The organism is Duganella guangzhouensis (assembly GCF_009674535.1).
GTDB classification, from domain to species: Bacteria; Pseudomonadota; Gammaproteobacteria; order Burkholderiales; family Burkholderiaceae_D; genus Rugamonas; species Rugamonas guangzhouensis.
In genome coordinates this window covers 112,709-169,003 of the sequence record NZ_WKJK01000015.1, presented here as the reverse complement: position 1 = coordinate 169,003, position 56,295 = coordinate 112,709, and the positions used below count along the sequence as shown (strand labels likewise).

The 56,295-nt window shown below is 61.7% G+C and carries 56 protein-coding genes and 5 tRNA genes (2 of these 61 only partly in view); 12 read left to right on the top strand and 49 right to left on the bottom strand.

The annotated features are described in order from the left end of the window. From GJ699_RS25150 to GJ699_RS25110, 9 genes are all read right to left on the bottom strand, one after another. Positions 1-3,035, bottom strand: the 5' end (the start) of a protein-coding gene (locus GJ699_RS25150) for a non-ribosomal peptide synthetase (protein WP_154381515.1). It extends 7,711 nt beyond the left edge of the window; 3,035 of the gene's 10,746 nt are visible here — the first part of the coding sequence; its start codon is at positions 3,033-3,035; its stop codon lies off the left edge, out of view. Between the two features lie 15 nt (positions 3,036-3,050). After that, positions 3,051-4,028: a TauD/TfdA family dioxygenase gene (locus GJ699_RS25145; protein WP_154381513.1), complete on the bottom strand. Its 978-nt coding sequence runs from the start codon at positions 4,026-4,028 to the stop codon at positions 3,051-3,053. A gap of 3 nt (positions 4,029-4,031) precedes the next feature. Further along, positions 4,032-4,709 carry a 4'-phosphopantetheinyl transferase family protein gene (locus tag GJ699_RS25140; RefSeq protein ID WP_154381511.1) on the bottom strand — a complete coding sequence of 226 codons (678 nt, stop codon included), beginning with the start codon at positions 4,707-4,709 and terminating at the stop codon, positions 4,032-4,034. Continuing rightward, positions 4,687-5,418 carry a thioesterase II family protein gene (locus GJ699_RS25135; protein ID WP_154381509.1) on the bottom strand — a complete coding sequence of 244 codons (732 nt, stop codon included), beginning with the start codon at positions 5,416-5,418 and terminating at the stop codon, positions 4,687-4,689. Before GJ699_RS25135 ends, GJ699_RS25140 begins: the two co-directional genes overlap by 23 nt. A gap of 5 nt (positions 5,419-5,423) precedes the next feature. Beyond that, positions 5,424-5,654: an MbtH family protein gene (locus tag GJ699_RS25130; protein ID WP_154381507.1), complete on the bottom strand. Its 231-nt coding sequence runs from the start codon at positions 5,652-5,654 to the stop codon at positions 5,424-5,426. 106 nt (positions 5,655-5,760) lie between these two features. Further along, positions 5,761-5,979, bottom strand: a complete 219-nt coding sequence (locus tag GJ699_RS25125; protein ID WP_154381505.1) for a DUF4880 domain-containing protein — start codon at positions 5,977-5,979, stop codon at positions 5,761-5,763. 92 nt (positions 5,980-6,071) lie between these two features. After that, entirely contained in the window at positions 6,072-6,584 is a 513-nt protein-coding gene (locus GJ699_RS25120) for a sigma-70 family RNA polymerase sigma factor (protein ID WP_229262287.1), read from the bottom strand. Positions 6,585-6,782: 198 nt separating this feature from the next. After that, the gene (locus GJ699_RS25115; RefSeq protein ID WP_154381501.1) at positions 6,783-7,307 is read right to left on the bottom strand and encodes a methylated-DNA--[protein]-cysteine S-methyltransferase; all 525 of its coding nucleotides are present in this window, start codon (positions 7,305-7,307) and stop codon (positions 6,783-6,785) included. A gap of 2 nt (positions 7,308-7,309) precedes the next feature. Next, positions 7,310-7,921: a TetR/AcrR family transcriptional regulator gene (locus GJ699_RS25110; RefSeq protein ID WP_154381499.1), complete on the bottom strand. Its 612-nt coding sequence runs from the start codon at positions 7,919-7,921 to the stop codon at positions 7,310-7,312. A 146-nt stretch (positions 7,922-8,067) separates the two neighbouring features. Here GJ699_RS25110 and GJ699_RS25105 point away from each other — a divergent pair, with 146 nt between their 5' ends. After that, positions 8,068-9,243, top strand: a complete 1,176-nt coding sequence (locus tag GJ699_RS25105) for an MFS transporter (protein ID WP_154381497.1) — start codon at positions 8,068-8,070, stop codon at positions 9,241-9,243. Here the strand turns inward: GJ699_RS25105 and GJ699_RS25100 are convergent. The 7 genes from GJ699_RS25100 to GJ699_RS25070 form a co-directional block, all read right to left on the bottom strand. Next, positions 9,230-10,282, bottom strand: a complete 1,053-nt coding sequence (locus tag GJ699_RS25100) for a S41 family peptidase (RefSeq protein WP_154381495.1) — start codon at positions 10,280-10,282, stop codon at positions 9,230-9,232. The genes GJ699_RS25105 and GJ699_RS25100 overlap by 14 nt on opposite strands. 44 nt (positions 10,283-10,326) lie before the next feature. Further along, entirely contained in the window at positions 10,327-11,070 is a 744-nt protein-coding gene (locus GJ699_RS25095) for a LytR/AlgR family response regulator transcription factor (protein ID WP_154381493.1), read from the bottom strand. Next, the gene (locus GJ699_RS25090; RefSeq protein ID WP_195763644.1) at positions 11,067-12,398 is read right to left on the bottom strand and encodes a sensor histidine kinase; all 1,332 of its coding nucleotides are present in this window, start codon (positions 12,396-12,398) and stop codon (positions 11,067-11,069) included. The genes GJ699_RS25095 and GJ699_RS25090 overlap by 4 nt, the downstream gene beginning before the upstream one ends. A gap of 142 nt (positions 12,399-12,540) precedes the next feature. Continuing rightward, positions 12,541-13,026 carry a hypothetical protein gene (locus GJ699_RS25085; RefSeq protein WP_154381489.1) on the bottom strand — a complete coding sequence of 162 codons (486 nt, stop codon included), beginning with the start codon at positions 13,024-13,026 and terminating at the stop codon, positions 12,541-12,543. Between the two features lie 61 nt (positions 13,027-13,087). After that, positions 13,088-14,245 (bottom strand): porin, encoded by a 1,158-nt coding sequence (locus GJ699_RS25080; RefSeq protein ID WP_154381487.1) that lies wholly within the window; start codon positions 14,243-14,245, stop codon positions 13,088-13,090. Between the two features lie 34 nt (positions 14,246-14,279). Next, a complete protein-coding gene (locus GJ699_RS25075) occupies positions 14,280-16,700 on the bottom strand; it encodes a glycoside hydrolase family 3 C-terminal domain-containing protein (protein WP_154381485.1) in 2,421 nt (806 codons plus the stop codon). Between the two features lie 129 nt (positions 16,701-16,829). Continuing rightward, entirely contained in the window at positions 16,830-18,056 is a 1,227-nt protein-coding gene (locus tag GJ699_RS25070; protein WP_154381483.1) for a sugar MFS transporter, read from the bottom strand. A gap of 179 nt (positions 18,057-18,235) precedes the next feature. On the opposite strand from GJ699_RS25070, the gene GJ699_RS25065 reads away from it, so the two are divergent. From GJ699_RS25065 to GJ699_RS25030, 8 genes are all read left to right on the top strand, one after another. After that, positions 18,236-19,696 (top strand): histidine kinase, encoded by a 1,461-nt coding sequence (locus GJ699_RS25065; protein ID WP_154381481.1) that lies wholly within the window; start codon positions 18,236-18,238, stop codon positions 19,694-19,696. Further along, entirely contained in the window at positions 19,693-20,340 is a 648-nt protein-coding gene (locus tag GJ699_RS25060) for a response regulator (RefSeq protein ID WP_154381479.1), read from the top strand. The genes GJ699_RS25065 and GJ699_RS25060 overlap by 4 nt, the downstream gene beginning before the upstream one ends. 126 nt (positions 20,341-20,466) lie before the next feature. Further along, positions 20,467-21,477 carry a Csu type fimbrial protein gene (locus tag GJ699_RS25055; RefSeq protein WP_154381477.1) on the top strand — a complete coding sequence of 337 codons (1,011 nt, stop codon included), beginning with the start codon at positions 20,467-20,469 and terminating at the stop codon, positions 21,475-21,477. Between the two features lie 189 nt (positions 21,478-21,666). After that, a complete protein-coding gene (locus tag GJ699_RS25050) occupies positions 21,667-23,343 on the top strand; it encodes a tannase/feruloyl esterase family alpha/beta hydrolase (RefSeq protein WP_154381474.1) in 1,677 nt (558 codons plus the stop codon). Between the two features lie 31 nt (positions 23,344-23,374). Further along, positions 23,375-23,908, top strand: coding sequence for a DUF3237 domain-containing protein (locus tag GJ699_RS25045; RefSeq protein ID WP_229262286.1), 534 nt, complete (start codon positions 23,375-23,377; stop codon positions 23,906-23,908). A 65-nt stretch (positions 23,909-23,973) separates the two neighbouring features. Continuing rightward, complete coding sequence (locus GJ699_RS25040; RefSeq protein WP_154381472.1) at positions 23,974-24,462, top strand: MarR family winged helix-turn-helix transcriptional regulator; 489 nt, start codon at positions 23,974-23,976, stop codon at positions 24,460-24,462. Positions 24,463-24,704: 242 nt separating this feature from the next. After that, complete coding sequence (locus tag GJ699_RS25035; RefSeq protein ID WP_154381470.1) at positions 24,705-25,745, top strand: nucleoside hydrolase; 1,041 nt, start codon at positions 24,705-24,707, stop codon at positions 25,743-25,745. Next, a complete protein-coding gene (locus tag GJ699_RS25030) occupies positions 25,742-27,205 on the top strand; it encodes an alpha-N-arabinofuranosidase (protein ID WP_154381468.1) in 1,464 nt (487 codons plus the stop codon). The genes GJ699_RS25035 and GJ699_RS25030 overlap by 4 nt, the downstream gene beginning before the upstream one ends. Positions 27,206-27,259: 54 nt before the next feature. Here GJ699_RS25030 and GJ699_RS25025 read toward each other — a convergent pair. The 33 genes from GJ699_RS25025 to GJ699_RS24865 all read right to left on the bottom strand — a co-directional run bounded on the left by GJ699_RS25025 (position 27,260) and on the right by GJ699_RS24865 (position 54,325). Further along, positions 27,260-27,335, bottom strand: a tRNA-Gly gene (locus GJ699_RS25025). Between the two features lie 11 nt (positions 27,336-27,346). Next, a tRNA-Cys gene (locus GJ699_RS25020) sits at positions 27,347-27,420 on the bottom strand. A 51-nt stretch (positions 27,421-27,471) separates the two neighbouring features. After that, positions 27,472-27,547 (bottom strand) — tRNA-Gly (locus GJ699_RS25015). Between the two features lie 47 nt (positions 27,548-27,594). After that, positions 27,595-27,670: transfer RNA gene (locus GJ699_RS25010), tRNA-Gly, on the bottom strand. A gap of 71 nt (positions 27,671-27,741) precedes the next feature. Next, positions 27,742-27,817, bottom strand: a tRNA-Gly gene (locus GJ699_RS25005). An 86-nt stretch (positions 27,818-27,903) separates the two neighbouring features. Continuing rightward, on the bottom strand, positions 27,904-28,485 hold the full coding sequence (gene pgsA / locus GJ699_RS25000) for a CDP-diacylglycerol--glycerol-3-phosphate 3-phosphatidyltransferase (RefSeq protein WP_154381466.1): 582 nt from the start codon (positions 28,483-28,485) through the stop codon (positions 27,904-27,906). 61 nt (positions 28,486-28,546) lie between these two features. Then, positions 28,547-29,881 carry a sensor histidine kinase gene (locus GJ699_RS24995; protein WP_154381464.1) on the bottom strand — a complete coding sequence of 445 codons (1,335 nt, stop codon included), beginning with the start codon at positions 29,879-29,881 and terminating at the stop codon, positions 28,547-28,549. Next, positions 29,874-30,551: a response regulator transcription factor gene (locus GJ699_RS24990; RefSeq protein ID WP_154381462.1), complete on the bottom strand. Its 678-nt coding sequence runs from the start codon at positions 30,549-30,551 to the stop codon at positions 29,874-29,876. The genes GJ699_RS24995 and GJ699_RS24990 overlap by 8 nt, the downstream gene beginning before the upstream one ends. Before the next feature lie 51 nt (positions 30,552-30,602). Further along, positions 30,603-32,015 (bottom strand): efflux transporter outer membrane subunit, encoded by a 1,413-nt coding sequence (locus GJ699_RS24985; protein WP_154381460.1) that lies wholly within the window; start codon positions 32,013-32,015, stop codon positions 30,603-30,605. Continuing rightward, positions 32,012-33,961, bottom strand: a complete 1,950-nt coding sequence (locus GJ699_RS24980) for a MacB family efflux pump subunit (protein ID WP_154381458.1) — start codon at positions 33,959-33,961, stop codon at positions 32,012-32,014. Before GJ699_RS24980 ends, GJ699_RS24985 begins: the two co-directional genes overlap by 4 nt. 12 nt (positions 33,962-33,973) lie before the next feature. Then, the gene (locus GJ699_RS24975) at positions 33,974-35,164 is read right to left on the bottom strand and encodes an efflux RND transporter periplasmic adaptor subunit (protein WP_371867662.1); all 1,191 of its coding nucleotides are present in this window, start codon (positions 35,162-35,164) and stop codon (positions 33,974-33,976) included. Positions 35,165-35,350: 186 nt separating this feature from the next. Next, the gene (uvrC, locus tag GJ699_RS24970) at positions 35,351-37,210 is read right to left on the bottom strand and encodes an excinuclease ABC subunit UvrC (protein WP_154381454.1); all 1,860 of its coding nucleotides are present in this window, start codon (positions 37,208-37,210) and stop codon (positions 35,351-35,353) included. 3 nt (positions 37,211-37,213) lie between these two features. Continuing rightward, entirely contained in the window at positions 37,214-37,612 is a 399-nt protein-coding gene (acpS, locus tag GJ699_RS24965; RefSeq protein WP_154381452.1) for a holo-ACP synthase, read from the bottom strand. Further along, positions 37,612-38,373 carry a pyridoxine 5'-phosphate synthase gene (pdxJ, locus tag GJ699_RS24960; RefSeq protein ID WP_154381450.1) on the bottom strand — a complete coding sequence of 254 codons (762 nt, stop codon included), beginning with the start codon at positions 38,371-38,373 and terminating at the stop codon, positions 37,612-37,614. The genes acpS and pdxJ overlap by 1 nt, the downstream gene beginning before the upstream one ends. Positions 38,374-38,383: 10 nt before the next feature. After that, the gene (gene recO, locus GJ699_RS24955; protein WP_154381448.1) at positions 38,384-39,226 is read right to left on the bottom strand and encodes a DNA repair protein RecO; all 843 of its coding nucleotides are present in this window, start codon (positions 39,224-39,226) and stop codon (positions 38,384-38,386) included. A gap of 12 nt (positions 39,227-39,238) precedes the next feature. Then, positions 39,239-40,144 carry a GTPase Era gene (gene era, locus GJ699_RS24950; protein ID WP_154381446.1) on the bottom strand — a complete coding sequence of 302 codons (906 nt, stop codon included), beginning with the start codon at positions 40,142-40,144 and terminating at the stop codon, positions 39,239-39,241. 11 nt (positions 40,145-40,155) lie between these two features. Then, the gene (rnc, locus tag GJ699_RS24945) at positions 40,156-40,944 is read right to left on the bottom strand and encodes a ribonuclease III (RefSeq protein ID WP_154381444.1); all 789 of its coding nucleotides are present in this window, start codon (positions 40,942-40,944) and stop codon (positions 40,156-40,158) included. A 9-nt stretch (positions 40,945-40,953) separates the two neighbouring features. Next, the gene (locus GJ699_RS24940) at positions 40,954-41,331 is read right to left on the bottom strand and encodes a DUF4845 domain-containing protein (protein WP_154381442.1); all 378 of its coding nucleotides are present in this window, start codon (positions 41,329-41,331) and stop codon (positions 40,954-40,956) included. A 12-nt stretch (positions 41,332-41,343) separates the two neighbouring features. Then, positions 41,344-42,261: a signal peptidase I gene (gene lepB / locus GJ699_RS24935; protein WP_154381440.1), complete on the bottom strand. Its 918-nt coding sequence runs from the start codon at positions 42,259-42,261 to the stop codon at positions 41,344-41,346. Beyond that, positions 42,258-44,051 carry a translation elongation factor 4 gene (lepA, locus tag GJ699_RS24930; protein ID WP_154381438.1) on the bottom strand — a complete coding sequence of 598 codons (1,794 nt, stop codon included), beginning with the start codon at positions 44,049-44,051 and terminating at the stop codon, positions 42,258-42,260. Before lepA ends, lepB begins: the two co-directional genes overlap by 4 nt. Positions 44,052-44,245: 194 nt before the next feature. Next, the gene (locus GJ699_RS24925) at positions 44,246-44,494 is read right to left on the bottom strand and encodes a glutaredoxin family protein (protein ID WP_154381436.1); all 249 of its coding nucleotides are present in this window, start codon (positions 44,492-44,494) and stop codon (positions 44,246-44,248) included. Between the two features lie 71 nt (positions 44,495-44,565). Beyond that, on the bottom strand, positions 44,566-46,059 hold the full coding sequence (locus tag GJ699_RS24920; RefSeq protein ID WP_371867660.1) for a DegQ family serine endoprotease: 1,494 nt from the start codon (positions 46,057-46,059) through the stop codon (positions 44,566-44,568). A 134-nt stretch (positions 46,060-46,193) separates the two neighbouring features. Then, a complete protein-coding gene (locus tag GJ699_RS24915) occupies positions 46,194-46,478 on the bottom strand; it encodes a sigma-E factor negative regulatory protein (RefSeq protein ID WP_154381434.1) in 285 nt (94 codons plus the stop codon). Between the two features lie 72 nt (positions 46,479-46,550). Further along, positions 46,551-47,201 carry an RNA polymerase sigma factor RpoE gene (gene rpoE, locus GJ699_RS24910; protein WP_154381432.1) on the bottom strand — a complete coding sequence of 217 codons (651 nt, stop codon included), beginning with the start codon at positions 47,199-47,201 and terminating at the stop codon, positions 46,551-46,553. Positions 47,202-47,232: 31 nt separating this feature from the next. After that, positions 47,233-47,658 carry a protein YgfX gene (locus GJ699_RS24905; protein ID WP_154381430.1) on the bottom strand — a complete coding sequence of 142 codons (426 nt, stop codon included), beginning with the start codon at positions 47,656-47,658 and terminating at the stop codon, positions 47,233-47,235. Between the two features lie 155 nt (positions 47,659-47,813). After that, positions 47,814-49,055, bottom strand: a complete 1,242-nt coding sequence (fabF, locus tag GJ699_RS24900; RefSeq protein ID WP_154381428.1) for a beta-ketoacyl-ACP synthase II — start codon at positions 49,053-49,055, stop codon at positions 47,814-47,816. A gap of 30 nt (positions 49,056-49,085) precedes the next feature. Next, complete coding sequence (gene acpP, locus GJ699_RS24895) at positions 49,086-49,325, bottom strand: acyl carrier protein (protein WP_055936274.1); 240 nt, start codon at positions 49,323-49,325, stop codon at positions 49,086-49,088. Between the two features lie 143 nt (positions 49,326-49,468). Further along, the gene (gene fabG, locus GJ699_RS24890; protein ID WP_154381426.1) at positions 49,469-50,215 is read right to left on the bottom strand and encodes a 3-oxoacyl-ACP reductase FabG; all 747 of its coding nucleotides are present in this window, start codon (positions 50,213-50,215) and stop codon (positions 49,469-49,471) included. Between the two features lie 48 nt (positions 50,216-50,263). Further along, the gene (fabD, locus tag GJ699_RS24885) at positions 50,264-51,199 is read right to left on the bottom strand and encodes an ACP S-malonyltransferase (protein WP_154381424.1); all 936 of its coding nucleotides are present in this window, start codon (positions 51,197-51,199) and stop codon (positions 50,264-50,266) included. 100 nt (positions 51,200-51,299) lie between these two features. Then, positions 51,300-52,283, bottom strand: a complete 984-nt coding sequence (locus GJ699_RS24880) for a beta-ketoacyl-ACP synthase III (protein ID WP_154381422.1) — start codon at positions 52,281-52,283, stop codon at positions 51,300-51,302. Positions 52,284-52,294: 11 nt separating this feature from the next. Continuing rightward, positions 52,295-53,356, bottom strand: a complete 1,062-nt coding sequence (gene plsX, locus GJ699_RS24875) for a phosphate acyltransferase PlsX (protein WP_154381420.1) — start codon at positions 53,354-53,356, stop codon at positions 52,295-52,297. Between the two features lie 146 nt (positions 53,357-53,502). After that, positions 53,503-53,685 carry a 50S ribosomal protein L32 gene (gene rpmF, locus GJ699_RS24870; protein ID WP_072783806.1) on the bottom strand — a complete coding sequence of 61 codons (183 nt, stop codon included), beginning with the start codon at positions 53,683-53,685 and terminating at the stop codon, positions 53,503-53,505. 142 nt (positions 53,686-53,827) lie between these two features. Beyond that, positions 53,828-54,325: a YceD family protein gene (locus GJ699_RS24865; protein ID WP_154381418.1), complete on the bottom strand. Its 498-nt coding sequence runs from the start codon at positions 54,323-54,325 to the stop codon at positions 53,828-53,830. A 123-nt stretch (positions 54,326-54,448) separates the two neighbouring features. On the opposite strand from GJ699_RS24865, the gene GJ699_RS24860 reads away from it, so the two are divergent. The 3 genes in view from GJ699_RS24860 to GJ699_RS24850 are tightly spaced (at most 2 nt apart) and all read left to right on the top strand, a layout consistent with a single transcriptional unit that may run on beyond the window. After that, positions 54,449-55,042, top strand: coding sequence for a Maf-like protein (locus tag GJ699_RS24860; protein ID WP_154381416.1), 594 nt, complete (start codon positions 54,449-54,451; stop codon positions 55,040-55,042). Further along, entirely contained in the window at positions 55,042-55,767 is a 726-nt protein-coding gene (locus tag GJ699_RS24855; RefSeq protein ID WP_154381414.1) for an SAM-dependent methyltransferase, read from the top strand. Before GJ699_RS24860 ends, GJ699_RS24855 begins: the two co-directional genes overlap by 1 nt. Positions 55,768-55,769: 2 nt before the next feature. Beyond that, a protein-coding gene (locus GJ699_RS24850; RefSeq protein ID WP_154381412.1) for a lipoprotein-releasing ABC transporter permease subunit crosses the window boundary here: on the top strand, positions 55,770-56,295 show its 5' portion. The gene runs 728 nt beyond the window's last position; the window shows 526 of its 1,254 coding nt (coding positions 1-526); the start codon lies at positions 55,770-55,772; its stop codon lies off the right edge, out of view.

Sequence of the window (56,295 nt, the reverse complement as noted above, 5' to 3'; positions counted from 1 at the left end):
GCTTCGACCAGCATATCGAACGGCAGCTCGCTGTGCGCTTGCGCTTCGGTGACGGCCACACGCACCTGCTCCAGAAAATGCGTGAACGGTTGGCGTGGATCGATGTGCGTGCGCAGTACGGTCAGGCTAACCATGTAGCCAATCAGTCCATGCGTTTCCGCCTGCTGGCGGTTGGCCGCCGGCGCGCCCACGCGCAGATCGGTCTGGCCACTGAGGCGGTACAACAGCGTTTTGAGCAAGGCCAGCATAGCCATATACAGCGTTACGCCTTGCGAGCGGGCGTATTGACGCAGCGCGGCGCTCAAATCCTGTGGCCACAGGCTGGCATGCACGCCGGCCAACGCGGCCTGCGTACCAGTGCGGGGACGGTCCAGCGGCAGCGCCAGTACTTCGTGCTCGCTGCCCAGACGTTGACGCCAATAGTCGAGTTGACGCTCCAGTTCCGCGCCCTGCAATTGCTGCCGCTGCCAGTTGGCGAAATCGGCAAAGCGCACCGGCAGTGGCGCCAGCGGCATCGCATCGCCAGCAGTGTGCGCGGCGTAAGCTGCCACCAGCTCGCGGACGGCGATTTGAAGCGACCAGCCGTCGGCGGCGATATGGTGGGCGGCCAGTACCAGCTCACCGCCGCTTGCTGTGCGCAGCAGCGTGGCACGGAATGGCAATTCGGTGGCAAGATCAAATGGTGCGCTGGCTAAGGCTTGCGTAGCGACGTCCAGGTCTTTGCTTGCGCCGAGATCCGCCGTCATTAAAGCAAACCGGCTGGCGGGCACGATCTGCTGCAGCGGCGCGCCATCGGCATCGGTGATAAAGATGGTACGCAACGGCTCATGGCGCGCGACCAGATCCTGTAGCGCCGACTTCAATGCCTGTAGATTCAGCCCGGATGGCAGCTGAATGCGCACGGCCAGGTTGTAAGCCGGACTTGCAGGCGCGAGCGCCCACGTCAGCCACAAGCTGCGTTGTGCCAGCGACAGCGGCAATGGTGTTCCTTCATCAGCTGCGGTGCGAGGGATGCCAACGACAGGCGCAGCGCTAGCTGCGGTTGACAGCAACGCGCGCAGTTGTGCGGCGCATGCGTCCAGCAATGGGAACTCAAAGATCAATCGCGCGGGGAACACGATGTTACAGCGCTGTGCAATCAGCGCTGCGGCCTGCACAGCTCCCAGCGAGTTACCGCCAGCGACAAAGAAATGCGTATCGCGGGCCAATGGCGCTTCCGCTTTAAGTACCTGCTGCCAGATGACAGCAAGTTCGCGGCCGATAGCATCGTCCATGGGCGCGCTCTGCGTTGGCAGCGCAGCCGTGGCACCTTGCAGGAAGCTGCCGAAAGCGTAGGTGGCATAGGCGTCCAGTGATCCATTGAGCCAACCCTGGCGGCAAGCGCCGCGTTGCAGCTTGCCACTGGAGGTCTTGGGCAAGGCCCCCGGTTGCAGCAGCAGCGCAACTGATACCGGCTCGCGGCAAACCACGCTGACGGCCTGGCTCAATGCGTCGACCAGAACCTGCGGCGGCACCAGCTTTTGCAAGCCGCGCGATACCTCGGCGGCGACGCCGATACCCTCACCGCCTTGCGGCAGCTGCACCGCAAACGCCGCAACGCGGCCCTTGCGCACGGCCTCTACTTCCGCTTCAATCGCGCGTTCCATATCCTGTGGATAGAGATTTTGGCCGCGCAGGATAATGACGTCCTTGATACGGCCAGCGATGTAAAGCTGGCCTTCATGGAAGAAGCCCAGGTCGCCGGTGCGCAACCAGCGCAAGCCATCACGCATGGCGAAGGTGCATGCGGTGTCGTCGGGGCGCTGCCAATAACCTTGTCCGATACTTGGACCGGTGGCCCAGATTTCACCAACGCGTCCGCCGTCCAGCGTTGCGCCGCTCTGCGCATCGATAATCACGATACGGTGTGCCGAGGGTATGGTGCCGCAGGCCACCAGCAGTTGGCCATCCGCCGTCGCGCGCGGCTGGCCGGCAGCGATACTGGCTGCATCGAACGCGCAAGCAGTCATGCCAGCACCACGGCGGCCGCCGCTGAGCAACAGCGTTGCTTCGGCCAGGCCGTAACACGGATAAACGGCATGGGCATCAAAGCCACATGGCGCGAAGTACGTAATGAAGGAAGCCAGCGTATCGTGCCGCACCGGTTCCGCACCGGAGAACGCCACGCGCCAGCTGGACAAGTCCAACTCCGCCAACTGCGCTTCACGCACGCGCTCCAAACAAAGACGGAATGCAAAATCGGGCCCGCCGCTGATAGTGCCGCGATGGCGCGAGATCGCCTCCAGCCAGCGCACCGGACGCTCCAGGAAGAACGATGGACTCATCAACACCACCAGAATGCCGCGATGGAAAGGCTGCAACAGCCCACCGATCAAGCCCATGTCGTGATACAGCGGCAGCCAGCTGACAAATACATCATCGGCCGTGATGCCCATGGACTCTTCGATGGCGCGCTCGTTGGCCATCAGATTGGCGTGACTGACCATGACGCCTTTCGGCGACGAGGTCGATCCCGAGGTGTATTGCAGGAAGGCGATCTCGCCAGGTTGCGGCGCATAGGGACGCCACAAGGCGGCACGCGCGCTATCGACGGCATCCACCGCCAACGCCTGCGCGGCGCCAAAGATGCGATGTTCGCCCAGCAGCGCCAACACCGCGCGGCTGGTCAGCACACAGGCAGCGGAACAATCGGCCGCGATGCCGGACAAGCGCGCCAGATGCTGCTCGCGCACCGACTCCGGCGGGAACACCGGCACCGCAGTCAGGCCGGCATACAAGCAGGCGAAAAACGCGATCACATAATGTTCATCATTATCAAGCACCAGCAGCGCACGGTCGCCCGGCGCAAAGCTGGCTTGCAGTTCTGCCGCCAGCGCGCGCACGCGCAGATCCAGCTGCGCGTAACTGAACTCGCGCTCACCTTCGCGGCCGACAGCGATCAGCGCTTTGGCGTCGGGCCGCAGATCGGCCAGCATCCGCAGTTGTTCGACCATGCTGGCCGGCGCCTGGAGAGGAATCTGGTTGGGGGAATTCATCGTCGCTTACTCGCTTTAAAACAGGTCCAGATTGCCGTGCGGCTCAGCCATCGCCACCACCACCTTGCGCGGCCCTTTAAATGGCGCGCGCGCGTGCGCGGCCAGCATGTTGTCGAGCATGAGCACATCGCCGTCCTGCCATGGGAAGCTCACGGTTTCCGCCGCCAGCACGGCGCGTATCTCGTCGAACACTTCATCGGGAATGATGCTACCGTCGGCGTAGAACACATTGCGCGGCAGGTTCTCGATGCCGCACAGCTCCTCCAGCGACTCGCGCACTTCCGGCTGCAGGTTCGAGACATGGAACAAGTGCCCCTGGTTGAACCACACCTTGTCGCCGGTATGCGGATGGATGGCGATGGCCTGACATAGCTGCGTGGTACGCAGGCCGTCATCTTCCTTCCACTCCCATTCGATACGGGTGCGGCGGCAGAATGTCTCGACGTCGGCACGGTTTTCGGTGTTGAACACCTGCTGCCACGGCAGATCGAACTCGCCGTAGTTGCGCACATAGCGCATGCCGGGCGCGAAGCGCGCGCGTATATGTTCAGGCATGCGGCGATAGATGGCGCGGCTGTCGGCGATGGGCGTCTCGCCGCCGCTGACTGCGGAAAGCACACTATGGAACCAGATCTTCATCGGCCATTCGCGGGTATAAGCCTGTTCGTTGTGCAGCGGGATGTGCTGATGCGCCGGATATTCGGTGGAAGTGTAGACGCCGCTGCCGACGCTGCTGCGCGGCGTCGACGCGAATTCATAGTTCAGCAGCGGATGGCCGAAGCCTGCCGCAAACTGCTGGAAGTCCTGCACGCTCGGCACGCTGAAGCCGCGCAGCAGCACGCCGCCAACCAGTTTCAGATGCGTGTCGATTTCCGCCGCCAGGCGCGCTTGCGCCACCAGCAGTGGTTCGCCCGCATACGCTGGCGTAATCAGCACCGGCAGTTCCGAGCCTTCCGGCGCGGTGCGCTCAAATCGTGTCATCAATTCCATCATGGTTCAATCCTTTGTATGCCAGGCCAGTGCGGCGCTGTATTGGACGGGTGCGGGTAGCAAACAGGCTTGCAGCGGCGGCCAGTGCGCCATCTGATGGCGCAGTTGTAGCCGGCGGCCAGGCTGGCGCAGCACGGTAACTTGCTGAAGATGCTCGGAGACGCCAACACCGAGTGCTTTTAACGCGGCCTCCTTGGCGCTCCAGTAATCGTAGAAAATAGTGGTGTCATGCCGGCTGGCGGCCAGCGCCAGCTGTTCTTCCAGCGTCAGCGCATGCGGCGCCAGCGCCGTGGTATCCATGCTGCTGTCACGCTGCTCCACATCCACACCCAGCGCGCCTATGGTGTCGCCGCCCAGCGCGACTAATACATAGCGGCCGGAATGCGCGACATTGAAGGCGGGACCTTCATGTGACAGCAGTTGCGGTTTGCCGTGCGCGCCCGCGCCAAAGCGCAGCCGCTGCGGCGCCACCGATACCGCATGCCCCAGCAGACGGCGCAAGGCCGCGCGGCCAGCGATGCTCCGCACACGGTCGGCGGGACGGCGCAGGCGCGCGATGCGTGAGCGTTCATCATCGCTAAGCAGCTGCACATCCTCCGCTGCGGGTGGCGCCTGCAAGTCCAGCGCCAGCTGCCAGACCGCGCTGCCGGCGGGGACGCAATCAGGCAGTGGCAACTGCTGCATCGGCGACTCCCGCAAACCGGTATTTCAGTCCGCGCAAGATGGCTTGCAGTACCGCGGTTTCCTGCTGGCGTATAAAGAAATGGCCGCCTTCGAACCAGTGCAGCGCGAATGCAGTACCGGCCTCGCGCTGCCATGACAGCACGCGCGCGCCGCCGATATCATCCTGGCGGCCGGCCAGCACTTCCAGCGGCATGGGCAAACGTTCGCTCTCGCGGTACACAAAGCTCCGGCACAGGCGGTAATCGGCGCCGAGAATATCCAGCGTCATGCGCAGCAGCTCGGGGCTATCGAATACTTCTTCCGGTGTGCCACCCTGGCGGCGCATATCGGCAATCAGCTCGGCATCGCTGGTACCGCCGAAACGATCCATATCGCGCCGTGATGGTCCGGCGGTACCGGAGGCGAACAGGATGCGCGGCAGCGCCAGGCCCTGATCGCGCTGATGGCAAGCCATGCCCCACGACAGCAGCGCGCCCATGCTGTGGCCAAACAGCGCATACGGCTGCTGCATCAGTGCCGCGTTTTCGCGGCAAAGCTGCGGCACCAGCTGATCGAAATGCTCGACGCAGGCTTCGGACAAGCGCCGCCCACGGCCCGGCAATTCCACCGGCACCAGGTTGACCCAGGCCGGCATCAGCCGCTTCCAACGCAGATACATGGTCGCGCTGGCGCCCGCATTGGGAAGGCACAGAAGATTGATCACCGCCATGGCAGTCAGGCCACCAGGTCTTGCGCAGACATCCACTCCCGCAGCGAGCGCGGACGCATGTCGGTCCATACCTGCTCGACGTAAGCGAGCACGGTTTGCTTGTCACCCTGAATGCCGTCTATCGCGGTCCATCCACCGGGTACGGCCTTCCATTGCGGCCAGATCGAATATTGGTCTTCGTGATTTTTGAGAACGATGAAGGTTTCGTCCTCGCGGTCAAAACAGCTGGTAGACATGTAACGTCCCTTTTCGGCATTGAACAGAAGCGCGGCCGGAGCATCAAGCTCCGTGCCTCTGTTGCCAAGACGTGTCTACAGCTGAATTGTTTAGTGGCGTAAGAAATTAATTTGCTGATTCATCGCCGAAGGCTGGCGGAATCAGGCCGCTCAGCATCCACAAACGGCATGCCTTTTCGTACTGCTTGCAGTGACGTTCATCGGCGGCCAGCCAGCGTTGCAATTCCTCGCGCGCGGCGGCATCAAATTGTGTGCGCTCGTGTTCGCGCACTACCCATGCCCACGCGGTATCCCATATCGGGTCCGGGGCGTTATCGTTATCCATGCTTACTCCCGACGCGGGCGGATCGCGCCTCGCTGTTTTTTGCAAGCATAGAGCAGAACAGCCGGAAACACCAGTTTCCTTATGAAAGCTTCTTAATCGTCCAACAAATTACGACAACCCTGCAAGGCGTCGAGGGCGTCACGTATCATGAAATTGACCAGCGTTGCGGAACAGCCTAGCGTGAGCGCGATATCGCGCTGAGTCATTTCCTGCAACCGGTACAGCTCAAAAGCGCGGCGCGTGCGTTCGGGCAGACGGCCCAGCGCCTGTTCAAGCGCAGCAATCACCTGCTTCTCGTTCAGCACTTTTTCCGGCGTCACCAACGTGGGACGCGCCATTTCTTCCACGTCCAAGCCGAAACTGCGATAGCTGGCTTCGGTCGTGCGGCGTCGAAAATGATCCATCGCCAGATTGCGGACCACCTGACAGCAATAGAACAGCGGCTTCTGCACACTGCGCATGCAACTGCCGTCGGCCAGTTTCAGGTAGGCGTCCTGCATGATTTCATCGGCAAAGTCGGCCGTACGGACGATACTCATGGCAATACGGCGCAGTTGCTCTCTGTGTTGCACAAAGATTTCGACTAGTGGCGTTTGTAAAGACAAGATGACGCTCCCATTTTTTGCGTTTCCCGGAATGATAATAATTATCATTCAATAATACATTAAAGTAGCTTCATGTTGTTAAATTTATATACTTGACATATATTTTTTATCCCGCGACATTCGCCAAACGCAAAAAAGGGCAGCCCACACTGGACTGCCCTTTTTCAATACTGGAGCGGGGGAAGTGTCTCGAACAGCCTACTGCCGTCCCCCATTCATTCTGACGGCTTTACCCCCTTCGAAATTACAGCCCTCAACAGTCAACAATACCTGCTTGGCCTTCAGTCCTCCGGCAAATCCAGTCAGCGTGCCATCCGCGCCGATGACCCGGTGGCACGGCGCGATGATAGAAATGGGATTGCGACCGTTTGCCGCTCCCACCGCCCGCACGGCGCTAGGCAGGCCGATCTGCGCGGCAATTTCGCCGTAGGTGCGTGTTTCGCCAAACGGAATGGTGAGCAGCGCCGCCCACACCTTCCGCTGGAATTCCGTGCCTTTAAAGTCCAGTTTGACATTGAAACCACTACGACGGCCGGTAAAGTATTCGCTCAGTTGCTGCGCCACCTGGTTCAATACCACGTTGTCGGGATTGTCGACCAAAGGAGCAAGCTTGACCCGATCAGGCCGATCGACTTCCCACAGAATGGCCGCCAGCGCGTCGCCCTTGGCCACCAGGCGTAACTTGCCGACCGGTGAATCGACCCACATGCATTCATACGCCATATTCACTCTCCGTTCAGGCGCCGTGCACTGGGCGCTTTCGTATGGTCGATTACCCTGCCGATGCGGCGCTGCGTGACCGCCAGGATTTTGTCCGACAACACCGGATCGTCCACCATCCGCGCCACCGTCAGGGCACCGATCATATTGGTCAGCAAACTGATCGCCATGTCATCGCGGTCCTCGCCATCGCGCGCATGCATGAACGGGGCGACTGTGTCGGTAATCTTGCGAAAACTGTTGGTTGCCGCATGGCGCGTGTCATCGTTGGCGCGCACCAGTTCACTACCCATGGCGGCGAGCGGACAACCATCTTCCACATTGTCACGGTAGTTAGATGTCATGTATTCATTAAAAACGCGCAATATCGCATCGCCCCCCGTCTCCGCCGCCGCAGCGGAATCCCGCAGCAGATTTTTTTCGGTAGCGGACAGGGCTTCGGTCACCAATTGATCCTTCGAGGTGAAATGGCGGTAAAAACCACCGTGGCTCAATCCAGCGCTCGCCATGATCTGCGCTACGCCGGTGGCCTCTATTCCCTGCTTGCGAAATGCCTTGGCTGCGATCTCGACGATGCGCCTCCGCGTCTCTGCGGTCTCTGCTTTCGATTTTTTCATCTTGCTACTCCTTCCGAGTTTCTCACGCCATCATAACAAATTTATTTTTTAGTGCAAGCACGTCATCTATATTGACTTTCCAGATTGTGACTCCTATCATTCCGATTACTTAGTGACACATCATCATCTATAAAGGAAGCACTATCATGGATAAACGCCTGCTGATACTCGCCTTGGGGATGTTTGCCCTCGGAACCGACAGCTTTGTTGTGGCTGGCGTGTTGCCGGCCATATCCCAATCGTTCAACATCGACGTCGGCCTGGCGGGACAGCTGACCACCGCATACGCGATTGCCTATGCCCTGCTGTCGCCCACCATCGCCGCGCTGGCGGCATCGGTGCCACGAAAAAAACTGATGTTGTCCGGCCTGGGTGTGTTCGTGATCGCCAACCTGGCCACCGCCGTCGCGCCGAGTTTCGGCCTGGCTTTGCTGTCCCGCGTGTTTGCAGGACTGGGCGCCGCGATGTACGCCCCAACCGCGACCGGCACGGGCGCCATGATTGTGCAGCCCGAACAGCGCGGCAAGGCGTTGACCATCATCGTGGCCGGCTTGACCGCAGCCACCGCGCTGGGTTCGCCGATGGGAACGGTGATAGGCGGCCTTGGCGACTGGCGCTGGACCATGGTGTTCGTCTCCGCCATCGGCCTGATCGCGGCCACCGGCATTGCACTGCTCCTCAAGCACATTCCGATGCCGCCCAAGGTCAGCCTCCGTGCCCGCGTGGCGCCGTTGAGCGACAAGCGTGTCGGCCTGGTGTTGGCAACCACGTTGTTGGCGATGGCCGGCAATTTTGTGATCTACACCTATTTTTCGGTGGTGTTCGACCGCGTGCTGAGCAGCACCGCGCTGTTTGGCGCCTTGCTGGTCCTGTGGGGTTCTGGCGGCACGCTGACCAACCTCGTGCTATCGCGGCTGCTGGATAAATTTGGTCCGCGCTGGGTACTGGTGGTGATGCTCTCGGTGCTGGTGGTCGACATGGCGCTGCTGCCCTGGACCAGCGCGCAGCTGTGGTCGTCGGTGCTGGCGATCGGCGTGTGGGGCATCGCCGGCTGGGGCATCATGGGGCCACAACAATATCGCCTGGTGGGCCTGGCGCCGACCACCGCCCCGGTGGTGCTCGGCCTGAATACCGCAGCCACCTATCTGGGCGTCACAGCCGCCGGTGTGCTTGGCGCCGCCGGACTGCATATTCTCGGTGGTCACAACCTGGCATTGTTTGCGGTGTTGCTGTTCGCCCTGGCCGCCATGACTTCCGAACTGGCGACGCGCAGCATCGCTGGCCCGGATGATGCAAAGACACTAGGCTTTAGTGGCCCGTAGCAACAGAGGGGCTGCTGGCATTCAGTTGTCGCACCATCAGATCTTGGGCCGCCACCAGTGCATCGTCCCCCTTTGCCGCCACATCCGGGATAACGCCCGCGCCCTCCCAGTTTGTATGGGTGATTGGGCTGATCGAGCGCATGCTTGGTATGAAGGCGACAAAATGTTCGTTGAGTCGATATGGACGCGAAGCGTTAGCGCCGCCCCAGGTGCGTTCGCCGATCACCGTGGCGCGTTTCAACGCCTGTAGCTGGTACGCGAACGATTCGGCGGCGGACTTCGTATTAGGGCCGGTCAGGATCAGGACCGGCTTCTTGCCGCCATAGCGTTTGCCGTCAAGCTTATCCTGCGTCCAATACTGCGTGGTGATGCCGGTCGCACGTTCCCAGGTGTCGTTGAGGCGGGTGCGCTCGTCAACCAGATAGCTGATCAATAGCGCTACCGAGTCTCCGCCGCCACCGCCGTTGTTGCGCAGATCGATGATGAGGCCATCGGTGTCAGCCAGTGCATTCATCGCTGCGGCGAACTTGTCGGAAACGAGGAAAACCGGCCCGAAAGAGGAAATCTGCAGGTAACCAATATTGGGACCAAGGTGCTCAACCTTTTCCACGCCAAGGTTGGAGGCGAGGATTCTTTCCAGCACGGCTGGCGGCACCTGTTTTTCCCACTCCGCCCGGGTCTGGGGTGGCGGCGGCATTGCGCCGTCGGGCGGCACCGGGCGGGCACTGACATCGACTAACAGATGCTGGTCGTGGATAACGCCATTAATGTCATCCAACAGCTGTTTGGCCAACTGTTTACCATCGGTGATCGCATCGTACTTGCCCGCGCGCTGGTGCTGGCGTAGGACCACCTCGACTTGTTTGGCTTGGTCTGGAAAAACGTAGTTGGCATTCAGCTTGGCAATCAACGTATCGATGACCTCCAGGCGGGTCGCCTGATCGACCTCCACGCTCGGCGGCGGCGGTGGCGTACTGGCGATTGCTGCCGTCGCAGTCAGGAATAACAAAGACAATGTGACCATCCATTTCTTATTCATTATTTTCCCTTCACATCAATATGTGGAAACGATTAATTGCGAACCTACATCTGGCGGAACTGCTTGGTAAACCCTTCACTAACGGTCAGGCGCTCGGTCCGGCCTTTCAGGATGACCTCCAGACCAGTGCCGTACTCACTACGTTCGATCCGATCAACGGCCTGCAGATTGACGATGGCGCTGCGGTGGATTTGCGCGAACAACTGCGGGTCCAGTTGCTCCAGCAGCGACTTGAGCGGCAAGCGAATCAGCGCATCGCCGTTCTCCGTCACCACCCGCGTGTACTTTTCGTTCGACTGGAAATACAGCACTTCGCTCACCATCACCAGCCGCACCGAATTGCCGCTCGAAGCTTTGATCCACTTGAGGTACACCGGCGCGCTCTCCGCTTCAAACAGCTGTTCCCACACCGCAGGCGGCGGGCTGGCGGCGGTGCGCGACTTCAGACGGCGGATGGTCTGCAGCAGGCGCGCGGTCGTCAACGGCTTGACCAGATAGTCGGACGCGCCGGCATCGAAAGCGGCCAGGGCATAGTCCGCATACGCCGTAACGAACACCACCTGGCACGACTCGGGAATATGGCGTGCCACCTCCATGCCGTTCAGGCCGGGCATCTGGATGTCCAGGAATACGATGTCCGGTTTCAGTGCATCGATGGCCGCCACCGCGTCGATGCCGTTTTCGACCTGGCCGGCGATCTGCAGTTCGGGCCACAAGGCACGCAGCTGGTCCATCAACTCCGCCCGCAGCAGAGGCTCGTCTTCAACGATCAGGGCGCTTGGCATCATGCATGACTCCTAACAATCGGCACCGTCAACACTGCGCGTACGCCCTGCCCGTCGCCAGGCGCCACCAACAGGCTGGCCTCCCGTCCGTACAGCAGCAGCATGCGCTCCGCGATATTCGCCAGCCCGGTGCCTTGCCCGGCCTGTTCGGTCAAGCCGACGCCATCGTCGACCACCGACACGCTCAGCAGTTCGCCCTGCCCCTTGCTTTCATGGCTTGCGCTGATGGTAATCAGGCCCGGCCGGCTGGCCCGCTCCAAACCGTGTTTGACGGCGTTTTCCACCAGCGAGATCAGCATCGCCGGCGGGAACGGCAGGCCGCGCAATTCCTCGTCGACGTCGACGGCGTAGCGCAGGCGCGCGCCCATGCGGATGCGCATCACCGCCAGATAGTCGCTCACCAGATCCATTTCTCGCCCCAGCGTCGAGGACACCGAACGCATATCCGGCATCGCGTTCTGCAGGTAGCCGACCAAGTGGTCGAGCATGTCCTGCGCGGCCTGCTGGTCGGTGCGGATCAGGTATTTCAGATTGGCCAAGGTATTGAACAGAAAGTGCGGCTCGACCTGGGCCTGCAAGGCCGAGAGGCGCGCCTGCAGCGAGGTACGTTCCAGCTCGCGCTCGCGCCGGGCCGCATCCAGCGCGCTGGCATGGCGCGCGAGGTGCTGGCTCAGTTGGGCAGACACCGTCTCGGCGATCTTCAGCGACTCCCCCTGCTGGATCGCAAACCAGGCCAGGCCCGGCCGGCAACGCAGCTCGATGTGGCAACTGGGGCCCAAATCGGACGATACCTTGACCTCGACATGGCGCCCCAGCCACAGCGGGCGCCAGCGGCCCAGCACGACCCGGCCTTTGAAAGGGTCATGGAAGAACGCCGGCGGGCCGGCGTAGCCGAGTGCCGTGCCCAGCGCCAGCCCCGACAAGGATTCGGTGCACAGGTCAAAGGTGGTATAGGGATTGAACGGCGCCTCGATGCGGCGCGTCACCGAGGACGCCATCGCCTCGGCACTCAGCGCCTTGCCCTCCTCGCTCAGCCGGGCAAGAAAACCGCGGGCGATTCCGCCAGACATCAGCGCGAGCCAAACCATCACCGCCAGCACAACACCGCCGGCAATGTACGGCGTCAGCACGTGGGGCGCTACGTTGCCCGGCGCAGCCGGGCCGAGTTTCAGCCAGAGCGGCAGCAACGCGATCGCCAGCGACAGGAACAACAGCGAACCGGCGTTGAAGCGCAGCGCCGACTGCAGCAGATAGCGGCGCACCAGGCGGCGGTCGTGCTGGACCTCCGGTACCGGAGGCGCGTTGAATGGCAGAAATGGGGGAGAGCTCATTACATTCCTCGTGTAGAACTTGCCCGCCATTCTAACGGCTCGGGTGCGCGTGTTTTAGCCCATGCGACGAATGCCCGAAAATCGGGTAGGAAACCGGCGCCGGCGCGATGAATGCCCCCGAGCGAATCGCTGGCTGCGTGCGCTAACGAAGCACGATACGCGCAAGCGGGCGGGCTTTCAGCACCAGCGACAGTCCGATCAGCAGCATCACAATGGCGATCACGCCGTCGATATGCAGGCTTGCGGTCGCCATGCGCGCGGTCTGGCCGGACAACACCAGCATCGTCAGCAGCGACACATAGTTGGCAAGCGGCGTCAGAGCTTTCAGAGCGATGATGGCCAGGCCGGCGACAATGAACGCGATCGCGGCGCTGTCGCAGGAAACCGCGCGGCCGGCGTCATTCCCCGTCGTCTTCGGCAGAATCTTGCCAGCGACCGCCAGCGGGAACAACCACAGCAGCAGCGCCACCACGGCGTACATCGCCGCCACAGCATAGGAGATCAGCACATTATCCTGGGCGCCGCGATGCACGGCATAACTGACCAGCACGATCTGGCCGGCCGCCAGCAGCAGCCAGACGGCAAACAAGCGCAATACCAGCGCAAAAAATTGATGAGGCGTGAACATAACAATTCCATCCATTGAAGATGGTTGCCACCGCATCACGCGGCGGCAACCGGAGCCAAGCTTAGAATTTCAGCACGAAGCCGGCGTAGCCGCCGTAGGAGCTGGCGCCGTTGCAAGTGGAACTGCTGCTGTCGCAGGCCATATTCCAGTAGTACAGCGCATGGTTGTTGGCGCCGTTCATGCTGGCCGCGTCGGCGCTGATGGTGTTGTTGTTGATGCTGCCCACCGTCGCGTACAGCGTGAAGTATTTATTCCAGTCGTAATTGAGGCCGGCCGCGAACAGATTGCTCTTCTTGCCGCTGACGTCCTCTTTCAGATGGTAGACAGCGCCCAGCGCGGTCAGCTTTTCAGTGACCCGGTAGTTGACGCCGAGCCAGGTCTGCTCCGCCTTGTCGTCCCACTTGGCGGTGGTGGCGTAGCCGGCCTGCGGCGCGGTCACGCGGTTATAGCCAGCGAACAGTTTGGCATTGCCCAGCTGATAGGTGCCGCCCAGCAGGATCTCCTTGGTGAACTTCCACTCACCCTGGCTGCCCAGGCCGTACACGGTGCCGCCGGTGTAGCGGCCATACTGGTCGGCCAGCTGGTCGGCTATCAAGCGCAGGTTCAAGCCGCCCTGGGTGTACGACAGCGAGACGCCGTCGCCGCTGCCGCGCTTGGTGTCGTCGATGGCGCCGCCGGCCATGTGCATATAGCTGGCCTGCAGGCCGGCAAACACCGGCGAGGTGTATTGCAGCGTGTTCGGACCGATGCCCCAGTTACGGCCGCCGACCAGCGTGTTCAGGCCGATCCACTGGTGCGCCATCGGATCGACGTAGAAGGCATCGTTGGCGATCCACATATGGTTACCCACCGTCAGCTCGCCGTACTGTTCATTCGAAACACCGACGTTGGAGCGGCGATTGAACAGGCTGCCGTTGTTGTTGCTCTGGCCGTCATTGGTGCCGAAGCCGCTTTCCAGATGGGCGACGCCGCTCCAGCCGTCGGTCAGCGGCGTCTTCAGGGTCAGGCCCCACCACGAGGTGCCCCATTGATTGGACGCCACCTGCACCCGGCTGCCCTGCAAGCCGGAATTCATGATGTTGTTGGTATAGTCAATGCCGGCTACCACCCGGGCGTACGGGGTAATCTCCACCTCGCCGATCTTCAGCGTATCGTAGGCGCTGGCGGAATTGAAGACGGTGGCGATGGCAACCGCCAGAAACAGTTTGGACTTAGTCATGATCTTTCCTTTTAAGTGATTGAGGCGCGCCGGCTTACTTGCCTGCGAGCGTAATTTTTTGCGTCAGTGGATTGGCTTCCACGCTCATCGCCGACGAGGCGCTGACGCTGAAGCTGTAGGCGCCCGGTTGCAGCACCCATTGTTTTTTACTGGTGGCGTCCCAGTAGCTCAGATACTTGGCCGGCACCGTGATGCTGACGGTGCTGCTTTGGCCGGCGGCCAGCGCGACCTTTTTCCAGCCGACCAGACGCTTCGGCGGTTGCTGGTTGCCCGGTGTGCCGGACGGCAGTGCCGCGTAGACCTGGGCGATTTCGCTGCCGGCACGCGCGCCGGTGTTACTCAGTTTGAAGCTGACGGTGACGTTCTGGTCGGCATCCGAACTGACTTTGGCGTCGGCATAGCTGAAGCTGGTGTAAGACAGGCCATGGCCGAACGGGAACAGCGGCGTGATCTGCTTGGCGTCATACCACTTGTAGCCGAGCCACAGCTTCTCGTTGTAGTTGACCGCGCGCAGCGCCGCCACCGTGGCCGCCCCCATCGACTGCTCAAACAGCGGCACCAGTGCGCGCGGCGCTACGGTGGAGCCAATGATGGCCGCGACGTTGGTCGGCAGTTTCGGCTGCGGCAGATCGGCGTCGCTGACCGGGAAGGTAATCGGCAGCTTGCCCGATGGGTTGACGTCGCCGGACAAGATGTCGGCCAGCGCCTGCGCGCCCTGGATGCCGGGATACCACGCCTCCAGCACCGCGTGCACCTTGGACACCCACGGCATCAGCACCGGGCCGCCGGTTTCCAGCACCACCACCGTGCGCTTGGCCTTGGCCGCGACAGCGCTGATCAGTGCGTCCTGATCGTATTCCACGTTCCAGGAGTCGGTGGCTGGGGTCGGCAGCGCCAGCGTGGTGTTGTCCACGCCTTCGGTCTGCCAGGCGATGGCGAATACGATCGCCACATCGGCTTGCGCCGCGCCGTTGGCGGCGGCGTCGGCATCCAGCCCGCTGTAGAACGTCACCGTGGCGTTGGGGAACTTCTTGCGGATCTGATCCAGCGGCACCGAGTGATACCAGTTGGCGCAGCTGCCAAACAACGCATCCGGCGCCTGCGGACAGGTGGTGTCGGCGGTGCCGTTGATCGGTGCGTTGCCGCCCGAGCCGCCGCCGGCGATCACACCCTTGTCGGCATGGGCGCCGATGACGGCGATGCTTTTCACCGTGGACGCCGACAATGGCAACACCGGCGCAGCGTCCCCGCTGGCGGTATTGTTCTTCAACAGTACCATCGACTCACGCGCCACCTTCAGCGCATCGGCGTTGCCGTTGACTTCGTCGACGCTGCCGCCGGCGGTCGGCGGATTGTCCATGATGCCCAGCTGAATCATGGTGCGCAGCTTGCGGCGCACCATATCGTCCAGGCGCGCCATCGGCACCTCGCCGCTGGCGACGGCGCTGGTCAAGGCGTTGATATAGTACGGCGTGCCGACGATGTATTTCATCAGCTCAGGCACTTTCTGGTCGTCGCTTGTCTGGCTCGGCTGCTCTTCGTCCAGGCCGGCGTTGGCCGAGGCCACGGTGCTGTTGTTGGCGCCCCAGTCCGACTGCACGATGCCTTTGAAGCCCCATTCAGTCTTTAACCAGCCCAGCATCTGCGCATGCTCGCAGGAATAGGTGCCGTTGACCTGATTGAAAGCGCACATCACATTGCCCGGCTTGCCCTTCTGCACGGCGATTTCAAAGCCCAGCAGCTCGGTCTCGCGCATGCTCTGCTCGTCGATGACAGAATTGGAGATGTAGCGGTTGGTTTCGTAGTTGTTGAAGGCGAAGTGCTTGACGGTGGAAATCACCTGCTGCGCCTGCACGCCGATGGTCCGGCTGGACACCAGTTCGCCGGCCAGAATCGGATCTTCGCCCAGATTCTCGAAGGTGCGGCCGTCACGCGGATCGCGCGCCAGGTTGATGCCGCCGCCCAGCGCCTCGGCAAAGCCCAGCGCGCGCGATTCGATGCCGATGCGGCGACCGAACAGTTCGGACAAATCAGTGTCCCAGCTGGCCGCCACCGCCAGCGTACTCGGCAGCGACGTCGCGTTGGAATTGACCAGGTTGACGCCGCTGGCGGCATCCACCAGGTTCAAGGTCGGAATGCCCAGCGCGGGCAGGCCCATGACCGCGCCCGCCCCCGCCAGCACGCCGTCCGGACGCATGTTGTAGCCGTAGCCGATCAGCGTGCCGTCCAGCGACACATAGCCCTGGCCATGCACCAGCTGGATTTTTTGCGACAGACTCATGGTGGCCAGAATCTTGTTAGCGCGGTCGTCGGCAATCTGGTCCGACGTCAATTGGCCAGTGGTGGCGACGGTTTGCGAGTCGTTGGTGGCGCTGCTCGCCCCGCCGCCGCCGCACCCCGCCAGCAGCAGCATGGCAAGACCGGCTGCCACACCGTGCAATCTGGTGGATCTCATCGTGTTGAATCTCCTCTTGTTTTGTTGTGCGAGTAGTCGCGATTGCTCCGGCTGGAGTGCCGGGAACTCTGAATGGCGCGGCCCGGCGCCGGTCCTGCATGGCGCCTGGGCTGCTGCGGTAAAAGGGAATCAGTCGCGGCGGAACTTCAATCCGTAGTACAGGACGAAGCCGTAGCAGACGGCGGGAATCAGGAAGGAGGCTTGCAGACCAACGCTGTCGGCCAGGAAGCCCTGTGCGAACGGCACGATGGCGCCGCCGACAATGGCCATGCACAGCAGGCCGGAACCGCGTCCCGTCTGCGGGCCGAGCTGATGCAAGGCCATGCTGAAGATCACCGGGAACATGATGGAGTTGCACAGGCCGACCGCGAGGATGGACCACATCGCCAGCGGCCCGCTGCTGCACACCGACAGCAGGATCAGCAGGATCGAGCAGGCGGCGTTGAAGGCCAGCGCCTTGCCGGGCGCGATGCTGCGCATGACGGCGACGCCGATGAAACGTCCCACCATCGCGCCGCCCCAGTACAGGCCAACGTAATGCGCCGCCTGATCCGCCGCCAGGCCGGCGATGCGCGACTCGCCCAGGTAGTTGATCAGGAAACTGCCGACGCTGACCTCGGCGCCGACATACATGAAGATGCCGACCGCGCCCAGCACCAGCCGCCGTTGCGTCAGCAGCGAGCCGCCTTCCACCTGCGCATCGGTCGCGTCGACAATGCGCGGCAAGCGCGCGAAAGCAAACAGCACCGCCAGCGTCAGCAGCGCCAGCGCGAGATACAGATACGGTCCTTGCACCGCCGCGATTTGCGCGTCGCGATCGGCCGGCAAGGCCGCGCCGAGGATCAGCATGCCGCCCAGCACCGGCGCCAGCGTGGTCCCCAGCGAGTTGAACGCCTGCGTCAGCGTCAAGCGGCGCGAAGCGCCGGCCGGATCGCCCAGCACCGTGACGTAGGGATTGGCCGCCACCTGCAGGATGGTGATGCCACAGGCCAGCAAGAAGAACGCCGCCAGGAACATGGCATAGCCGCTGGTCGCGGCCGGATAGAACAGCGCGCAGCCGGCGGCGGCCGTCACCAGGCCCGCCACCACGCCGCGCTGATAACCGATGCGACGTACCAGCATGCCCGCCGGCAGCGAGGCGATGAAATAGGCGCCAAAGAAGCAGAACTGCACCAGCATCGCCTGCACATAGCTGAGCGTGTAGATGGATTTCAGGTGCGGAATCAAAACGTCGTTCAGCGAGGTCAGCAGCCCCCACATGAAAAACAGGATGGTGACGATGGTCAGCGGCACGGTGGTGCCTGATGCGCCAGGCGCGGCGATCGGGCCCAATTGCGGCCGCGAGTAGTTCTCCATGTAATCTCCAGGAATTGTTTTAGTTTTATCAACCGCGAGTGTAGGCGGCCATGCGCAATCGCGAATCGGGCTGGAGACCGATTCGCAATCCGCCCCGGGACCGATTGGAGCGCTCACGGCGGCGCGCTATGATGGCGGTTTAAACACCGGCGCAAGCCGCGTCTCCTCTGGATATCGCCTTGTCTGACCTTCCCCACCCACGCCACCGCCCCTGGACTGATGGCGCCCTGGCCGCGTTGTTGCAATGGCGCCACAGCTTGTTCTGGACCATCGCGCCGGCGATGTTCCTGACTTCGTGCCTCACCTGGCTGACGCTGGACTCGATCGCCACCATGTCGGAAGACGGCCGGCTGCGCGATGCGCTGGCGCCTGCGCGCCTCCAGCCCGCGCTGCGACAGGCATTGCAAACCTCCGCGCCTCTGCTGACCACGCTGCCCCAGGCCTTATGTACCGATATGCTGGAACTGCTGGCGGAACGCGTATTGGCCACACCCATGGCCGACCGTACCGGCGACATCAATTCCAATGGCTTCGTGCGAGCAGCGCAGGAGGGTCGGCTGGCAGTGTCCTTGCGTGCGCAGGACGGCGGCGGTTGCCGCTTTGGGCCCGGGCCGCTGAACAATCCGCTGCAACAGCAAATCTCGGCGGCGGCCAATGGCATCGTCGAGCTACCGGATGGCTGGCTCAGCGTCACCACCGTCGCCGCGCCCAACGGAATGACGCTGACGGCCGGCGTCCACATCCTGTCGCCGTGGGCAAAAATCACACGGCCGAGGCTGTTCGGAATTTCGCTGGCATCATTCATCCTGTGTATCAGCCTAGTGGTGGCGCTGGTGCTGCTGATGCTGTTGATCCGCCGCATCGAGCGCGCTAACCGCGCCGCCGACGCGTGGACGCATGGCCACCTGGAGAAGCGCATTAACGACCAGGGCAAGGACGAGTTGTCGCGCCTGACGCAAAAATTCGACCTGATGGCCGATGCGACGGTCGGCCTGATTAAAGTCAAACAGGCGCTTGCGGCCGCAGAGGAACGCAACCGTCTGGCGCGCGATCTGCACGATACCGCCAAGCAGCGCGCCTTCGCGCTGAATTTGCAACTGACAGCGCTGCGGGAAATGCATCAGGGCGACGCAAGCAGTGCCAGACTGGCGGACGCCGCGTTGTCGCTGACCTATCAGCTGCAGCAGGATCTGACCGGTATCGTGCGCCGCCTCGCCGCGCCGACCATCGCCGAGTCTGGTTTCCGAACAGTGCTGACTGAAGGTGTCGAAGCACTGCTGGCGGGCAGCCGCATCACGCCATCGATCACGCTGAGCAGCGAGTTCGAAGCCGCGCTGTCCGCCGCGCCGGAAGTGTCGCAACAGCTATTCATGATTGCGATGGAAGCGGTGGCCAATGTCCTGAAACACGCCCAAGCTTGCACGAACTGCCGCCTGGAGGGGATGCAAGATGGTGACCTCTACACCTGGCGCATCGCCGACAACGGTGCGGGCCTAGCGAATGCAAGCAGCGTCACTAAAGGGATGGGCATAGCCAATATGAAATTGCGCGCCGCCAGCCTGCCGGACGGTGACTTCGCATTGCTCAACGGGGACGACGGCGGCGCCGTAATTTTGGTCACTTTTCGGATGATGTTATGACCTCCAGCATTCTCCTGGTCGACGACCACGACATCGTGCGGCAAGGCATGGCCGCGCTGCTCAGCACGTCCGGCGATTTCACTATTGCCGGCGAAGCGGCGGACGGCAAAGCCGCGATTGCCGCAGCGCGCGATACGCAGCCGGACCTGATCATGCTGGACCTGTTGATGCCGCGCATGGATGGCGTCAGCGCGATCCGCTCGCTGCGCACCGTCTGTCCGGCCGCTCAGGTGGTGATCCTCACCTCGTCGGAAGATGACGAACTGGCGTTCGCCGCGATCGAAGCCGGCGCCCATGGCTTCCTGCTGAAATCCATGTCCGGCACCGAACTGCTGCTGGCCATCCGGCGCATCCTGTGCGATGAAGTAGTCATCCATCCGGCGATCACGCAACGCATCTTGAAAACCGTGCGCGCCATCCGCCAGCCCGAACACAATCCCTTCGCGCCCCTGAGCGAGCGCGAGCTCGACATCCTGCGGGTGCTGGCCGAGGGCGCCAGCAATGCACGCCTGGCGGAAACGTTCTCAATCAGCATTAAAACCGTGAAATCACACGTCAGCAGCATCCTGGCCAAACTGCATCTGGCTGATCGCACCGAAGCCGTGGCGTTCGCGTGGCGACACGGCCTGATGGGTGACGGCTGAGGAACATCCCAGCGCGTAATGTTTCTGCCGAACGGTGGTATTTCCGCACATATGGCATGATGAATTTTGAGCAGTAAGGTTTCGTGCGCTAACCGATGAACCCAACGTTTGAGACAGGGAAGCGCCATGTTGATCTTTCCGCGAGCTTCCAGAAACGTATTTTTCGCGCTGCTCACCACCTTCCTCCTGACCATCGCTCCCGACGCCAAGGCAGACTTTTGCACCGTGTCGATGAGCGACATGTCATTTGGCAATGTGAGCCCCGTCTCCGGACAGGATTACTATGCCAACGGCACGCTCAGCGTCACCTGCACTTTTGTCATATTAGTCGGCAACATCATCGTTCTGCCCAACATCAACGCCTGCGCCAGCCTGGGGCCGGGCTCGGGTGCAGCCGACATCAACACGCGGGTGTTGATGAACGGCAGCAAGAAGATCCCGTTTAATCTCTACCGGTCTGCAAGCTACACCCCGGCCAACCTGTGGGGCGGCTATGAAACCAACAACGCGATTCCGGTATTCTTCGCCGGCTTGCTGGCAATCGGAACCAATACACAGGTCTATCCTGTGTATGCAAAAATCGCGGCCAGCAGCCTGGCGCTGGCCGCAGTCGAGTCCAATGCGACCACCACGTACAGCGCCAGCTTCGCAGGCGCCGGGACGATGCAATACAGCTCCTCCTCCGTCGTCGCCCTGCCCTGTCAGTCAGCCGGTTCCTCGGTGGCGTTTGCTTTCAATGTCAGCGCGAATGTGATGAATGATTGCCTGATCGATACCACGCCGGTTTCGTTCGGGTCTTCCGGCGCCCTGAGCAGCGCCACCCGCGCGACCGGTGCGGTGTTAGTGAAATGTACGGCGGCGAACAACTACCGGATTACGCTGAACGGTGGCGTCGTCACCAACTCTGCCAGCGATCGGAAAATGAAAAATGTGGACACCGGCGAAACGGTGTCCTACCGGCTATCGACCAGCCTGGATGGCCCGATCTGGGGCGACGGCGCCAACGGCACCACGACTTACGATAGCATCGGTACCGGTCTGACCCAACAGATCATCATCTACGGACTGGTGCCCAGCCAGGCCACTCCGTCGCCCGGCACCTATAGCGACCAGGTCACCGCCCTGATTTATTTTTAAAAGCCACATCGGCCACTCCATGCCGCCGCGATGCGGCGCGCGCGAAATCAAAAAATGATCGATTCGTAGCCGCCATTTTCGCGGAAACATAAGTTATGATTCATAATCAATATAAAATATAATCAAATCGAATCCTGCAGTTTCAGGGCAAAGACCCGCTTCTCATACACAAAAATTGGAGACAGTTATATGCAAACGAATCAGCGTCGTAATGCCGCATTGCGCCTGCTGCCGCTCACTCTGGCCCTGGCCCTGGCCGTACCCCACGCCGCGCGGGCAAGCGAAGATTTCGCGGCACGCTGCCGCGCCATGGGGCAATACAGCGACGGCGACCTTAAGGTCACCACCGCCCAGTTGGTACCCGCAGGCCCCGCGCCAGCGCTACCGTTCTCCCAGCCAGGCGGCGCCGCCAAACCGCTACAGCTTCCCGAGCACTGCCTGGTGCAAGCATCATTCGAGCAGCGCGCCGGTGTCGGCGACAAACCCTATGCCATCCGCATGGAGCTACGTCTGCCGCCGGACTGGAATGGCCGCTTCCTGTTCCAGGGCGGCGGTGGCATGAATGGTTTCGTGCCGCCGGCCATCGGTGCGAACAGCAACGCGCAATCGGCGTATCCGCCAGCCCTGCACCGTGGCTTTGCGGTGGTGAGCACCGACACCGGCCATGACGCGCCGAATCCAGCGGACGCCAGTTTCGCGCGCGATCAACTGGCCAAGCTGAACTACGCCTACGCCGCCATCGGCAAGGTGACCTTGCACGCCAAGGCCATGATTGCGCGACTGGCCGGCAAAGCGCCGGACCACAGCTATTTCGCCGGCTGCTCGAACGGCGGGCGCGAAGCGATGCTGGCGGCGCAGCGCTATCCGGACTTGTTTGACGGAGTGCTGGCCAGCAATCCCGCGTTCAACTTGCGCGACGCCGCCGTCATGTCCTACTTCTCAGGCAAAACCTACGACGCCGCCGCGCAGAATGATGCGAAAGCGCGTGGCCTGGCGGCATTCCTGATCACGCCGGCGGAAGGCGAGTTGATCCGCAAAGCGGTGCTGGAACAGTGCGATGCGCTGGACGGCGCCAAGGATGGCATGGTGTTCGATCATGCCGCCTGCCACTTCAATGTGAAGAGCCTGGAGTGCAAGCCGGGACAAAGCAGCGCCAATTGCCTGGCGCCGGCCAAGGCGGAAGCGATCGCCAAGGCATTCCAAGGGCCATTGGACGACGCCGGAAAACCGCGCTTCACGCCATGGGTCTGGGATGCGTCCGTGTTCACGCCTGACTGGCTGATTTGGCAGACCGGCTTGCCGTTGCCGAATGGCCAGTCGATGACCATGCTGCGCGAGCTGGTGACCGCCTCGCTGACCCAATACTTCGCGTTTCCCGCCATTGACGCGGCAACGCTGAGCACCAGCCCGCGCGATATCGAACGGTTGCTGCGCGCCACCGATGCGACGGCGGGATTGACCGTCGCCACATCGACCGACTTCACCAGTTTTGCCGCGCGCGGCGGCAAAGTCATGTTCACTGACGGTTGGTCGGACCCGATCTTCAGCGCGCAGGATCTGGTGAACTGGTATGGCCGCATGGCGGCCGATATGGAGCGCGTCAGCGGCAAGCCGACCGAGCAGTTCGCGCGGCTGTTCATGGTGCCGGGCATGGCCCACTGCACCGGCGGACAATCGCTGGATGATATGGACGCACTCGGTTCCCTGGTGAGTTGGGTGGAGCAAGGTAAAGCACCCGACATGCTGAAGGCGACCGGCCAGTCGTTCCCGGGCGTGAGCCGTCCGATCTGTGCGTGGCCCGCAATTGCGCGCTACAAAGGCAGCGGTCCGGTCGACGATGCCGCCAGCTTTACCTGCAAGCCTTAAGCCCTCCCCGATCATCCCTAGGAGAACCACGATGAGAATGCATCATATGCTGTGCATCAGCGCCGCGTTTATCGCGCCAGTCGCCATAGCCCAGGTTGCCGCGCCGCCGGCTTTGAAATCCGAATTTGTGTTTGAAGCGCGCGTAAAAGTCGATCCGCCCTTGGTGGTTGGCCCCAGCTCGCATGGCCTGCGGCGCGTGGTGCCGATCAGCGGCGGCACGGTCAGCGGACCGGCGCTGAACGGGGTGGTCGTGTCCGGCGGCGCCGATTGGCAATACGTGCGGCCGGACGGTGTGCTGGAAGTGCTGGCCAAATACACTTTGAAGGCGGACGACGGCACCCTGATCATGGTCGACAATCGCGGGGTAAGGCAGGCCTCGCCCGAGGTCATGGCGCGCTTGACGAAAGGCGAAATCGTGCCGGGCGAGGAATATTATTTCCGTACCTACGCCCAGTTCGAAGCGCCGGCGGGCAGCAAGTATGAATGGCTCAATCGGGCGATTTTCGTCGGCGTGGCGGAACGCCTGCCCGACGCGGCGGTCATACGGTTCTACAAGGTCAACTGACAGCGGGCGGCATTCGGGATAATCGTTCTAAGTTATAATATTTATCTTTCAATGTCGATTTCCCGATGGCTCGCCCCAAAACCGCCACACTCGCGACGGCCGTTCAAGCAGCGGCCGATCAGCCCTTGGACCAGAGCCTGCTGCTTAGCCTTGTAGGGTATAACTGTCGACGCGCTTATCTGACGATCATGCCGCATTTTGAAGAGCGCATGAGCAAACTGGCGTTGCGGGCAGTCGACTTCTCGGTATTGAGCATCCTGAAAGCCAATCCGAATATCACACAAAAGCGGCTGTCGCATGCAGTCTCCGTCTCCGCGCCCAACCTGGCGATTCTGCTCGACAAGCTAGAGCAACGCGGCCTGGTTCTGCGTCAGCGCAATCCACTCGACAAACGGTCCCAGACTTTGGTACTGACCAGCGAAGGGCTGAAACTCTGCGCGAAGGCCGAAACCACCGTCGCGAACCTGGAGCAGCACGCGACAGCGATGCTGACCGAAAATGAGCGCCAAAAGCTCCTGCAGCTATTGCAAAAGATTTTCGTTGAAGGTAACTGACCTGCCCCAGCGTTCAGCCGAATTCTTCAAGCCGCACCTCCTTGCACACGAACAAGTACTGCAAGACGCCCGGGCCACCGGTGCGTGATTAGACCGTCCAATACCACCTATCGTGAATTAAGAGTTCTATTCGGACAGTGCACGTCCCATACTTTCTGGCAATTTAATCAATGCAATAAAAGCCGGCACAAGGTGGCAAAGACCATCGTTCTTCCTCACTGATTTAATGGAGACTCATCAGTATGACCGATCACATCAATCGTCGACACTTCATCGGCGCGACAGTCGCATTCGCCGCAGCCCTTGCGACAGGTGCCAACACCGCATCTGCCGCCAACCGGAAACTGTCTCGGGTAATTATCGATAATGACTTCAGCGGCGACCCGGATGGTTTGTTCCAGTTGGCCCACCATGTGCTTTGTCCTTCGCTGGACATTCCACTCATCATCGGCTCGCATCTTCCAGCACAATTCGGCAGCGGGCACGATGCCGCCGATGCCGCATCCAAAGCGCGCGAACTGCTCAAGACCATGCGGCTTGACGACACGCGGCACATCATCGCCGGGGCGGAGTCGCCGATCAAGGCCCGCTCGTCATGGCAGCCGAGCGCTGCCTCGGCTGCGATCGTACGGGAGGCCATGCGCAGCGATACAGATTTGCCGCTGATTTATGCCGCCGGTGCGGGACTGACCGAGCTGGCGCTGGCCTGGCTACAGGAACCGCGGATAGGTCGTCGCATTCGCCTGATCTGGATCGGCGGCAGCGAACATCCGGAATCGATCTATCCGCCGCTTGGGCAAAAGGAAGTGGAATTCAACTTCATGATCGATCCCGTCGCGGCCAAAATCATCTTTAACGAATCCGACATCGAGATCTGGCAAGTTCCGCGCGATGTCTACCGTCAGATGCTGTTTTCGAATGCCGAACTGGATGATTTGGCGGAGCGAGAATCGCTGATGAAGTATCTGAAGGGCCAAATACAGGAAGCGATTGAAAAATTAGCCAAGATTCCAGGACTGCCGCCGATCACCGAGACCGAGACCTATGTGCTGGGTGACAGTCCATTGGTTACGCTGACCGCATTGGTACCGCCGTTTCAGCCCGATCCATCGTCTTGCCGCTACGTGTTGAAGCCCGCCCCCACCCTGCTCGATGATGGCACATATAAGGCAAATGCCTCTGGACGCCCGATGCGTGTCTACACCTACATTGATGCGGAGCTGACCTTCAGGGACATGCTCGTCAAGTTCAAGCGGGCTGCCGCTTCCCGTCCGGCTGCTTGATTTTTCTAAATGCTAAAAGAGGAACGCATGGTGTCGAAGCATGGGTCGGGCCGGATTCGCCGATTCCCAATGTGCGCGGGATCAGGTCTGATGTTGTCGCGGCGTTAAAACAGCTGCAGGTGCCGAATGTCCGCTGGCCTGGAGGCTGTTACGCCGATAACTATCACTGGCGCGAAGGCATAGGGCCAGCGCGGCGTGAACGCGTCAACGTCAACTGGGGCGGCAGCATCGAGCCTAACACTTTCGGCACCCACGAGTTCATGGACTTTGTCGAGCAGATCGGGAGCGAGGCGTACCTGACGCTCAACGTCGGCTCGGGCACCGTCCAGGAAGCGTCCGACTGGCTTGAATACATGACGACCGATAAGCCGACGGCACTGGGACAGGAGCGACGGGCCAACGGCCACGCTGCGCCCTGGCGCATCAAGTATCTGGGTATCGGCAATGAGAGCTGGGGCTGCGGTGGAGGAATGAGCGCTGACGCGTATGTCGAACGAATGAAAAGCTTTGCGACGCTGGCGCAGAATGTGCATCCTGAACAATTCGGTAATCCGATGAAGATCAACCCCAACGATTCGCAGCGCATTGCGGTGGGCCAGGGGCTAGGCGAGACGGCATATACAAGCGCGTTGATGAAAGCCTGGCAGAGCCGGAAATTTCCGCAGTTCTGGCAGATGAACGGGATCTCTTTGCATCATTACAGCTGGATCGGACGCATGCCGATGGCCGACTCTTCCACGGATTTCGGTGCGAACGAGTATGCGCGTCTGATCAAGCGGGCTTACCTGATGGACGCGATGATCGTCGAGCATGATGCCATCATGAACCAGTATGATCCCGAGAAAAAGGTTGCGATCGTGGTCGACGAATGGGGCGCCTGGCTCAAGCCCGAGCCAGGGCGCAACCCGCTCTTTTTAAGGCAGCAAAATACCCTGCGCGACGCCATCATGGCCTCGATCACGCTGAATACATTTGCACGCCATGCTGAGCGTGTCCGGATGAGTAATATCGCGCAGATGATCAACGTGATCCAGGCGATGATACTCACCGACGGCCCCAAAATGGTACTCACCCCGACTTACCATGTCTATAAAATGTACCTGCCCTTCCACGACGCCCAGGTCATTCCGCTGAAGATCGACGCCGGGGTGTACCGTGAGGGCGAGGTTGACATACCACGTATCGATGCAATTTCGGCGAAGGCAAAAGATGGTTCGATCTGGGTCGCGCTGACAAATCTGGACCCGGCCGCAGCGCAGCGCATTGCCCTGGACGTCAAAGGCATGCCAGTGGCGTCGGCGACAGGACAGCAACTCACCGCGCCCAAGGTCAATAGCTTCAATACGTTTGACAGCCCCGATACCGTACATCCACAAAATGTACAGATCAAGGGACAGGGGCAAACCATCACGCTCACGGTGCCGCCTAAATCGGTTACTGTTTTGCGCCTGACCCAATAAGTCCGAGTTCCAATGCAAAAAGGGCCGCCCGCTTGGGCTGCCCTTCTTCAATACTGGAGCGGGAGAAGAGTCTCGAACTCTCGACCTCAACCTTGGCAAGGTTGCGCTCTACCAACTGAGCTACTCCCGCTTAGGAGCTTTTGGAGGCGAGGACGGGAGTCGAACCCGTCTAGACGGCTTTGCAGGCCGCTGCATAACCGCTTTGCTACCTCGCCTGAGGTAAATCTACCAAGATAACAGCTGGTTACGCGCTGCAATCCAAATTCTGGAGCGGGAGAAGAGTCTCGAACTCTCGACCTCAACCTTGGCAAGGTTGCGCTCTACCAACTGAGCTACTCCCGCATGGAGTGTTACTAATTTTACTGAGCCAATCAGTTCCACAAGGAAACTGGAGCGGGAGAAGAGTCTCGAACTCTCGACCTCAACCTTGGCAAGGTTGCGCTCTACCAACTGAGCTACTCCCGCATTTCGAGTCCAGCATCTTAGCAGATGACTGCTGTTTTTGCTAGTACTACTTGTTTTTGATCACTTCGATTTGGAGCGGGAGAAGAGTCTCGAACTCTCGACCTCAACCTTGGCAAGGTTGCGCTCTACCAACTGAGCTACTCCCGCTTTGCTTCGTCGTCATCAACAACAGGCCAGCATTATAGAGGTTCTACGGCGCCTGTCAATGCTGAATGAAAATATTGTTTATACGGTTAGATTTGACCCGATTTTTCCTTGATCAGCGGCCACGCCAGACGCAGGTAGTAGAACATCGACCACACCGTCAGCACCGCCGCCACTTCCAGCAGGCGCGCGCCCCAGAACTGGGTATCGATCGCGCCCCACAGCACGTCATGGAACAGCAGCGCGGGAATCGCCATCATCTGCGCCGTGGTCTTGATCTTGCCCAGCGAACTGACCGCCACCGACTTCGAGGCGCCGATTTGCGCCATCCACTCGCGCAGCGCCGAGATCGCGATCTCGCGGCCGATGATGATGAAGGACATGACGGCGTTGGCGCGGTCCAGCTGCACCAGCACCAGCAAGGCGCCGGCGACCATCAGCTTGTCCGCGACCGGATCGAGGAAGGCGCCGAAGGCCGAGGTCTGGTTCCAGCGGCGCGCCAGGAAGCCGTCAAACCAGTCGGTCACCGCCGCGACGATGAACACCATGGTCGCCGCCAGATTCTGCTCCGCCACCGGCAACATCGTCGTGGGCAGATAGTAGACGCCCACTACCAGCGGGATCAGCGCAACGCGCAACCAGGTCAACAGAATCGGTATATTGAAGGGCATAGCAAATTTATAATGCGGCGTTGAAATTTTATAATGCGCCGCTAGTCTACCCTGTCCGCGCTCAGGGTGCCAGCACCGGCAGACGGATCTGAAAACAGGCGCCGCCGCCCTGCACCGCCGTCACCACCACCGTGCCATGATGGAGGTCGACGATCTCGCGCACCAGATGCAGTCCCAGCCCAGTGCCCTGGTCGCTGGGACGGATGCGGTAGAACGGTTCGAAGATGCGTTCACGCTCGGTTTCGGCCACGCCAGGACCTTGATCGCGCACGCTCAGCGTGCCGTCGGCGCTGACGTCGATCGAGATGGTGCCCTTGCCACCGCCATGCGCGATCGCGTTCTGCACCAGGTTGATCAGCGCGCGGCCCAGCGACAGCGCGTCGCCGGCCGCATGCACCGGGCCTTGGCCGCCATTGAATTCGATCTCGTAGCCGGCGCTCAGCACCAGCGGCGCCATGTCGGACGTGACCTGGTGCGCCAGCGCGTCCAGGTCCACCGGCTGCATATCGGTCAGCTTGCGGCCCAGGCGCTGCAGGTCCAGCAGCGCTTCGGCCAGATTCGACAGCCGTGCCACGTCGGCTTGCAGGCGGGTGCGCGCCGGGCCGGATACCAGCACCCCGATGCGCGCTTCCAGAATCGCGATCGGCGCCCGCAACTCGTGCGCTGCGCCGGCCAGGAAGCGGTCGCGCGCTTCGTAGCCTTCGCTCATGCGGGTCAGCGCTTCGTTGACGGCGCGGACCAACGGATAGATTTCGGCCGGCAGCCCCTCCTCACTCAGGCGCGCGTCGCGCTGGCGGATGTTGATGGCTTCCGCCTGTTTGGCGGCGCGCGCCACGCCGGCCAGCGCGCGCCAGGTCAGCCACGGAATCACGCACAGCGTCACCAGCACGGTCGGCAGCATCTGGTGCAGGCCGAACATGCGCAGCATGCCGCCGAAGATGGCCCACGGCCCGGTTTCGGTGACGCCGCCCATCAACACATGCAGACGGCCGAACGGCGCGTCGCGCAGTATCACGCGTGAGGTCAGTGTAGCGGGGTCGCGATTGGCGCGGATGTCGGACGGGCCGAGCGACGGCAGCACCGCCGCCAGCCCTTGATACAGCGCGGGCACCTGTCCTACCCGCAGCTGGCGGCCGGATTCGTCAGAGGCCACCAGCCAAAGCGCAGGATGGCTGGCCAGCGTGCCGGCCTGCGTGGCGGGCAGCACCAGCCGGCCGTCTGCGTCCAGCGTGATGGCGTCGGTGATCTGCCTGGACAGGCGTTCGTCGACGAAGCCGACCGCATCACGGCCGATGCCAAACGCGGCCACGCCCAGCAGCAGCACAAACACCACCACCTGAAACGCGATCAGGCTGGCGGTCAGCTTGAAGACCAGCGAGGCGCGGCGCTTAGTCATCGTTGGCCCGCATCAGATAGCCAACGCCGCGGATGACGTGGATCGACACGCCGGCGTTCACCGCCTCCAGCTGGCGGCGCAGCTTGGAGATGTGCGCATCCAGCGCGTTGGACTGGATGTTGTCTTCGAAGCCGTAGACACGTTCGCTAAGCCACTCGCGCACCACGGTGCGGCCGGCGCGCAGGCAGAGCGCTTCCAGCACCAGCAGTTGGCGGCGCGGCAGCGCCACCGGTTCGTTGTCCACCCGCGCCTCGCGCGCGCTGAAGTCGAAGGTCATGCGGCCCACCACCACGGTAGGGATGGAGGCCAGCGCAGGCCGGCGGCCGATGGCGCGGATGCGGGCGATCAGCTCTTCCACCGCGAACGGCTTGGCCAGGTAATCGTCGGCCCCCAGGTCCAGCCCTTGCACGCGCTGGGCCACGCCGCCCATGCCGGTCAACAGGATGACCGGCACGTCCGGCAGGATGCTGCGCGCGGTGGGGATCAGGCGGATGCCATCGCCGTCCGGCAGTTGACGGTCCAGCAGCAGCAAGTCGTGCACACGCTGCTGCAGCGCCGTCTCGGCGCCGGCGATCGAACCTACGCAGTCGGCCAGCATGCCCTGGGCCTCCAGCGCCTGCCGTATCACCGAGGCCATTTCCGGCTCGTCTTCCACCACCAAAATCCGCATACCCCCCTGCCTGCTCATTGTTGAATAAGCCAGCAAAATAGCATATCCCGGTCAGGAGCCGCCCAAAGCCAGGATCAGCGTCACGTCGTTATTGACCTGATCGCGCAACACCTGGGCCAGCGCCAGCTCGGAGGCGCGCAGCGTTTGCTGGGCGTCGAGCCAGATACGCAGCGCCACATTGCCTTCGCGGTAGCGCACTTCGTACATGCGCGCCACCTCCTGCGCAGCCAGGTAGGAACGCTGTCGTGCCGCCGCCTGTTCCTGCAGGCGCGTGCGCGCGGACAGCGCGTTGTCGACATCCTGCAGGGCCGTGTACAGCGTGGTGCGGAAGGTGCTGGCGGCCTGCTGATATTCGGCACCGGCGTACTCGGTGTTGAGACGGACCTTTTCCACGTTCAGGAATGGCAGGTCCAGCCCCGCGCCCAGCGTCGCCGCCGGATTGCGCAGCACGTCGCTCAGGGCGGTGCCGCCACCGCCCACGGCGCCGGTCAGCGTCAGCGCCGGGTAGTAGCTACGTGCGGTGGCGTCGATGTTGGCCAACGAGCCACGCAGACGGCGTTCAGCCGCGCGCAGGTCGGGACGGCGCGCCAGCAGTTCGGCCGGGATGCCGGCGCGGACCGGTAGCGTGGTCACCTGGATCACCGATTGCGGCTCGTCCGCCAGCGGCAACGGATGGCCGTCCAACAGCACGGTCAGCGCGTTGCGGGTTTCCACCCGCTGTTGCAGCAGCGCGCTTTGCGCGGCGCGCTGGGTTTCCAGCGTTTGCTGCGCTTCGCCCAGCTCCAGACGCGAGACGTCGCCTTCCTTGTACTGCACTTCCACCAGCTTCAGCGTGCGCTCCAGCGAGGCCAGATCCTTGTCGCCGGCGGCGATGGACTGGTTCAGGTAAGCTAGCGTCCAGTAATCGCGGCAGACGTCGCCCACCAGCGATTGCGCGGTGGCTTGCAGATCGTCGGCCGAGGCCAATGCCTGCCACGACTTGACGTCGCGCGCGGCGCGCAAGCGCCCCCACAGGTCCACCTCCCAGCTCAGGCCCACGCTGCTGGCGGAGCTGCGCGTGGTGCCGTCGCTGTGGTTGATGCTACGGCTGGCGCTCGCGCTGAGCGAGCCGCTGGCCTGCGGATACAGGTCGTTCTCGGCCAGCCCGGCCTGCAGACGCGCCTGACGCAGCGCGAAGCCGGCGGCGGCCAGGTTGCTGTTGGCGTCCAGCGCCTGCAGCACCAGTTGATTCAGCCTGGCGTCGCCAAAGCCCTGCCACCACGGATCGTTGCGGACATCGCTGCCACGATTGGCGTCCAGCGCCGGCAGCTTTTGTTCGGCGGCGGCTGGCGTCTCGCCCCAGCCAAAGGCTGAAGGTACGGCTGGCGTTGGCGTCTTCGCGGCATAGTCGCCGGACGAGGCGCAGCCGCCCAACGCCAGCGATACCGCCAGCGCCAGAGTCGAAATACGGAAGTTTGTAATCATTCGCGAACCAATGCCTCCACGGGATCAAGTTGTGCGGCGTTGCGCGCCGGCAGATAGCCAAATACGATGCCGATCAGGCTGGAACAGGTAAAGGCGACGATGATGGAGGTCAGCGAGAACACCAGCGTGAAGATGCCGGTCGATTCCAGCACCCAGCCCAGGCCCAGCGCCAGCAGCACACCGAGCGTGCCGCCGAGCAGGCAGACCAGCACCGACTCGATCAGGAACTGCTGCATGATGTCGCTGCGCCGCGCGCCCACCGCCATGCGCACGCCGATTTCGCGGGTACGCTCGGTCACCGACACCAGCATGATGTTCATCACGCCGATACCGCCCACCACCAGCGCGATGGCGGCGATGGAGCCGATCATCAGCGTCATGGTGCGCGTGGTCTGCTCGATGGTCTCGCGGATCTGCGCGCTGTTATTCAGGTAGAAGTCCTGCATGCCGTGACGCAGTTTGAGCAGGCGGCTGATGGCCTGTTCGGCGGCGCTCATCGGCGTGGCGTCAGCCACCCGCACGGTGATGCTCGACACGTACGCCTGGCCCAGCATGCGCGCCATCGCGGTGGTGTATGGCACCCACACGTTCAGCGAGGAGTTATCGCCAAAGCCGCTGGTCTGCTTCTTGGTCACCGCCACCACGCGCGCCGGCACATTCCCCAGCAGGATGATCTGGCCGACCGGATCGGCCTTGTCGCCAAAGAAGGTCTTGCGTGTGTTCTCATCGATCACCACCACCTGCTGCAAGCCCTCCACGCTGGTCTGGTCGAAGAAGCGCCCTCGCGCCAGCTTCAGTCCCTTGACGCGGAAGTATTGCTCGCCCACGCCGGCCACGCTGGCCGTGGCCATCTTGTCGCGGTACATGGCGGTTACCGAGGTCGATACGCTAGGCGTCGCGCTGTCCACATAGCTTTGGCTGGCCAACGCCAGGGCGTCGGTGGCTTTCAGTGTCTGTACCCGCGCTGAACGCAGGTCGCCAAAGCCGGAGCCGGGATAGATCTCGATGGTGTTGGTGCCCAGCGAGGCGATATCGGTCAGGATCTTCTTCTGCGCGCCCGCGCCCAGCGCCACCACCGACACCACCGAAGCGATGCCGATGATAATGCCGAGCATAGTCAGAAAGGTACGCAGCCGGTGCGAATTCATCGCCAGCAGCGCCATGCGGAAGGCTTCCGCAAAGCGGTCGCGCGCGGCCAGCAGGCTGCTGCCTTTGGCGCGCGGCGGCGGCTGATAAGCGCGCGCCGCCGGGTCTTCCTCGGCGTTGCGGCGGTCGGCCACGATGCGGCCGTCGTGAATCTCGATGATGCGGCGCGCGTGCGCGGCTACCGCCATGTCGTGCGTGACGATCACGATGGTGTGACCTTCGGCATTCAACTCGCCGAGGATCTTCATCACTTCTTCGCCGGAGCGGCTATCCAGCGCGCCGGTCGGCTCGTCGGCCAGGATCACGGCACCGCCGTTCATCAGCGCGCGCGCAATCGACACGCGCTGCTGCTGGCCACCGGACAGCTGGCCCGGACGGTGCGTGGTGCGGTCGGCCAGGCCGAGTCGCGCCAGCAGTTCGCGCGAGCGCTGATGGCGCGCCCCGCCCGGCAGGCCGGCATACACCGCCGGCACTTCAACGTTGCCGGTGGCGCTCAGGTCACCCAGCAGATGGTAGCGCTGGAAGATGAAGCCGAAGTGTTCGCGCCGCAGCGCGGCCAGTTCGTCCGGTTCCAGCTGGCCGGTTTCGCGGCCGGCCACACGGTAGCTACCGGCCGAGGGCCGGTCCAGGCAACCGAGGATGTTCATCAGCGTCGATTTACCGGAGCCGGACTGGCCGACAATCGCCACCATTTCGCCGGCCTGGATGTCGAGGTTGACGTCATCCAGCACCACCACGGTGCCTTCACCTGATGGGAACTCGCGCCGCAGTCCTTGCAGGCGCAGCAGAGGTTGGTTCATGAGACAGTCCCCTTACATCGGCGGCGGACCGCCGGGGCCTGGGCCACGGTTCTGCGTCGTCGTCACTTTGGTGGTATCGGCCTCGCCCACGACCACTTTTTCGCCTTCACGCAGGCCGCTCTTGACCTCGGCCATGGCTTGGTTATCCAGACCGACCGTCACTTTGCGCGGCTGCGGACGGCCTTCGGGACCGGCCACCTGCACGGTGTAGCTGCCATCCTTGGCACGCTCGCCCAGCGCGGCGGACGGCACCAGCAGCACGCCCTTGGCGCGGCCCAGCACAATGCTGACCTGTGCCGTCATGTAGGTGCGCAGCACGCCATCGGCGTTGTCGATGTCGAACAAACCGTTGTAGTACATGGCGGTCTTGGTCGAGGTGGTGGTCGAGGTGCTGGATGAGGTGCTGCTGGAATCCTCGTTGGTCACCGATTCCGGCGCCGGCGCGATGTCGCGCAGCTTGCTGTTGTAGCGACGCTCATGGTTGCCGAGGATGGTGAAGAACACTTCCTGGCCGACGTTGGTGCGCACCACGTCCGCTTCCGAAATCTGCGCGTACACCGTCATGGTCGACAGGTTGCCCAGCATGACGATGGTCGGCGCGCTCTGCACCGCGTTGACGTTCTGGCCCTGCTTGGCGACCACCGCCAGCACCGTGCCATCGATCGGCGCGGTGATGCGGGTGTAACCCAGGTTGGTTTCGGCGGTGGCGACTTCGGTCTGGTGCTGGGCGATTTCCGCTTCCAGCGCGGCGATCTGCGCGCGCGTGTTCTCGACGTTGGCGCGGGCTTCTTCGTAATCGGAACGCGAGGTGGCTTCGGCCGCCAGCATGCGCTCCTGGCGCGCCAGCGTCAGCTCATAACGCTTCTGCGTGGCCACCTGGGCGTCGCGGCTGGCGCGGGCGCTGCGCAACGTGGCGCGCGCGCTTTCCAGGGAATTCATTTGGGTGCGCGAATCGATTTCGGCGATCAGATCACCGGCTTTGACTTTGTCGCCCAGTTTGACGTACAGCTTTTCAATCCGGCCGGAAGCCTGCGCGCCGACACTGACCAGGCGCGATGGTTTGAGGATGCCGGTGGCTTCCACGGTCTGTTCGATGTCGCCACGATTGACGGCGGACAGCACCAGTTGCGGCATTGGCGGCGGTTTGAACCACTGGTACAGGATGAGGGCAAGAATGAGAAGAACTGCGATGGCAGCGAACACCAAGCGTCGCCGCGATTTGACTGGAGCCGAATTCACTGGGCGGGCTCCCATGCAAAATTGATCATGAACGTTTTACTCCTGGAGGAATGAGGCGCGTACAAATTCGCGCGGCCTCATTCTGCCCAAGAAGGATTGCCGCAACATTGCGTCCGGCGTTAAACCAGGTAAGGATGTCCTGGTTAAAGGTTAATGCAACTGTTTGTAGATCTCTTCCGCCAGCGCGCTGGAGATGCCTTCAACCTGTTTCAGGTCTTCGACGCTGGCGTCCATCACGCCACGCAGGCCGCCGAAGCGGGCCAGCAGGCGCTGGCGGCGCTTGGCACCGATGCCTTCGATTTCCTCCAGACGCGAAGTCTGGCGCGTCTTGGCGCGCTTGGCACGCATGCCGGTGATGGCGAAACGGTGCGCTTCGTCACGGATCTGCGCCACCAGCATCAGCGCCGCCGATTCCTTGCCCAGCTCCTGCGATGCCCTGCCGTCGACGAACATCAGCGTCTCCAGGCCGACGCGGCGGCCCTCGCCTTTGGCCACGCCGACGATCAGGCTGATATCCAGTCCCAGCTCGGAGAACACCTGGCGCGCCATTTCAATCTGGCCCTTGCCGCCGTCGATCAGCACCACGTCCGGCATCACGCCGTCGCCATTGGCCACTTTCTCGTAGCGGCGATACAGCACCTGGCGCATGGCGGCGTAATCGTCGCCTGGTGTGATGTCGTTGATGTTGTAGCGGCGGTATTCGCCGTTCTGCATCTGGTGGTGATGGAACACCACGCACGAAGCCTGCGTGGCCTCGCCCTGCGTGTGCGAGATGTCGAAGCACTCGACGCGCAGCGCGTCGATATCGTCCACCTCCAGCTGCAAGGCGTCCACCAGCGCGCGCGTGCGCGATTGCTGCGAGCCCTGTTCGGACAGCAGCCGTGCCAGCGAGATCTCGGCTCCCTTCTGCGCCAGCTCCAGCCATTTGCGGCGCTGGTCCTGCGGCTGGAAGATCAGGTTGATGCGGTGGCCGCACTGTTCCTGCAAGGCCTGGATCAGCGCCGGATGATCGAACTCGATATTCAGGATCAGCGTGCCGGGGATGAATTTGTCGGCATAGTGCTGCGCCAGGAAAGCGGCCAGCACTTCGAATTCGATCGACTCCTCGGCGATCGCCTCGGCATCGCTGACATGGGTCGGGAAGTAGGCGCGGTCGCCCAAGTGGCGGCCGCCGCGCACCATGGCCAGGTTGACGCAGGCTCGCCCGCCCTGCACCAGCACAGCGATGATGTCGACGTCGGCGTCGCCGGTGGTTTCCATGCTTTGCTGGTGCAGCACGCGCGATAGCGACTGGATCTGATTGCGCACCGATGCCGCCTGCTCGAATTTGAGGTCGGCGGCGTAGGCGTGCATTTTCTGTTCGAGGTCGGCCAGCACTTCGGACTGACGGCCGCGCAGGAAGCGCGCGGCGTTTTCCACATCCAGCTTGTAGTCGTCCTTGCTGATCAGGTCCACGCACGGCGCGCTGCAGCGGCCGATCTGGTGCAGCAGGCAAGGACGCGTGCGGTTGGCGTAGACGCTCTCCTCGCAGGTGCGGATCTGGAATACCTTCTGCAGGATCTGCATCGACTCCTTCACCGCCCACGAGCTGGGGAAAGGTCCGAAGTACTGGTTCTTCTTGTCGACCGCGCCACGATAGTAGACCATGCGCGGGGCGTCGCCGCCGGTGATCTTCAGGTAGGGGTAGGATTTGTCGTCGCGGAACAGGATGTTGTAGCGCGGGCTGAGTGCCTTGATCAGGTTATTCTCAAGGATCAGCGCTTCCGCCTCGCTGTGCGTGACGGTGGTTTCCAGCCGCGCAATGCGCTCGACCATCATGGCGATGCGCGGGCTGCTCAGGTTTTTCTGGAAGTAGCTCGACACACGCTTTTTCAGGTCGCGCGCCTTGCCGACATAGAGGACTTTGTCCTCTGCGTCGAAATAGCGGTACACGCCCGGCAGGTTGGGCAGCTTGGCAACGGTGGCGAGGACCAGCTCGCGCGGGTCCGGCTTGGCTTCCAGATCAGTCATTACTCAGTCTCTTGCTTGCTCGACGATGACGAAGGCGACGGCGTATTCCGCTTCGTCGCTGACCGTCACCTGCACCGACAGCTTATTCTTTTCCATGAACTCCTGCAGCACGCCGCTGCAGACGATCATCGGCTTGCCGCTCGGGTGATTCAGCATCTGCGCGGCGGGCCAGGTCATCGGCATGCGGATACCGAGGCCAATGGCTTTGGCGAAGGCTTCCTTGGCGGCGAACCGCGTCGCCACGAAGCGGATGCCGCGCACCGGGTTCTTGGCCTTGCGCGCCAGGTACTTCTCAAACTCCTGCGGACCGAGGATCTTTTTCGCGAAGCGGTCGCCATGGCGCGCCAGCGCTTCCTCGATGCGCGGGATTTTGCAGATGTCGGTGCCTATCCCGTAAATCATTACTTGCCCCGGCCCAGGCGCGTCGAGACCATGATGGCCTTCATCTCGCGCACGGCGTTTTCCCAGCCGACGAACACCGAATGCGCGACGATGGCGTGGCCGATGTTCAGTTCCGCGATTTCCGGAATGGCGGCAATCGCCTGTACGTTGGTGTAGTGCAGACCGTGGCCGGCGTTGACCTTCAGCCCTTTGCCCACGCCATACAGCACGCCACGGTGGATGCGTTCCAGTTCGGCCGCCTGCTCGGCGTCTTCGGTGTCGGCGTAGCGGCCGGTATGCAGTTCGATCACCGGCGCGCCGATGGCGGCGGTGGCGTCCATCTGCGCTTCTTCGGCGTCGATGAACAGCGAAACGCGGATGCCTTCCGCCTGCAACTGCTTCACCGCGCGTTCGACTGCGGCGTAATTGCCGACCACATCGAGGCCGCCTTCGGTGGTGACTTCGGTGCGTTTTTCAGGCACCAGGCAAACGTCGGCCGGCTTGATCTTGCAGGCAAAGTCGATCATCTCCTGGGTGACGGCGGCTTCCAGATTCATGCGGGTCAGCAGTTGCGGCGCCATGGCGATGACGTCGGCGTCCTTGATGTGGCGGCGGTCTTCGCGCAGGTGCAGCGTGATACAGTCGGCGCCAGCCTGCTCGGCCAGCAGCGCGGCGCGGATCGGGTCCGGGTATTTGGTGCCGCGCGCGTTGCGCAAGGTGGCGACGTGGTCGATGTTCACGCCAAGGTCAATGATGGTGCCGGATGGTTGCAGGAAGCTCATTCTGTTCTCGTTATAACTGGGACAAATCAATCAATATTTGACGGGTGTTCAACGGCGCGCCGTTCAGGTGGTGCGCGACCAGGAAGCGCATCAGCTGCTTGCTTTGGGCTTGCGTGGCGGCGTCTTCGTAATTTTCGCATTCCATGTCGAGCAAGGTTTTGCCGGCCACGCGCGGCCACGGATCGGAGGCGCGCTCGGGACGCGGGCCGCGTTCGGGGTCGACCACGTAAAGCAGGTCGGCCTGCACGCGGGTGCGGGTTTCGATGCAGCGGGTCAGGTCGGCGGCCACGCCTGTCTCTTTAAGTAAGGCCCGTTCGAATTTTCTCAAGACGATGGGAGCCGGTTCGTTGTGCGCCAGCTGATTCAGCGTGGAGACGTAGTGGTCGAACAGCGCCGGGTGGGCGTCGTCGCGCGCCAGCAGTTTGACCAGCAGTTCGTTCAGGTAGAAGCCGCACAGCAGCGCGGTTTTCTCCAGCGGCAGCATGCCGCCTACCCATTCGGCGTCGGTCAGGGTGCGCAGTTCGGATTTGCCGACCCAGCTGCTGCTCAGCGGCTGGAAGGTTTGCAGCACGCCGCGCAGCTGTGAGTGCGGGCGTTTGGCGCCTTTGGCGATCAAGGCCACGCGGCCGAAGTCACGCGTGAACAGGTCGATAATCAGGCTGGTTTCTTTGTAGGGATAGCTGTGCAGGACGAAGGCCGGCTGGCCCGCGACCTTGGTGCCGACGGTGCGCTCGCGGCTCGGTGCGCGTGGGCGTTTCGGCGCGGCCGGCATAGGTGCGGCCGGCGCGGGCACGCCAGCGTCCACCGGCGCCGCTAGCGGTGCCTCAAGGGTGGCGTCTGGCGTGGTGGACATGCTGGTGATGGATTACTCGTAGCCGTAAGCGCGCAGGCCCGCTTCGTTGTCGGCCCAGCCGGATTTCACTTTGACCCAGATCTCCAGGTACACCGGGCCGCCGAACAGTTTTTCCATGTCCAGGCGGGCCTGGGTGGACACCTCTTTCAAGCGCGCGCCCTTGTTCCCGATGATCATGGACTTGTGCGTGTCGCGTTCGACCAGGATGGCGGCGAAGACGCGACGAAGATCGCCCTCCTGCTCGAACTTCTCGATCAGCACCGTGCTGGTGTACGGCAGCTCGTCACCGACGAAGCGGAACAGCTTCTCACGCACGATTTCCGACGCCATGAACTTCTCGCTGCGGTCGGTGATGTCGTCCGGGCCAAAGATCGCCTCGTTCTCGGGCAGGAAGTGCTTCAGTTCCTTCTCCAGCCCTTCCAGCTGGAAGCGCAGCTTGGCCGATACCGGCACGATGGCGGCAAAGTTGAACTTGGACGCGACCTGCTGCGCAAACGGCATCAGCGCCGCCTTGTCCTTGACGCGATCGGCCTTGTTGATCACCAGGATCACCGGCACTTCGGTCGGCAGCAGATCCAGCACCTGCTGGTCGGCCGGGCCGAAGGTGCCGGCTTCGATCACGAACAGAATCAGGTCCGACGAGATCAGCGTGTTGGTGACGGTCTTGTTCAGATTCTTGTTCAGCGCATTAGCGTGACGGGTCTGGAAGCCCGGCGTATCGACATAAATGAACTGCGCGTCGTCATAGGTCTGGATGCCGGTGATGCGGTGGCGCGTGGTCTGCGCCTTGCGCGAGGTGATGCTGACCTTGGCGCCGATCAGCGTATTCATCAGCGTCGACTTGCCCACGTTGGGGCGGCCCACAATAGCGATGTAGCCGCAACGGTAGTTGCTGGCGGAGGTCATTTCGGTCGTCATGGTGTTCTCTTTTATTTGTTGGCGGCTTTGGCCGCCGGCGCCGGCTGGTCTTGCACGGTGGCGATGCCGGCCAGTTTCATCTGCGCGGCGCGCGGTTTGGATTTGCGCGCGGCCGACGGTGCTTTCTGCACCGCCTGTTCGGCTGCGGCCAGCGCCAGCTTGGCGGCCGCTTGTTCGCCGGCACGGCGGCTGCCGCCGCGGCCAAACACCTGGATGCCCAGCTTGGGCACCAGGCATTCAATCTCGAACTCCTGGCTGTGCGCGGCGCCATGAGTGGCGATCACGTTATACAGCGGCAGCGAGATTTTTTTCGCTTGCAGGAATTCCTGCAGCAGGGTCTTGGCATCCTTGCCCAGCGTTTGCGGGTCGACCGAGTCCAGGATTGGAATGTAGAACGAGCGGATCACATCGCGCGCTTGGTTGAAACCACCGTCGAGGTAAATCGCGCCCAGCAGCGCTTCCAGCGTGTCGGCCAGAATCGATGGACGGCGGAAGCCGCCCGATTTCAGTTCGCCCTCGCCCAGACGCAGGAACTGCGACAGCTCCAGCTTCTGTGCGATTTCGTACAGCGACTGCTGCTTGACCAGGTTGGCGCGCAGGCGCGACAGGTCGCCCTCGTTGATGTCCAGATAGCGATCGTACAGAATCGACGCCACCACGCAGTTGAGGATGGAGTCGCCAAGGAATTCCAGCCGTTCGTTATGCACACTGCTATGGCTACGGTGCGTCAGGGCCTGCTGTAAAAGACCAGCATCCTGGAACGTGTAGCCTAAACGAGTTTGCAATAACTGGAGATTCATCGTGGTTCTTTATTCTGTTTTCGCGGGTTGGGCGCCGCCCTTGGCGGTGGTGCCTTCATATTCAAGCAGCAGACTGGCCGGTCCGACCAGCGGGATTTTCTTTTCGTAGGCGAAGCTGATTTCAGTTTCGCCATTCACTTTGTCGATAATCAGGTCGCGGCTGTTAATCGAGCTGATGTAACCGGCAACTGCGCTGGCGTCGAACGACTTCTGGATCTCGATCACCGAACCATGGCCATTGCTCTTGGCGGTGACGATGGCGTTCTGGATCGCGCGGTACTCGGTATAGGTCGGCACGATCTTCAGGCCCAGCACCAGCACAAAGCCGACCACGGCCAATACAAAGATCAAGCCTACCAGCGAAATACCTTGCTGCCGTTTATGCATCTTAGTCCCTTTTTAATGGATACCGCCGATACGACGCAGATTACCCAAATTCATCCAAACAAAAAATGCCTTACCGACAATATTTTGATCCGGAACGAAGCCCCAGTAGCGGCTATCCAGACTATTGTCGCGGTTATCGCCCATCATGAAATAGTTGCCAGCTGGCACAACGCAGGTGAAACCATCGGAGCGGTAGCTGCAGTTCTCGCTGTGCGGGAACGGATACACACCTTCGCGGCGATAGGTCGACTGGGTCTCGTCATTCAGGATGCGATGGCTGACGCCAGTCAGGTTTTCCTCGTACTGCTTGTTGTACACCAGCTTTTCGTCATTCAGGTAATCGTCCAGCGCTGTGTACTTCACTTCCACGCCATTGACGGTTAAGCGCTTGTTTTCATAGGTGATTTTATCACCTGGCACACCAACCACGCGCTTGATGTAGTCCTGGCTCATATCCATAGGATATTTGAACACCATCACGTCGCCGCGCTGCGGATCGTTGATCTGGATCACTTTCTTGTTAATCACCGGCAGACGGATGCCGTAGGTGAACTTGTTCACCAGGATCAAGTCACCCACCAGCAGGGTCGGCACCATCGACGACGATGGAATCTTGAACGGCTCGTACAGGAAAGAACGCAGCACGAACACCAGCGCGATCACCGGGAAGAAGCTGCCCGAATACTCGATCCAGGTCGGCTGGCGCAGCAGATCGGCTTCGATCTGGGCACGCTTGCCCTGGTTGTCCAGCTTGATGCCGTCGGCGGTGGCCTTGGCGGCGCGGGCGTCGTATTCGGCCAGCGCGCGGTTGGCGGCGGCGCGACGCTGCTTGGCCAGGTAAAACACGTCCAGACACCAGATCACGCCGGTGATCACCATCAGGACGAACAGGATCAGGGCGAAGTTACCGAGGATGACTTGCAGGTTCATTTCTCTTCCACTTGTAAGATGGCCAGGAACGCTTCTTGTGGAATTTCCACCGAGCCCACTTGCTTCATGCGTTTTTTACCGGCTTTTTGCTTCTCTAACAGTTTCTTCTTGCGGCTGACGTCACCGCCGTAGCACTTGGCCAGCACGTTCTTGCGCAGCGCCTTCACGTTTTCACGCGAAATCACGTTGACGCCAATCGCGGCCTGAATCGCCACATCGAACATCTGGCGCGGAATCAGCTCGCGCATTTTCGCCGCCACCTGACGGCCGCGATAGGCCGAGTTGGAACGATGAACGATGATGGCCAGCGCGTCGACCTTGTCGCCGTTGATCAGCATGTCGACCTTGACCACGTCGGCCGGACGGTATTCCTTGAACTCGTAGTCCATCGAGGCGTAGCCGCGCGAGGTGGACTTCAGCTTGTCGAAGAAGTCCAGCACGATCTCGCCCATCGGCATTTCGTAGATCAGCTTGACCTGACGGCCGTGGTAGCTCATGTCCATCTGCACGCCACGCTTGGCGATACACAGCGTGATCACCGAGCCGACGTACTCTTGCGGCATGTACAGGTTGACCGTGACGATAGGTTCGCGGATTTCGTTGTACTTGGTGGTTTCCGGCATGCGCGATGGATTGTCCACCTTGATGACGGAGCCGTCGCGCATCTCGACCTCGTACACCACGGTCGGCGCGGTGGTGATCAGATCCTGGTCGAATTCGCGCTCCAGGCGTTCCTGCACGATTTCCATGTGCAGCAGGCCCAGGAAGCCGCAGCGGAAGCCGAAGCCCAGCGCCTGCGACACTTCCGGCTCGTACATCAGCGCGGCATCGTTCAGTTTCAGCTTTTCCAGCGCGTCGCGCAGCGAGTCGTACTGGTTGGCCTCGACCGGGAACAGACCGGCGAACACCTGTGGCTGCACTTCCTTGAAGCCCGGCAGCGGCGCTGGCGCACCATTCAACGCGTGGGTGATGGTGTCACCGACTTTTGCCGCTTTCAGTTCCTTGATGCCGGCGATGACGAAACCCACCTGGCCAGCCGACAGCTGCGGCAGCGAGAACGAACGCGGCGAGAACACGCCGACGTCTTCGGTCAGCTGCACCGAATCGGTCGCCATCAGCTTGATTTTTTCTTTTGGTTTCAGGGTGCCGTTGACCACGCGCACCAGCATCACCACGCCAACGTAGGCGTCATACCACGAGTCGACGATCAGCGCCTGCAGCGGCGCGTTAGGGTCGCCCTTTGGCGGCGGTACTTTGGCGATGATCGATTCCAGCACGTCTTCCACGCCCAGGCCGGTTTTGGCCGAGCAGTGCACGGCGTCGCCGGCTTCGATGCCGATCACGTCTTCGATTTCCTTGATGGCGGTCGGCGGATCGGCGTTCGGCAAGTCGATCTTGTTCAGCACCGGCACCACTTCCACGCCCAGATCCAGCGCGGTGTAGCAGTTGGCCACGGTCTGCGCTTCCACGCCCTGCGAGGCGTCAACCACCAGCAGCGCGCCTTCGCAGGCCGACAGCGAGCGCGACACTTCATACGAGAAGTCGACGTGACCCGGGGTATCGATCAGGTTCAGGTTGTAGATCTGGCCATCGCGGGCCTTGTATTGCAGGGCGGCGGTTTGCGCTTTGATCGTAATGCCGCGTTCGCGCTCCAGATCCATCGAATCAAGCACTTGCGCTTCCATCTCGCGTTCGGACAAGCCGCCGCACAGCTGGATGATGCGGTCGGCCAGCGTCGATTTGCCGTGGTCGATGTGGGCGATGATGGAGAAATTGCGTATGTTGTTCATTAACAAATATTCAAAAACGGGTTTGACACGACGGGGCGCACGCAGCATTCACATCCTGCGCGCAATACAAAAAAAGCGCTCCGAGCCGGGCATAGTTGCCTGGCGAGCGCCTTGAAGACATATCCTATACCCCGGCATTTTACCGGATTTCAGAGTGGAAAGCCCGACTTATACAGCGGAGAATGCAGTTTTGCCTAGTTTTGCAGCAGTTCGCGCACTTTGGCTTCATCCAGGAAGTAGTGGCACAGCTCGGGCTGCGCCAGATCGGCGAACAGAACCGGCACCAGTTCGTCGTAACGGGCCAGCAAGTCGGGGTCGCCGGCCAGGTCGATGTCGATCACGTCCACGCTGAACGGCTGCTGTGGCGTTTGCAGCCGCAGTAGCGCGTCCAGCATTTCGTGGCATAAATGACAATAAGCGCGTGAGTAAAGTGTAAATTGCATCAGGGAGGGGCGCCTCATGCTGAGCAAGCGTTCTATGGGCTCCGGCTTTCGCCGGAGCGACGGCCGGCCGTTTACTTGGCGGTGGCCGGCAGCGAGATGAAGCGGGTGGTGTCGTCACGACGCACCAGCAGCACCGAACGCTTCTTCGGATCCAGCTTGGCCACAGCCGCGTTGAACTGCTTGGCATCCTTGATCTCGATGTTATTCAGTTGCAGCAGCACGTCGCCCTCGTCCAGCCCGGCACTCTCGGACACGCCATCGACATCGGTTACCACCACGCCGCCGCTGACGCCCAGCTCTTTCTTCTGGTCGGCAGTCAGGTCTTCCACCTTCAGACCCAGCGCGTTGGCCTTGGCCGGCTCCGCCGGCTCGGCCTTGCCGCCCTTGCCTTTGGCGCCCTTGGCGGCCTTGTCGTTGTCCAGCTCCACCACCGTCACCGGCAGCGTCAGCTCGGCGCCCTTGCGCCACACGGTCACGGTCGCTTTCGAGTTCAGCTCGGTATCGCCCACCAGACGCGGCAGATCGCTGGAGCGGTTGACCGCCTTGCCGTTGAATTTCAGGATGATGTCACCCGCCTTGACGCCAGCCTTGTCGGCAGGACCGCCCGGCTCCACCAGCGACACCTCGGCGCCCTGCGCCGACTTCAGGCCCAGCGTCTCCGCCACTTCTTTGCTGACTTCGCCAATCTGCACGCCGATGCGGCCGCGCGCCACCTTGCCGGTTTTCTTCAGCTGCTCCGACACGCGGATCGCTTCGTTGATCGGCACCGCGAACGAAATGCCGTTGGAACCGCCGGACAGCGTGGCGATCTGCGAGTTAATGCCAATCACCTCGCCGCGCATATTGATCAGCGGGCCGCCCGAGTTACCCGGGTTGACCGCCACGTCGGACTGGATCAGCGGCAGGTATTCACCGGTATCGCGCGCCTTGGCCGAGATAATGCCGGCGGTGACGGTGTTTTCCAGGTTGAACGGCGAGCCGATCGCGATCACCCATTCACCGGCGCGGATCTTGTCCGAATCGCCCAAGGTCAGGAACGGCAGCTTGTCGTCATCGATCTTCAGCACCGCGACGTCGGTGCGCGCATCGGCGCCCAGCACCTTGGCCTTGAATTCGCGCTTGTCGGTCAGCGTGACGAACACCTCGTCGGCGCCATCGACCACGTGGGCGTTGGTCATCACATAGCCATCGGCCGACAGGATGAAGCCGGAACCGACGCCGCGATTGACTGGTTCATCGGACGGGGTCTGGCGGCGCGGCGTGCGGCCGTTGGGCGATGGCACATTGCCACCGAAGAAGCGGCGCAGGAATTCCTGCATTTCCTCATCGCCCGGCACGCCCTGGCCGCGCTGGATTTGCTTGGGACGCTCGGTGGTGCGGATATTCACCACGGCCGGACCGACGCGGTCGACCAGGTCGGCAAAGTCCGGCAAGCCGATCACGGCGCCGGTGACCGCCGAGGCGGCGGTTGCGGTGGCGGGCGTCAGCCCCAGCGACATCCATACACTTGCGCCGAGTACCAGCGCGGACAGAGTTTTACGACCAGCAGAGGTGTTATTTTTCATGGACAGTATCGATCTCTATAAAGTTTAGCGCCTTGCCGTCACAGCGATGCGGCATACGCGCGCCATGAGGCTAGCACATGGTACGCGAAATGTCGCTATGCCAAGTGTGCAGGACAATTATAAAGGGGGAATGCTTAGGGCAAAATGATGGCGGACGGTTGATCTTCAAGAGGCAGCGCCGGGGTGGGCACATGCGGCGCTTCGAGCGCCAGGCGCGCCGCCAAGCGGGCGCTGAAACCATCGCTCAGTCCGCCGCCGGGCGTGGCGCGCAGCACGTCGCCACTCAGATGGTAGGCGCGCCAGGCGGCCTGCCCCTCCGGCGTCGCCAGCGCGGCAAAGGCCAGCTCGCGTTCGCCGTCCGGCAATTCACCATCGGCCAGCGCCGAGATGTGTTCGCGCAGTTTTTTTTGGGTATCCATCGCGTATCCCGCCATGTCAAAACCAGTCCGCTCTTTTTCCGAGCGCCAACAATGCTTGCCATCATTCCCGCCTTACCAGCGCTTGTCAACCGGCATGTCCAGCAAAGGCTTCAATTTTTCAGCGATGACTTCGCGGGCGCGGAAAATACGGCTGCGGACGGTGCCGATGGGACAGGCCATGATGTCGGAAATTTCCTCATAGCTCAACCCTTCGATCTCGCGCAACGCAATGGCGGTGCGCAGATCGACCGGCAAGGCATCCATGGCCGCGTTGACGGTCTGGGCTATCTGCTTGCTGGCCAGCATGGACTCCGGCGTGTTGATGTCGCGCAGATGCTCGCCATCGTTAAAGCTTTCGGCCTGCTCCGCATCGGCATCGGTGGAGGTGGGCGTGCGCCGCCCCTGCGTGGCAAGAAAATTCTTGGCGGTATTGATGCCGATGCGGTACAGCCAGGTGTAGAAAGCCGAATCGCCACGGAAATGCCGCAACGCCCGGTATGCCTTGATAAAGGTTTCCTGCACCACGTCCTCCGCCTCGGTAGGGTCGTGCACGATACGCGACAGCAAGCGCATCAGCCGGCGTTGGTACTTCGCCACCAGCAAATCAAACGCCTGCTTGTCGCCGTCACGGACCCGCTCGACCAGCAATTGGTCGCACTCGCGTTCTGTCGTCACTCCTGCTCTTCCTCGGTGGCCTGCAGCACAGCCGATTCGTATAGCCATCAAGCTATAGAGTTAGGCCGCTGCAAGAAGTTCACACTGCCGGCGTGTTTATTTCGGTGCGCGCGACGGCACGGCAGGCCAGCGACAGCGCGCGCCACTGGGCGGGCGCCACGCTGTCCGGCAAGACCAGCACCACTTGCGCACGGCCGGCGTCATCCGCCAGGCGCAACAGCAGCAGGCGCGGCCACAATGTCGAGCCGCCCAGCAAGCGCAATGTGCTGCCGTTGTGCAGGTATACCGCCAGCCGCACGCGGCCGACACCGGATATATCAAGCTGGCGCGCGATAGCGGGCGGGCGTCCGACCAACCAGGCCAGCATGCCCATCACCAGACACAACAGCGGCGCCACCACGCCGGGGCAGACGGCGGCGGACGCCATCACGCAACAGCACAGGCCGGCATGCGCGACGCGCAAGGCCAGCGAGGGGCGAACGATGACGGACACCGCAATCGACATGACGCAGCACCACAAACACGGACCAATAAAATCGGGGGAGATACTTCTTGGAAGCGCCGGCGCAAGGCCGGGCAATTCAGGCGCCGGCGAGTGCCGGCGCCGAATTCTCGCTCACCTTGTTTGGACAGGGCGAGGCGAGAATTGGTTCAAACTTTTTAGACTTTCGCGAACACCAGGCTGCCGTTAGTGCCACCGAAGCCGAACGAGTTTTTCAACGCGTAATCGATCTTCATGTCGCGGGCCACATTGGCGCAGAAGTCCAGGTCGCAGTTCGGATCCTGGTTGAAGATGTTGATGGTCGGCGGCGACACCTGATGGTGCACTGCCAGTACCGTAAACACCGACTCCAGACCGCCCGCGCCACCCAGCAGGTGACCAGTCATCGACTTGGTCGAGTTGACCACCAGCTTCTTCGCATAGTCGCCGAAAGTGCGCTTGATGCCCTGCACTTCCGCCACGTCGCCTTGCGGCGTCGAGGTGCCGTGCGCGTTCACATAGTGGACCTGATCCGGGTTGATGCCGGCGTTGCGCAGGGCGGCTTGCGCCGACTTGCTGCCACCGCTACCATCTTCCAGAGGCGAGGTCATGTGATACGCATCGGCGCTCATGCCAAAGCCCAGCACTTCCGCGTAGATCTTGGCGCCGCGCGCTTTCGCGTGTTCGTACTCTTCGAGCACCATCACGCCGGCACCTTCACCCAGCACGAAGCCGTCACGGTCCGTATCCCATGGGCGGGACGCGGTGGCCGGATCGTCATTGCGCGCGGACAGTGCCTTGGCCGAGGCGAAACCGCCCAGGCCCAGCGGCGACACGGTCGATTCGGCGCCACCGGCCACCATCACGTCGGCATCGCCGTACTCGATCATACGAGCGGCAGCGCCGATGCAGTGCAGGCCGGTGGTGCAAGCCGTAACGATCGACAGGTTAGGACCACGCATGCCGTACTTGATCGACAGGTTGCCCGAGATCATGTTGATGATCGAGGCAGGCACGAAGAACGGCGAGATACGGCGCGGACCGCGCTTATCGTAATCTTCCTTCTGTTCTTCGATCATCGGCAGGCCACCGATACCGGAACCGACCAGCACGCCAATACGATCGGCGTTCTCTTCGGTGACGACCAGGCCAGAGTCGTTAACAGCCTGAATCCCCGCAGCCATGCCGTAATGGATGAACGTATCCATATGGCGGGCTTCCTTGGCCGAGATGTAGTCTTCGATGTTGAAGCCTTTGACTTCGCCGGCAAAGCGGGTACTGAAAGCCGTTGCGTCAAACTTGGTGATGGTGGCAATACCGGATTTGCCCTCGACAGCCGCAGCCCAGGTATCGGCAACGTTATTGCCGATCGGGGTTACGGCGCCCAGGCCGGTAATGACAACACGACGGTTTTTACTCAAGCGATTCTCCTAAAGTCGATCGGGCAGAAATTACGCCTTGACGTGCGCGGTAGCGTAGTCGATCGCTTGCTGCACGGTGGTGATTTTTTCTGCTTGTTCGTCAGGGATTTCCATTTCGAATTCGTCTTCCAGGGCCATCACCAGTTCAACGGTGTCCAGCGAGTCAGCGCCCAGATCGTCAACGAACGACGATTCGGTTTTGATGTCTGCTTCGGCGACGCCCAGTTGTTCAGCGACGATTTTCTTAACGCGTTGTTCGATATCCGACATGTTATGGCTCCAATTGTTTGTTACGGAAAGCGCGCATTTTATCAGGTTTGCGCGCTGAAAAACTAATTTCAGTGTCTGCTGCTAAATATACTGAAATCACTAGTAAAAGATTTGAATCGGCTATTATTTTAAGCCTATTCGCATCAGTTCATATACATACCGCCGTTCACGTGGAGGGTGGTACCGGTAATATAAGCGGCTTGCGGCGATGCCAGGAAGGCGACCGCTGCGGCGATGTCCTCCGGCTTGCCAAGGCGCGCCAGCGGAATCTGGGTCAGCAAGGCGGCGTGCTGATCTTCGCCCAGCGCCTTGGTCATATCAGTATCGATAAAGCCCGGCGCCACGCTGTTGACGGTGATGTTGCGGCTGCCGATTTCACGCGCCAGCGCGCGCGTCATGCCTTCCACGCCGGCTTTCGCGGCAGCGTAGTTGATCTGACCCGGATTGCCGGACGAGGCCACCACCGAGGTGATGTTGATGATGCGGCCGGCCTTGGCCTTCATCATGCCGCGCAGCACGGCGCGCGACAAACGACCAACCGAGCTCAGGTTGGTGGCGATGACGTTATCCCACTCTTCATCCTTCATGCGCATCGCCAGATTGTCCTGGGTGATGCCGGCGTTGTTGACCAGAATGCCAACCGCGCCGTAGGTTTTGCTGATGTCGTCGATGATGGCGGCACAGGCTTCGGCATTGGTGACGTTCAGCACCATGCCCTTGCCCGCTTCCGCGCCGATCTCGGCCAGGTAAGCGGAAATCGCTTCCGCGCCGGCTTCGGTGGTGGCGGTGCCGATCACTTTCGCGCCCTGGCGCGCCAGTTCCTGGGCAATCGCCTTGCCGATGCCGCGCGATGCGCCCGTTACCAGGGCGACTTGATTTGCTAAAGTCATGTAAGTCCTTCTACAGTAAATTCGGAGTGTGCCTGAAACCGCAAACGATTATTTGAGTTCGCTCAATACGCGTTCCAGCGTGGCCTGATCGTAGATCGCGTCGCCCACCAGATTGCCGTCGATACGCTTGGTCAGCCCCATCAGCACCTTGCCCGGACCACACTCAACCACCTTGGTGATGCCATCGGCGGCGATTTTCTGCACGGTTTCGACCCAGCGCACCGGCGCTGCGGCCTGGCGCACCAGCGCATCCTTGATCGCGGCTGGATCGTTCAGCACCGCGACATCAACGTTGTTGATCAACTGGATCTGCGGCGCCGCGAAGGCGATATCGGCCAGATAGTCACGCAGACGATCCGAGGCCGGCTTCAGCAGCGACGAGTGGAACGGCGCCGACACCGGCAGACGCATGGCGCGCTTGGCGCCCTTGCCCTTGGCGATTTCGCACGCGCGCTCAACGGCGGCGGTTTCGCCGGCGATCACCACTTGCGCGGGCGCGTTGAAGTTGACCGCTTCGACCACGCCACCGCCAGCGGCGGCTTCGGCGCAAGCGGCGCGCACGTCGTCATCCGACAGGCCCAGCACCACGGCCATGGTGCCCTGCCCGACCGGCACCGCTTCTTGCATGGCTTGGGCGCGGAAGCGCACCAGCGGTACTGCGTCCTTGAAGGCGATCACGCCGGCGGCGACCAGCGCCGAGTATTCGCCAAGGCTGTGACCGGCCACCACCGACGGCACGGCGCCACCAGCGGCGATCCACGCGCGGTAAGCGGCCACGCCAGCGGTCAGCATTACCGGCTGGGTGTTGGTGGTCAGGTCCAGCTCTTCTTTCGGGCCTTCGGCGATCAGCTTGCCGAGGTCGAAGCCGAGCGCGTCGGAGGCTTCAGCCACCGTCTGCGCCACCACCGGATTGCCGGCGAAGCCGTCCAGCATCGCAATCGCTTGCGAGCCTTGGCCTGGGAATACAAAAGCAAATTTAGTCATGACTTCATCCATCTCTTATTATTTATTGGCAGCAAAGCTATCATCGAATCATGACAGCATCGCTACCAGCAGCCCGTTAGAACTCTAATTCTAATTCAGCTTAAAACTTTGCCAAAACGGCGCCCCAGGTGAACCCGCCACCCACGCCTTCCATCATGATGGTCTGGCCACGCTGAATACGGCCATCGCGCACGGCGACGTCCAACGCCAACGGGATCGATGCGGCCGAGGTATTGCCATGCTGATCGACAGTCACCACCATCTTTTCCATCGGCAGGCCCAGCTTTTTGGCGGTGCCGCTCATGATGCGCAGATTGGCCTGATGCGGGATCAGCCAGTCGATCTGGCTGGCGCTCATGTCAGCCTTGGCCAGCGCCTCGTCGGCCACTTTCGCCAGTACCGAAACAGCCAGCTTGAACACCGCCGGGCCGTCCATGTACAGATAGGCCTCACCGGCGGTGGCGCCAGCGAAGGTGTTCGGCATGCACAGGATATGCGATTGGCTGCCGTCCGCGTGCAGCGCGGTCGACAAAATGCCAGGCTCTTGCGAAGCGCTCAGCACCACGGCGCCGGCGCCGTCGCCAAACAGCACGCAGGTGGTGCGGTCATTGAAATCGAGAATGCGGGAGAACACTTCGGCGCCGATCACCAGCACATTTTTGTGCACGCCGGCGCGGATGAAAGCGTCGGCGGTCGACAGCGCGTAGACGAAGCCGCTGCAGACAGCCTGCACGTCGACGGCGGCGCCATTGTTGGTGATGCCCAGTTTTTGCTGCACGATGCAGGCGGTGCTCGGGAAGCTGCCGAAGAAATCCGGCGTCGAGCTGGCAACGATGATCAGGTCGATATCGTTGGGTTGCATGCCGGCCATGGCCAGCGCGTTGTTGGCGGCCTTGACCGCCAGGTCGGACGACTTTTCGTCGGCCGCGGCAAAGTGGCGCGCCGCGATGCCGCTGCGGGTGGTGATCCACTCGTCCGAAGTCTCGATGCCTTTGGCGGCGAGCTGATCAGCCAATTGCTGGTTGGTCACCCGCCGGTCCGGCAGATAACTGCCGGTACCGATAATTTTGCTATACAAGGTCATGCCACCGTCCACTAAATAGTTGAGCTTGATACTTCAGGGGGTTCGGTGTTACGCGGCATCAGCTCGGCGATCAGGGTCGAGATATGCGGCAACACGTCATTTTTTGCAGCATCATACGCTCGCTTGATCGCCCATTCAAAGGAATATGCATCGGCGCCGCCATGGCTTTTGAACACCAGACCGCGCAGGCCCAGCAGACTGGCGCCGTTGTAACGCGACGGCGACAGGCGCTTTTTGATGTTGTTGAGCGCGCCGCGACCGATCAGGGCGCTCAGCATGGTCAGCGGATTACGGGTGAATTCGGACTTGACGGTATCGGCAAAGAAGCGGGCCACGCCCTCCACTGCCTTCAGCGTGACATTGCCGGTGAAACCGTCGCACACCACGATGTCGGTGGTGCCTTTGAAGATGTCATTGCCTTCGACGTTGCCGTAGAAGTTGAGCGCGCCGCGCTCATGGTCGGCCTGCAGCAGCTTGCCGGTGGCTTTGACCACTTCATTGCCCTTGATGTCCTCGGTGCCGACGTTCAGCAGGCCGATGGTGGGACGCGGACTGTTTTCCATGGCCGACACCAGCACCGAACCCATGATGGCGAACTGGTGCAAATGGTGCGGTTCGCAATCGACATTCGCGCCCAGGTCGAGCACATAGGTGGGGCCGTTTTTCTGGTTCGGCATGACGCTGCAGATGGCCGGGCGGTCGACGCCGCTCATGGTCTTCAGCACGTAGCGCGCGACCGCCATCAGCGCGCCGGTGTTGCCGGCCGAGACGCAAGCCTGGGCTTTGCTCTCTTTCACTTGCTCGATGGCGACGCGCATCGACGAATCCTTCTTGCGGCGCAGGGCCACTTCGAGCGGATCGTCCATGGTGACTTGTTCGGATGCATGTACGACGCTGATGCGCGGATGGGCATCGGCGTGGTGTTTCTTCAGTTCGGCGCGGATGACGTCTTCAAGACCAACAAGGATCAGCTCGGCATCAGGTTCGCGGTTGACGAAGGAAACAGCTGCGGGAATGGTGACAGACGGGCCGTGATCGCCACCCATGCAGTCGATAGAAATTTTGATTGTCATTGTTATGGCAAGCGGCGGGACCGCGACTACCGGACTCCGCATTGGAACATGACGGTGTGCAAATCTAAATTGCAGCCGATGAAAAAAGAAAAAGCGATGCTACACAAGTCAGCACCGCCTGTTTCCGGGTCCAGCAAAAGCGTCGATTACTCGTCGTTTTTGGTTTTCAGGACTTTACGACCACGGTAGAAGCCGTTAGGGCTGATGTGGTGACGCAGGTGGGTTTCACCGGTGGTTGGCTCGATTGCCAGTTGCGGAGCAACCAGGAAATCGTGCGAACGGTGCATACCGCGCTTCGATGGGGATTTTTTGTTCTGTTGAACTGCCATGTTAATGACTCCTAATACTTAAGTTCTAAAATTCTAACACAATCGACCGACATAAAACATGCGAATCGAGCCCTACTACATTGCACTACTAACTTGCCAAGACTCGATATCACACGCGTATTGACACGTTCTTTACTACTACTTATTCGGATTTGAGGCTCTTCAGAGCGTCGAAGGGCGACAGTTTCTCGCTTTTCGCTTTATCCAGCAGGCTGGAATCCGGGCAGACATCGTGACGCGGCGATTGCGGCAAGGCCAGCAACGCTTCATCTTCCACCAGGTACATCAGCTCCATGCTGCGACTTCCAACGATCACGTCGATCGACTCGTCGTCTATCGTTTCTTCAATTTCATCCGCCTGTTCATCATCCTTACCCAGCATCAGCACGGTCGACGAATCGAGGTGGTGAGCGTAAGGCTGCAGGCAGCGTTGGCAGACCAGTTGCACACTGCCAGACACCGACAGCGTCATCTGCGGGAAACCCAGTTTGTGGGTGCTTCCTACCGCTTTCCAGGTAATCGTGCCGGACGCATCCGCGCAATCTTTGGTCAGACGAGTCAGTTCAGCGACTGGCGTGACGCCCTGCTGGCTGCTGTTGGTCCGACAAAATTCAAAGGTGTCGATCACAAGAGCATTCATTAGAGACTTCCCTGAAAACCTGCGATAATAGCAGGGTTTTCGCATTCAAGTCAAAGCCTTAGCAAATATTTCGTGGTTTTTGCCGCTGGCATTACCGGCGAGAGAGCATATAACATTCCTTTCATGACATCAAGTTTACTCGTACTGGCCTCCAGTTCCGCCTACCGCAAGGAATTGTTATCCCGACTACAACTGCCGTTCAGCGTGGCGGTGCCGGATATCGACGAAACCCCGCAACCGGGCGAAACGCCGAGCGCCACCGCGCTGCGGCTGGCGCGTGAAAAAGCCGCCGCTGTGGCGGCGAAGATGCCGGGCGCCATCGTCATCGGCTCCGACCAGGTTGCCACGCTGGATGATGAACAAATCGGCAAGCCCGGCAACCATGCCAACGCGCTGGCGCAATTGCAGAAAATGCGCGGCCGCGAGGTAATCTTCCATACCGCGCTGTGCGTGTGGGACGGCCGCGATGGTAGCCACCAGCTGCAGAATATCCAGACCGTGGTGCGGTTCCGCGACCTGCCGGACGCCGAGCTGGACGCTTACCTGCGCATCGAACAACCGTACGACTGCGCCGGCAGCGCCAAGAACGAAGCGCTGGGCATCGCCATCCTCGAACGCATCGACAGCAGCGACCCGACCGCCCTCACCGGCTTGCCTTTGATCGCCCTGACAGGCATGCTGCGCAATATTGGCGTCACCTTTTTCCAGAACAAATAATGACCGGCACCCTCTTTTTAATTCCGAACACCCTGGGCGAGACCGAAGCCCTGAACCATGTGCTGCCTGAACAGGTGCAACGCATCACCGCCCAGCTCGACTATTTCGTGGCTGAAAACGCCAAAACCGCGCGCGCCTTCCTCAAACTGGTCGGCGCCCAGCATCCGCTGTGCAAGCCGATGCAGGAAATCAAAATCGCCGAACTCAACGTCAACACCCCGGCCGCCGCGCTGAACGACCTGCTGGCGCCGCTGCTGGCGGGCCAGGATGGCGGCCTGGTGTCGGAAGCCGGCGTGCCGGCGGTGGCCGATCCCGGCGCCGACCTGGTGCGGCTGGCGCATCAGCACAAGATTCCGGTGCGGCCGCTGGTCGGCCCGTCGTCGCTGCTGCTGGCCGTCATGGCGAGCGGCCTCAACGGCCAAAGCTTCGCCTTCAACGGCTACCTGCCGACCGACGCTGCCCAGCGCGACAAGCGCATCAAGGAACTGGAACAGCGCTCGCGCAAGGAAAAGCAGACCCAGTTGTTCATCGAAACGCCGTACCGCAACGCCGCCATGCTGGAAGCGCTGGTGGCGTCCTGCGCGCCGGGCACGCTGGTCTGCGTCGCGACCGACCTCAGCCTGCCGTCGGAGACCATCCACACCATGACGGCGGCGCAGTGGAAAACGGCCAAGGCGCCGGACTTCCACAAGAAGCCGACCGTGTTCCTGCTGCTGGGCCAGTAATCATGGCCTTCCCATACGAATGGCAAATCGGCGTGCGCTACCTGCGCGCCGGCCGCCGCAGCGGACGCAACAGCTTCATCTCCTTCATGTCGCTGGTATCGATCGCCGGCGTCGGGCTAGGCGTGGCCGCGCTGATCGTGGTGCTGTCGATCATGAACGGCTTCCAGCGCGACGTCGGCGCCCGCATGGTGGCGGTGCTGTCGCACATCGAACTATATGACGCGCGCGGCGTGCTGCCGGACTGGCAAGCCACCGTGCGCGACGCCCAGCGCAATCCGGCGGTACAAGGTGGCGCGCCCTTCGTCGAACTGCCGGGCATGCTGCTGCAGGAAGACATCATGAAGCCGGCGCTGCTGCGCGGCATCCTGCCGCAAGACGAAGCCAAGGTGGCCGAATTCATGCGCGGCAAAAACGCCGACGCGCTGGCCGCGCTGACGCCGGGCGCGTTCCAGATCGTGCTGGGTTCGGAACTGGCCAAGGCGCTCAACGTCAAAAAAGGCGACAACGTGGTGCTGGCCATGCCATCGC

What these genes read in the sequence shown, in the direction of transcription:
- GJ699_RS24860 (WP_154381416.1), top strand. Translation starts at nt 54,449, where the DNA reads ATGACATCAAGTTTACTCGTACTGGCCTCCAGTTCCGCCTACCGCAAG.
- GJ699_RS24925 (WP_154381436.1), bottom strand. Translation starts at nt 44,494, where the DNA reads ATGCAATTTACACTTTACTCACGCGCTTATTGTCATTTATGCCACGAA.
- GJ699_RS25075 (WP_154381485.1), bottom strand. Translation starts at nt 16,700, where the DNA reads ATGAGATCCACCAGATTGCACGGTGTGGCAGCCGGTCTTGCCATGCTG.
- GJ699_RS24940 (WP_154381442.1), bottom strand. Translation starts at nt 41,331, where the DNA reads ATGCATAAACGGCAGCAAGGTATTTCGCTGGTAGGCTTGATCTTTGTA.
- rnc (WP_154381444.1), bottom strand. Translation starts at nt 40,944, where the DNA reads ATGAATCTCCAGTTATTGCAAACTCGTTTAGGCTACACGTTCCAGGAT.
- GJ699_RS24995 (WP_154381464.1), bottom strand. Translation starts at nt 29,881, where the DNA reads ATGACTAAGCGCCGCGCCTCGCTGGTCTTCAAGCTGACCGCCAGCCTG.
- fabG (WP_154381426.1), bottom strand. Translation starts at nt 50,215, where the DNA reads ATGACTTTAGCAAATCAAGTCGCCCTGGTAACGGGCGCATCGCGCGGC.
- GJ699_RS25095 (WP_154381493.1), bottom strand. Translation starts at nt 11,070, where the DNA reads ATGATGCCAAGCGCCCTGATCGTTGAAGACGAGCCTCTGCTGCGGGCG.
- GJ699_RS25140 (WP_154381511.1), bottom strand. Translation starts at nt 4,709, where the DNA reads ATGCAGCAGTTGCCACTGCCTGATTGCGTCCCCGCCGGCAGCGCGGTC.
- GJ699_RS25070 (WP_154381483.1), bottom strand. Translation starts at nt 18,056, where the DNA reads ATGGAGAACTACTCGCGGCCGCAATTGGGCCCGATCGCCGCGCCTGGC.
- fabD (WP_154381424.1), bottom strand. Translation starts at nt 51,199, where the DNA reads ATGACTAAATTTGCTTTTGTATTCCCAGGCCAAGGCTCGCAAGCGATT.
- acpS (WP_154381452.1), bottom strand. Translation starts at nt 37,612, where the DNA reads ATGATTTACGGGATAGGCACCGACATCTGCAAAATCCCGCGCATCGAG.
- GJ699_RS25035 (WP_154381470.1), top strand. Translation starts at nt 24,705, where the DNA reads ATGACCGATCACATCAATCGTCGACACTTCATCGGCGCGACAGTCGCA.
- lepB (WP_154381440.1), bottom strand. Translation starts at nt 42,261, where the DNA reads ATGAACCTGCAAGTCATCCTCGGTAACTTCGCCCTGATCCTGTTCGTC.
- era (WP_154381446.1), bottom strand. Translation starts at nt 40,144, where the DNA reads ATGACGACCGAAATGACCTCCGCCAGCAACTACCGTTGCGGCTACATC.
- GJ699_RS25105 (WP_154381497.1), top strand. Translation starts at nt 8,068, where the DNA reads ATGGATAAACGCCTGCTGATACTCGCCTTGGGGATGTTTGCCCTCGGA.
- GJ699_RS24985 (WP_154381460.1), bottom strand. Translation starts at nt 32,015, where the DNA reads ATGATTACAAACTTCCGTATTTCGACTCTGGCGCTGGCGGTATCGCTG.
- GJ699_RS25125 (WP_154381505.1), bottom strand. Translation starts at nt 5,979, where the DNA reads ATGGATAACGATAACGCCCCGGACCCGATATGGGATACCGCGTGGGCA.
- pdxJ (WP_154381450.1), bottom strand. Translation starts at nt 38,373, where the DNA reads ATGAGCTTCCTGCAACCATCCGGCACCATCATTGACCTTGGCGTGAAC.
- GJ699_RS24915 (WP_154381434.1), bottom strand. Translation starts at nt 46,478, where the DNA reads ATGGATACCCAAAAAAAACTGCGCGAACACATCTCGGCGCTGGCCGAT.
- GJ699_RS24980 (WP_154381458.1), bottom strand. Translation starts at nt 33,961, where the DNA reads ATGAACCAACCTCTGCTGCGCCTGCAAGGACTGCGGCGCGAGTTCCCA.
- rpmF (WP_072783806.1), bottom strand. Translation starts at nt 53,685, where the DNA reads ATGGCAGTTCAACAGAACAAAAAATCCCCATCGAAGCGCGGTATGCAC.
- GJ699_RS25090 (WP_195763644.1), bottom strand. Translation starts at nt 12,398, where the DNA reads ATGAGCTCTCCCCCATTTCTGCCATTCAACGCGCCTCCGGTACCGGAG.
- GJ699_RS24905 (WP_154381430.1), bottom strand. Translation starts at nt 47,658, where the DNA reads ATGTCGATTGCGGTGTCCGTCATCGTTCGCCCCTCGCTGGCCTTGCGC.
- acpP (WP_055936274.1), bottom strand. Translation starts at nt 49,325, where the DNA reads ATGTCGGATATCGAACAACGCGTTAAGAAAATCGTCGCTGAACAACTG.
- GJ699_RS25110 (WP_154381499.1), bottom strand. Translation starts at nt 7,921, where the DNA reads ATGAAAAAATCGAAAGCAGAGACCGCAGAGACGCGGAGGCGCATCGTC.
- GJ699_RS25055 (WP_154381477.1), top strand. Translation starts at nt 20,467, where the DNA reads ATGTTGATCTTTCCGCGAGCTTCCAGAAACGTATTTTTCGCGCTGCTC.
- GJ699_RS25050 (WP_154381474.1), top strand. Translation starts at nt 21,667, where the DNA reads ATGCAAACGAATCAGCGTCGTAATGCCGCATTGCGCCTGCTGCCGCTC.
- recO (WP_154381448.1), bottom strand. Translation starts at nt 39,226, where the DNA reads ATGTCCACCACGCCAGACGCCACCCTTGAGGCACCGCTAGCGGCGCCG.
- GJ699_RS25040 (WP_154381472.1), top strand. Translation starts at nt 23,974, where the DNA reads ATGGCTCGCCCCAAAACCGCCACACTCGCGACGGCCGTTCAAGCAGCG.
- GJ699_RS25060 (WP_154381479.1), top strand. Translation starts at nt 19,693, where the DNA reads ATGACCTCCAGCATTCTCCTGGTCGACGACCACGACATCGTGCGGCAA.
- uvrC (WP_154381454.1), bottom strand. Translation starts at nt 37,210, where the DNA reads ATGACTGATCTGGAAGCCAAGCCGGACCCGCGCGAGCTGGTCCTCGCC.
- rpoE (WP_154381432.1), bottom strand. Translation starts at nt 47,201, where the DNA reads ATGGCTATACGAATCGGCTGTGCTGCAGGCCACCGAGGAAGAGCAGGA.
- GJ699_RS25145 (WP_154381513.1), bottom strand. Translation starts at nt 4,028, where the DNA reads ATGATGGAATTGATGACACGATTTGAGCGCACCGCGCCGGAAGGCTCG.
- GJ699_RS24855 (WP_154381414.1), top strand. Translation starts at nt 55,042, where the DNA reads ATGACCGGCACCCTCTTTTTAATTCCGAACACCCTGGGCGAGACCGAA.
- GJ699_RS25080 (WP_154381487.1), bottom strand. Translation starts at nt 14,245, where the DNA reads ATGACTAAGTCCAAACTGTTTCTGGCGGTTGCCATCGCCACCGTCTTC.
- GJ699_RS24990 (WP_154381462.1), bottom strand. Translation starts at nt 30,551, where the DNA reads ATGCGGATTTTGGTGGTGGAAGACGAGCCGGAAATGGCCTCGGTGATA.
- GJ699_RS25135 (WP_154381509.1), bottom strand. Translation starts at nt 5,418, where the DNA reads ATGGCGGTGATCAATCTTCTGTGCCTTCCCAATGCGGGCGCCAGCGCG.
- GJ699_RS25100 (WP_154381495.1), bottom strand. Translation starts at nt 10,282, where the DNA reads ATGAATAAGAAATGGATGGTCACATTGTCTTTGTTATTCCTGACTGCG.
- GJ699_RS25115 (WP_154381501.1), bottom strand. Translation starts at nt 7,307, where the DNA reads ATGGCGTATGAATGCATGTGGGTCGATTCACCGGTCGGCAAGTTACGC.
- GJ699_RS25045 (WP_229262286.1), top strand. Translation starts at nt 23,375, where the DNA reads ATGAGAATGCATCATATGCTGTGCATCAGCGCCGCGTTTATCGCGCCA.
- GJ699_RS24880 (WP_154381422.1), bottom strand. Translation starts at nt 52,283, where the DNA reads ATGACCTTGTATAGCAAAATTATCGGTACCGGCAGTTATCTGCCGGAC.
- plsX (WP_154381420.1), bottom strand. Translation starts at nt 53,356, where the DNA reads ATGACAATCAAAATTTCTATCGACTGCATGGGTGGCGATCACGGCCCG.
- GJ699_RS24920 (WP_371867660.1), bottom strand. Translation starts at nt 46,059, where the DNA reads ATGAAAAATAACACCTCTGCTGGTCGTAAAACTCTGTCCGCGCTGGTA.
- GJ699_RS25130 (WP_154381507.1), bottom strand. Translation starts at nt 5,654, where the DNA reads ATGTCTACCAGCTGTTTTGACCGCGAGGACGAAACCTTCATCGTTCTC.
- GJ699_RS24865 (WP_154381418.1), bottom strand. Translation starts at nt 54,325, where the DNA reads ATGAATGCTCTTGTGATCGACACCTTTGAATTTTGTCGGACCAACAGC.
- lepA (WP_154381438.1), bottom strand. Translation starts at nt 44,051, where the DNA reads ATGAACAACATACGCAATTTCTCCATCATCGCCCACATCGACCACGGC.
- GJ699_RS25085 (WP_154381489.1), bottom strand. Translation starts at nt 13,026, where the DNA reads ATGTTCACGCCTCATCAATTTTTTGCGCTGGTATTGCGCTTGTTTGCC.
- pgsA (WP_154381466.1), bottom strand. Translation starts at nt 28,485, where the DNA reads ATGCCCTTCAATATACCGATTCTGTTGACCTGGTTGCGCGTTGCGCTG.